Source organism: Stenotrophomonas sp. YAU14A_MKIMI4_1, from assembly GCF_003086855.1.
Classification (GTDB): domain Bacteria; phylum Pseudomonadota; class Gammaproteobacteria; order Xanthomonadales; family Xanthomonadaceae; genus Stenotrophomonas.
The window spans coordinates 2,150,619-2,205,131 of the sequence record NZ_CP025998.1 but is presented as its reverse complement, the minus strand read 5'-3'; the positions used below and the strand labels follow the sequence as shown (position 1 = coordinate 2,205,131).

General features: G+C 64.3%; 60 protein-coding genes and 1 pseudogene (2 of these 61 running past the window's edge). 33 read left to right on the top strand and 28 right to left on the bottom strand.

Going from position 1 to position 54,513, the window contains the following annotated elements; all coding sequences use genetic code 11:
* Nucleotides 1–215, bottom strand: partial view of a helix-turn-helix domain-containing protein gene (locus C1931_RS10155; protein WP_108756223.1) — the 5' portion only. The gene continues 196 nt to the left of window position 1, outside the view; 215 of the gene's 411 nt are visible here — the first part of the coding sequence; its start codon is at nt 213–215; its stop codon lies off the left edge, out of view.
* A 158-nt stretch (nt 216–373) separates the two neighbouring features.
* On the opposite strand from C1931_RS10155, the gene C1931_RS10150 reads away from it, so the two are divergent.
* Complete coding sequence (locus C1931_RS10150; RefSeq protein WP_234412900.1) at nt 374–925, top strand: cation transporter; 552 nt, start codon at nt 374–376, stop codon at nt 923–925.
* A gap of 58 nt (nt 926–983) precedes the next feature.
* Here the strand turns inward: C1931_RS10150 and C1931_RS10145 are convergent, their stop codons facing one another.
* A complete protein-coding gene (locus C1931_RS10145) occupies nt 984–1,484 on the bottom strand; it encodes a hypothetical protein (protein ID WP_108756221.1) in 501 nt (166 codons plus the stop codon).
* An 87-nt stretch (nt 1,485–1,571) separates the two neighbouring features.
* Nucleotides 1,572–3,302 carry a PAS domain-containing sensor histidine kinase gene (locus tag C1931_RS10140; protein ID WP_108756220.1) on the bottom strand — a complete coding sequence of 577 codons (1,731 nt, stop codon included), beginning with the start codon at nt 3,300–3,302 and terminating at the stop codon, nt 1,572–1,574.
* A 186-nt stretch (nt 3,303–3,488) separates the two neighbouring features.
* Here C1931_RS10140 and C1931_RS10135 point away from each other — a divergent pair, with 186 nt between their 5' ends.
* The 4 genes from C1931_RS10135 to C1931_RS10120 are packed head-to-tail and all read left to right on the top strand — an operon-like array spanning nt 3,489 to nt 6,437.
* The gene (locus tag C1931_RS10135; RefSeq protein WP_108756219.1) at nt 3,489–4,427 is read left to right on the top strand and encodes an acyl-CoA/acyl-ACP dehydrogenase; all 939 of its coding nucleotides are present in this window, start codon (nt 3,489–3,491) and stop codon (nt 4,425–4,427) included.
* Nucleotides 4,415–5,167, top strand: a complete 753-nt coding sequence (locus C1931_RS10130; protein WP_108756218.1) for a PIG-L family deacetylase — start codon at nt 4,415–4,417, stop codon at nt 5,165–5,167. Before C1931_RS10135 ends, C1931_RS10130 begins: the two co-directional genes overlap by 13 nt.
* Entirely contained in the window at nt 5,164–5,751 is a 588-nt protein-coding gene (locus tag C1931_RS10125; RefSeq protein ID WP_108753139.1) for an SAM-dependent methyltransferase, read from the top strand. The genes C1931_RS10130 and C1931_RS10125 overlap by 4 nt, the downstream gene beginning before the upstream one ends.
* Nucleotides 5,748–6,437 carry a glycosyltransferase family 2 protein gene (locus tag C1931_RS10120; protein ID WP_108756217.1) on the top strand — a complete coding sequence of 230 codons (690 nt, stop codon included), beginning with the start codon at nt 5,748–5,750 and terminating at the stop codon, nt 6,435–6,437. Before C1931_RS10125 ends, C1931_RS10120 begins: the two co-directional genes overlap by 4 nt.
* A gap of 13 nt (nt 6,438–6,450) precedes the next feature.
* Here C1931_RS10120 and C1931_RS10115 read toward each other — a convergent pair whose 3' ends face one another.
* The 4 genes from C1931_RS10115 to C1931_RS10100 all read right to left on the bottom strand — a co-directional run bounded on the left by C1931_RS10115 (nt 6,451) and on the right by C1931_RS10100 (nt 10,551).
* Complete coding sequence (locus C1931_RS10115) at nt 6,451–8,268, bottom strand: glycoside hydrolase family 15 protein (protein ID WP_108756216.1); 1,818 nt, start codon at nt 8,266–8,268, stop codon at nt 6,451–6,453.
* The gene (locus tag C1931_RS10110; RefSeq protein ID WP_343125752.1) at nt 8,265–9,203 is read right to left on the bottom strand and encodes an SDR family oxidoreductase; all 939 of its coding nucleotides are present in this window, start codon (nt 9,201–9,203) and stop codon (nt 8,265–8,267) included. Before C1931_RS10110 ends, C1931_RS10115 begins: the two co-directional genes overlap by 4 nt.
* Complete coding sequence (locus C1931_RS10105; protein WP_108756214.1) at nt 9,204–10,070, bottom strand: SDR family oxidoreductase; 867 nt, start codon at nt 10,068–10,070, stop codon at nt 9,204–9,206.
* A gap of 94 nt (nt 10,071–10,164) precedes the next feature.
* Nucleotides 10,165–10,551, bottom strand: coding sequence for a sensory rhodopsin transducer (locus tag C1931_RS10100; protein ID WP_108756213.1), 387 nt, complete (start codon nt 10,549–10,551; stop codon nt 10,165–10,167).
* Between the two features lie 182 nt (nt 10,552–10,733).
* On the opposite strand from C1931_RS10100, the gene cho reads away from it, so the two are divergent.
* The 5 genes and pseudogenes from cho (at nt 10,734) to C1931_RS10075 (ending at nt 14,106) form a co-directional block, all read left to right on the top strand.
* Nucleotides 10,734–11,591 (top strand): excinuclease Cho, encoded by an 858-nt coding sequence (gene cho, locus C1931_RS10095; RefSeq protein ID WP_108756212.1) that lies wholly within the window; start codon nt 10,734–10,736, stop codon nt 11,589–11,591.
* Between the two features lie 81 nt (nt 11,592–11,672).
* Complete coding sequence (locus C1931_RS10090) at nt 11,673–12,149, top strand: YetF domain-containing protein (protein WP_108757724.1); 477 nt, start codon at nt 11,673–11,675, stop codon at nt 12,147–12,149.
* Between the two features lie 166 nt (nt 12,150–12,315).
* A complete protein-coding gene (locus tag C1931_RS10085) occupies nt 12,316–13,479 on the top strand; it encodes a zinc-dependent alcohol dehydrogenase (protein WP_108756211.1) in 1,164 nt (387 codons plus the stop codon).
* Nucleotides 13,476–13,748 (top strand): annotated as a pseudogene (locus tag C1931_RS20500) (hypothetical protein); the annotation flags it as partial. The gene C1931_RS10085 and the pseudogene C1931_RS20500, both read left to right, overlap by 4 nt.
* Entirely contained in the window at nt 13,693–14,106 is a 414-nt protein-coding gene (locus C1931_RS10075; protein WP_108756209.1) for a BLUF domain-containing protein, read from the top strand. The pseudogene C1931_RS20500 and the gene C1931_RS10075, both read left to right, overlap by 56 nt.
* Before the next feature lie 19 nt (nt 14,107–14,125).
* Here the strand turns inward: C1931_RS10075 and C1931_RS10070 are convergent, their stop codons facing one another.
* The gene (locus C1931_RS10070; protein ID WP_108756208.1) at nt 14,126–14,311 is read right to left on the bottom strand and encodes a hypothetical protein; all 186 of its coding nucleotides are present in this window, start codon (nt 14,309–14,311) and stop codon (nt 14,126–14,128) included.
* A 19-nt stretch (nt 14,312–14,330) separates the two neighbouring features.
* Nucleotides 14,331–14,732, bottom strand: coding sequence for a response regulator (locus C1931_RS10065; protein WP_108757723.1), 402 nt, complete (start codon nt 14,730–14,732; stop codon nt 14,331–14,333).
* A 182-nt stretch (nt 14,733–14,914) separates the two neighbouring features.
* Between C1931_RS10065 and C1931_RS10060 the strand changes: the two genes are divergently transcribed.
* The 3 genes from C1931_RS10060 to C1931_RS10050 all read left to right on the top strand — a co-directional run bounded on the left by C1931_RS10060 (nt 14,915) and on the right by C1931_RS10050 (nt 16,567).
* Nucleotides 14,915–15,265 (top strand): hypothetical protein, encoded by a 351-nt coding sequence (locus C1931_RS10060; RefSeq protein ID WP_108756207.1) that lies wholly within the window; start codon nt 14,915–14,917, stop codon nt 15,263–15,265.
* 13 nt (nt 15,266–15,278) lie between these two features.
* Entirely contained in the window at nt 15,279–16,058 is a 780-nt protein-coding gene (locus C1931_RS10055; RefSeq protein ID WP_234412899.1) for a DUF72 domain-containing protein, read from the top strand.
* 86 nt (nt 16,059–16,144) lie between these two features.
* Nucleotides 16,145–16,567: a BLUF domain-containing protein gene (locus tag C1931_RS10050; RefSeq protein ID WP_108756206.1), complete on the top strand. Its 423-nt coding sequence runs from the start codon at nt 16,145–16,147 to the stop codon at nt 16,565–16,567.
* Nucleotides 16,568–16,578: 11 nt separating this feature from the next.
* Here C1931_RS10050 and C1931_RS10045 read toward each other — a convergent pair whose 3' ends face one another.
* From C1931_RS10045 to C1931_RS10030, 4 genes are all read right to left on the bottom strand, one after another.
* The gene (locus C1931_RS10045; protein WP_108756205.1) at nt 16,579–17,145 is read right to left on the bottom strand and encodes an isochorismatase family cysteine hydrolase; all 567 of its coding nucleotides are present in this window, start codon (nt 17,143–17,145) and stop codon (nt 16,579–16,581) included.
* Nucleotides 17,142–17,432 (bottom strand): hypothetical protein, encoded by a 291-nt coding sequence (locus C1931_RS10040; RefSeq protein WP_108756204.1) that lies wholly within the window; start codon nt 17,430–17,432, stop codon nt 17,142–17,144. Before C1931_RS10040 ends, C1931_RS10045 begins: the two co-directional genes overlap by 4 nt.
* Before the next feature lie 69 nt (nt 17,433–17,501).
* Entirely contained in the window at nt 17,502–17,999 is a 498-nt protein-coding gene (locus C1931_RS10035) for a DUF892 family protein (RefSeq protein WP_108756203.1), read from the bottom strand.
* A 175-nt stretch (nt 18,000–18,174) separates the two neighbouring features.
* Complete coding sequence (locus C1931_RS10030; RefSeq protein ID WP_108756202.1) at nt 18,175–19,074, bottom strand: LysR family transcriptional regulator; 900 nt, start codon at nt 19,072–19,074, stop codon at nt 18,175–18,177.
* 110 nt (nt 19,075–19,184) lie between these two features.
* Here C1931_RS10030 and C1931_RS10025 point away from each other — a divergent pair, with 110 nt between their 5' ends.
* The 6 genes from C1931_RS10025 to C1931_RS10000 all read left to right on the top strand — a co-directional run bounded on the left by C1931_RS10025 (nt 19,185) and on the right by C1931_RS10000 (nt 23,651).
* On the top strand, nt 19,185–20,243 hold the full coding sequence (locus C1931_RS10025) for an alpha/beta hydrolase (RefSeq protein ID WP_108756201.1): 1,059 nt from the start codon (nt 19,185–19,187) through the stop codon (nt 20,241–20,243).
* The gene (locus tag C1931_RS10020) at nt 20,240–21,451 is read left to right on the top strand and encodes an MFS transporter (RefSeq protein ID WP_108756200.1); all 1,212 of its coding nucleotides are present in this window, start codon (nt 20,240–20,242) and stop codon (nt 21,449–21,451) included. Before C1931_RS10025 ends, C1931_RS10020 begins: the two co-directional genes overlap by 4 nt.
* A 131-nt stretch (nt 21,452–21,582) precedes the next feature.
* Nucleotides 21,583–21,930, top strand: coding sequence for a cyclophilin-like fold protein (locus tag C1931_RS10015; RefSeq protein WP_199913918.1), 348 nt, complete (start codon nt 21,583–21,585; stop codon nt 21,928–21,930).
* A gap of 42 nt (nt 21,931–21,972) precedes the next feature.
* Nucleotides 21,973–22,413 (top strand): cupin domain-containing protein, encoded by a 441-nt coding sequence (locus C1931_RS10010; RefSeq protein WP_108756198.1) that lies wholly within the window; start codon nt 21,973–21,975, stop codon nt 22,411–22,413.
* A gap of 52 nt (nt 22,414–22,465) precedes the next feature.
* On the top strand, nt 22,466–22,906 hold the full coding sequence (locus tag C1931_RS10005) for a cupin domain-containing protein (protein WP_234412911.1): 441 nt from the start codon (nt 22,466–22,468) through the stop codon (nt 22,904–22,906).
* 97 nt (nt 22,907–23,003) lie between these two features.
* On the top strand, nt 23,004–23,651 hold the full coding sequence (locus C1931_RS10000; protein WP_108757721.1) for a carboxymuconolactone decarboxylase family protein: 648 nt from the start codon (nt 23,004–23,006) through the stop codon (nt 23,649–23,651).
* A gap of 25 nt (nt 23,652–23,676) precedes the next feature.
* On the opposite strand, the gene C1931_RS09995 is transcribed toward C1931_RS10000, so the two are convergent.
* The 3 genes from C1931_RS09995 to C1931_RS09985 all read right to left on the bottom strand — a co-directional run bounded on the left by C1931_RS09995 (nt 23,677) and on the right by C1931_RS09985 (nt 27,077).
* On the bottom strand, nt 23,677–24,678 hold the full coding sequence (locus tag C1931_RS09995) for an alpha/beta fold hydrolase (RefSeq protein WP_234412910.1): 1,002 nt from the start codon (nt 24,676–24,678) through the stop codon (nt 23,677–23,679).
* A 98-nt stretch (nt 24,679–24,776) separates the two neighbouring features.
* Entirely contained in the window at nt 24,777–25,601 is an 825-nt protein-coding gene (locus C1931_RS09990; RefSeq protein WP_108756195.1) for an AraC family transcriptional regulator, read from the bottom strand.
* Nucleotides 25,602–25,823: 222 nt separating this feature from the next.
* Nucleotides 25,824–27,077, bottom strand: a complete 1,254-nt coding sequence (locus C1931_RS09985) for a hypothetical protein (RefSeq protein WP_108756194.1) — start codon at nt 27,075–27,077, stop codon at nt 25,824–25,826.
* Nucleotides 27,078–27,842: 765 nt separating this feature from the next.
* Between C1931_RS09985 and C1931_RS09980 the strand changes: the two genes are divergently transcribed.
* Nucleotides 27,843–28,136 (top strand): hypothetical protein, encoded by a 294-nt coding sequence (locus tag C1931_RS09980; protein ID WP_108756193.1) that lies wholly within the window; start codon nt 27,843–27,845, stop codon nt 28,134–28,136.
* A 93-nt stretch (nt 28,137–28,229) separates the two neighbouring features.
* Here C1931_RS09980 and C1931_RS09975 read toward each other — a convergent pair whose 3' ends face one another.
* Both C1931_RS09975 and C1931_RS09970 read right to left on the bottom strand, forming a co-directional pair.
* Nucleotides 28,230–28,790 (bottom strand): fasciclin domain-containing protein, encoded by a 561-nt coding sequence (locus tag C1931_RS09975; RefSeq protein WP_108756192.1) that lies wholly within the window; start codon nt 28,788–28,790, stop codon nt 28,230–28,232.
* Between the two features lie 243 nt (nt 28,791–29,033).
* On the bottom strand, nt 29,034–29,699 hold the full coding sequence (locus tag C1931_RS09970) for a CerR family C-terminal domain-containing protein (protein ID WP_108756191.1): 666 nt from the start codon (nt 29,697–29,699) through the stop codon (nt 29,034–29,036).
* Nucleotides 29,700–29,825: 126 nt separating this feature from the next.
* Here C1931_RS09970 and C1931_RS09965 point away from each other — a divergent pair, with 126 nt between their 5' ends.
* The 7 genes from C1931_RS09965 to C1931_RS20280 all read left to right on the top strand — a co-directional run bounded on the left by C1931_RS09965 (nt 29,826) and on the right by C1931_RS20280 (nt 38,034).
* Nucleotides 29,826–30,824, top strand: coding sequence for an HlyD family efflux transporter periplasmic adaptor subunit (locus C1931_RS09965; RefSeq protein WP_108756190.1), 999 nt, complete (start codon nt 29,826–29,828; stop codon nt 30,822–30,824).
* Nucleotides 30,821–32,599, top strand: coding sequence for an ATP-binding cassette domain-containing protein (locus C1931_RS09960; protein WP_108756189.1), 1,779 nt, complete (start codon nt 30,821–30,823; stop codon nt 32,597–32,599). The genes C1931_RS09965 and C1931_RS09960 overlap by 4 nt, the downstream gene beginning before the upstream one ends.
* On the top strand, nt 32,596–33,738 hold the full coding sequence (locus C1931_RS09955; RefSeq protein ID WP_108756188.1) for an ABC transporter permease: 1,143 nt from the start codon (nt 32,596–32,598) through the stop codon (nt 33,736–33,738). Before C1931_RS09960 ends, C1931_RS09955 begins: the two co-directional genes overlap by 4 nt.
* Before the next feature lie 5 nt (nt 33,739–33,743).
* Nucleotides 33,744–34,859: an ABC transporter permease gene (locus C1931_RS09950; RefSeq protein WP_108756187.1), complete on the top strand. Its 1,116-nt coding sequence runs from the start codon at nt 33,744–33,746 to the stop codon at nt 34,857–34,859.
* A 12-nt stretch (nt 34,860–34,871) separates the two neighbouring features.
* On the top strand, nt 34,872–36,374 hold the full coding sequence (locus C1931_RS09945; RefSeq protein ID WP_108756186.1) for an efflux transporter outer membrane subunit: 1,503 nt from the start codon (nt 34,872–34,874) through the stop codon (nt 36,372–36,374).
* A gap of 136 nt (nt 36,375–36,510) precedes the next feature.
* Nucleotides 36,511–36,954 (top strand): hypothetical protein, encoded by a 444-nt coding sequence (locus C1931_RS09940; protein ID WP_159095469.1) that lies wholly within the window; start codon nt 36,511–36,513, stop codon nt 36,952–36,954.
* Nucleotides 36,955–37,743: 789 nt separating this feature from the next.
* Nucleotides 37,744–38,034 carry a hypothetical protein gene (locus C1931_RS20280; protein WP_159095468.1) on the top strand — a complete coding sequence of 97 codons (291 nt, stop codon included), beginning with the start codon at nt 37,744–37,746 and terminating at the stop codon, nt 38,032–38,034.
* Between the two features lie 165 nt (nt 38,035–38,199).
* Here the strand turns inward: C1931_RS20280 and C1931_RS09935 are convergent, their stop codons facing one another.
* Together C1931_RS09935 and C1931_RS09930 are read right to left on the bottom strand one after the other, a co-directional pair.
* Nucleotides 38,200–38,694: a hypothetical protein gene (locus tag C1931_RS09935; RefSeq protein ID WP_108756184.1), complete on the bottom strand. Its 495-nt coding sequence runs from the start codon at nt 38,692–38,694 to the stop codon at nt 38,200–38,202.
* A gap of 27 nt (nt 38,695–38,721) precedes the next feature.
* Entirely contained in the window at nt 38,722–39,087 is a 366-nt protein-coding gene (locus tag C1931_RS09930) for a hypothetical protein (RefSeq protein ID WP_108756183.1), read from the bottom strand.
* A 667-nt stretch (nt 39,088–39,754) separates the two neighbouring features.
* Between C1931_RS09930 and C1931_RS09925 the strand changes: the two genes are divergently transcribed.
* Nucleotides 39,755–40,672, top strand: a complete 918-nt coding sequence (locus C1931_RS09925; RefSeq protein WP_108756182.1) for a type II CAAX endopeptidase family protein — start codon at nt 39,755–39,757, stop codon at nt 40,670–40,672.
* Here the strand turns inward: C1931_RS09925 and C1931_RS09920 are convergent.
* The 3 genes from C1931_RS09920 to C1931_RS09910 all read right to left on the bottom strand — a co-directional run bounded on the left by C1931_RS09920 (nt 40,669) and on the right by C1931_RS09910 (nt 42,970).
* Entirely contained in the window at nt 40,669–41,424 is a 756-nt protein-coding gene (locus tag C1931_RS09920; protein ID WP_108756181.1) for a tetratricopeptide repeat protein, read from the bottom strand. The genes C1931_RS09925 and C1931_RS09920 overlap by 4 nt on opposite strands.
* Nucleotides 41,425–41,540: 116 nt before the next feature.
* Entirely contained in the window at nt 41,541–42,599 is a 1,059-nt protein-coding gene (arsB, locus tag C1931_RS09915) for an ACR3 family arsenite efflux transporter (RefSeq protein ID WP_108756180.1), read from the bottom strand.
* Between the two features lie 56 nt (nt 42,600–42,655).
* The gene (locus C1931_RS09910; RefSeq protein WP_108756179.1) at nt 42,656–42,970 is read right to left on the bottom strand and encodes a metalloregulator ArsR/SmtB family transcription factor; all 315 of its coding nucleotides are present in this window, start codon (nt 42,968–42,970) and stop codon (nt 42,656–42,658) included.
* 40 nt (nt 42,971–43,010) lie between these two features.
* On the opposite strand from C1931_RS09910, the gene arsH reads away from it, so the two are divergent.
* From arsH to C1931_RS09895, 3 genes are all read left to right on the top strand, one after another.
* Nucleotides 43,011–43,751 (top strand): arsenical resistance protein ArsH, encoded by a 741-nt coding sequence (gene arsH / locus C1931_RS09905; RefSeq protein WP_108756178.1) that lies wholly within the window; start codon nt 43,011–43,013, stop codon nt 43,749–43,751.
* Nucleotides 43,748–44,167 carry an arsenate reductase (glutaredoxin) gene (arsC, locus tag C1931_RS09900; protein ID WP_108756177.1) on the top strand — a complete coding sequence of 140 codons (420 nt, stop codon included), beginning with the start codon at nt 43,748–43,750 and terminating at the stop codon, nt 44,165–44,167. The genes arsH and arsC overlap by 4 nt, the downstream gene beginning before the upstream one ends.
* A 185-nt stretch (nt 44,168–44,352) precedes the next feature.
* Entirely contained in the window at nt 44,353–44,655 is a 303-nt protein-coding gene (locus C1931_RS09895) for a hypothetical protein (protein ID WP_159095467.1), read from the top strand.
* Between the two features lie 520 nt (nt 44,656–45,175).
* Here C1931_RS09895 and C1931_RS09890 read toward each other — a convergent pair.
* The 5 genes from C1931_RS09890 to C1931_RS09870 form a co-directional block, all read right to left on the bottom strand.
* Entirely contained in the window at nt 45,176–45,520 is a 345-nt protein-coding gene (locus C1931_RS09890) for a hypothetical protein (RefSeq protein WP_234412909.1), read from the bottom strand.
* 301 nt (nt 45,521–45,821) lie between these two features.
* Entirely contained in the window at nt 45,822–47,777 is a 1,956-nt protein-coding gene (locus C1931_RS09885) for a hypothetical protein (RefSeq protein ID WP_159095466.1), read from the bottom strand.
* A 116-nt stretch (nt 47,778–47,893) separates the two neighbouring features.
* On the bottom strand, nt 47,894–48,922 hold the full coding sequence (locus C1931_RS09880; protein ID WP_108756174.1) for a DUF4034 domain-containing protein: 1,029 nt from the start codon (nt 48,920–48,922) through the stop codon (nt 47,894–47,896).
* Between the two features lie 165 nt (nt 48,923–49,087).
* Entirely contained in the window at nt 49,088–49,363 is a 276-nt protein-coding gene (locus C1931_RS09875; protein ID WP_108756173.1) for a hypothetical protein, read from the bottom strand.
* Between the two features lie 362 nt (nt 49,364–49,725).
* A complete protein-coding gene (locus C1931_RS09870; RefSeq protein ID WP_108756172.1) occupies nt 49,726–52,719 on the bottom strand; it encodes a TonB-dependent receptor in 2,994 nt (997 codons plus the stop codon).
* Between the two features lie 389 nt (nt 52,720–53,108).
* On the opposite strand from C1931_RS09870, the gene C1931_RS09865 reads away from it, so the two are divergent.
* Both C1931_RS09865 and C1931_RS09860 read left to right on the top strand, forming a co-directional pair.
* Nucleotides 53,109–53,735, top strand: a complete 627-nt coding sequence (locus tag C1931_RS09865) for a response regulator transcription factor (protein ID WP_108756171.1) — start codon at nt 53,109–53,111, stop codon at nt 53,733–53,735.
* Nucleotides 53,732–54,513, top strand: the start of a protein-coding gene (locus C1931_RS09860; protein WP_234412898.1) for an ATP-binding protein. 1,558 nt of this gene lie beyond the right edge of the window; 782 of the gene's 2,340 nt are visible here — the first part of the coding sequence; it begins with the start codon at nt 53,732–53,734; its stop codon lies beyond the right edge, outside the window. The genes C1931_RS09865 and C1931_RS09860 overlap by 4 nt, the downstream gene beginning before the upstream one ends.

Below are 54,513 nucleotides of genomic sequence, written 5' to 3'. Positions count from 1 at the left end.
GCAATCAATTCGCGGATCTGTTCGATCGAAAAGCCCAGTTCACGGGCGCGACGCACGAACGAAAGACGTCTCTGGTCCTGGCTGCCGTAGTAGCGGTAGTTGCCCTCCGACCGCAGCGGCGGCTGCAGCAGGCCTATCTTTTCGTAATAGCGGATGGTCTCGGCCTTGGTGCCGGTCTGGCGGGCCAGCTGACCGATGGTGAGGTGGGTGGGCATGGGCTTGACCTTGTAGGGGCTACAGGGTTGATAACGACTGTCCCACCGCTTTTCAAGCCCGGCTTACCGGGCGGGAGACACCCATGGACCACTGCTGCGGCCACAAGCGCCAGGAACTGGAAGCCTTGGCCCTCCACAGTGCGCAGCGGCGCGTACTGGTGGCGGTACTGATCATCAACCTGGCGATGTTCTTCATCGAGTTCGGTGCAGGCATCGTGGCGCGTTCCAGCGCTCTGCAGGCCGATGCAGTGGACATGCTGGGCGATGCGATCGTGTACGGCCTGAGCTTGTGGGCGGTAAACCGAGGGGCGCGCTGGGAGGCCGGTGCGGCCCTCGCCAAGGGGCTGCTGATCCTGGCGTTCTTTGCTTTCATCGTGGTGGAGGTGGTCAACAAGCTGGTCCACGGCGTGCCGCCTTCCAGCGGCTTGATGCTGGGGTTCGGCGCCATTGCGTTGGTGGCCAATCTGCTGTGCCTGGCGCTGCTGTGGCGGTTCCGCGCGCTCAACATCAACATGAAAAGCACCTTCGAGTGCTCCCGCAATGATGTCGCCGCCAACATCGGGGTACTGGTGGCTGCCGGTGGCGTTGCACTGACCGGAAAGGGTTGGCCGGACATCGCAGCAGGCGCGGTGATCGCCCTGTTGTTCCTGAAATCTGCACTTGGCGTGATTGGCGAGGCATGGCCCGCGATACGTGCACCTTCAAAGTAGCCACCCGCCCCACCCGCAGAGTCGAGCTTGCTCGACTGAATGTCCCGCCAATCCCCAATCAACCGCTTGCCTTGCCAGGCGCCCCAAAGAACAAACGCGCACAAGCCAATCCCGCAACGCCGCCGCAGGCGGCGAACAATGCAGCATCGCTCAATCCGCGCGCACTGCCCGCAGCAAGTGACGGAATCGATGAAAGCAGCGCCCCCATCGCGCTGCTCAATACCAAGGCCCGCCAGCCCCACAGCCAGGGCTTCAAGGCACCCATCAAGGCGCCCGTCGCCATCGCAGGAATGGCACCCAATGGGTAGGCAAACAACAGCAGGAACAGCACGGCCAAGGGGTTAAGCACGGTGCCCGCTTTCAGTGAGACGGCGAGAAAGGCAGCCAGTGTGCCCACCAGCGGACCCAACGCCAAGAAAAGGGCCCCGCCCTTGAATAGATCTACGGCGCAGTCCCACGCGGAGATCCGGGCACTTCCGTCCACGCTCGCACTGGCCCAAATGCGGAACACCGCCGCAAGCACGGGAAAGATCAGGACTAGTACATAGCCTGTCGGCATCTGAAGAGTGGATCTGGGTAAGCCGGATCGGCGACCTTTTATACAGCCGTGCGCTTGCCGGCAGCAATGGTTCGCCGCGCTCGTGATTCAACCCACCGTGCGCCACACACGGTCGTCGCTTCCCAATTCCACCACCGCCTCTCCCGCACCCACAGGCGGTTTGATCGCCTCGGCCAGGCCACCCAAGGTATAAGGCTTGCGCAGCACGACGAAGCCATGGTCGGTCTCCCGCGCCAGCAGTTCGCTGTAGCCGCTGGTCAGGACCACATGCAGCCCAGGATAGGTGGCACGTACTGTCCTGGCCAGTTCCAGGCCCGTAATGCCCGGCATGACCACGTCCGAAAAGACCACGTCGTAGCGCGCATGATGCTGCTCCAGGTCGGCCAGGGCCTCTGCGCCGTTGCGCGCCAACTGCACGCCGCAGCCCAGTTCCCGCAGTGCCGAAACCGCGAATGCCGCAACATCCACGTTGTCTTCCACCACCAGCACGTTCAGGCCCTTCGCTTCCTGAAGCGCATGCAGGGACGAACCCTCTACTGAAACGGGCGCCTGGTCGGTCAGCGGCAGATACAACACGAACGTGCTGCCTTCGCCCACGGTGCTGGTGACATCCACCTCGCCTTCGGACTGCTTCACGAAGCCGAACACTTGGCTGAGTCCCAAGCCAGTGCCTTTACCCACACCCTTGGTGGTGAAGAACGGATCGAATACCTGGCTCAAGACCGACTCTTCGATGCCGCAGCCGTCGTCGCTCACCGAAACGGCCGCAAAGGCGCCCTTCAGTGGCGGCGCGAACCGTACCGAAGGCATGGTGTCGACCCGGCGTACGCAGATGCGCACCGTGCCGTTCTTTCCGATGGCATCGCGTGCGTTCACCGCCAGGTTGATCAGTGCCGTATCCAGCTGCGTCTTGTCCAGCAGCACGTGCAGCGGATCATCGGGCAGGTCCAGCTGCAATGCCACCCGGCTGCCGAGCAGGGTGCGGATGATGTCGGCCAGTCCTTCCACCCCCTTGCCCAGATCGAACACTTCCGGTGACAGCGTCTGCCTGCGCGAGAAAGACAGCAGGTGCGAGACCAGACTGGTCGCCCGGTCTGCTGCTGCGCCGATGGCTTCGATGTGCCGGCGCTGCTGCTCGTCGCGGGGTTCGCCATAGCGGAGCATGTCCACCGAGCCGGTGATGACCTGCAGAAGATTGTTGAAATCGTGCGCCACGCCGCCGGTCAGCTGGCCAATGGCTTCCAGCTTCTGCGATTGCCGCAGCTGCTCGCGTGCCCTCACCAGCTCAGCATGGGCCTGTCTTGCCTCTTCACTGATCGATTCGACCTGCCGCGAATGCTCGTTGCGCTCGGAAACGAACTCGGTCTGGTCGCTGACCACGCACAGGATGCCGCCTACGCTGCCATCGGCCACGCGGATGGGGGAATACGAGAAGGTCCAGAAGGTTTCGCGACGCGTGCCATCGCGGTCCATGAAAACGCGCAGGTTGCGGAAGCTGCGGTGGGTGCCGGCCATTGCATCGGCGATGGCCCCGCCCAACTCATCCCACACGTCGTGCCAGACGATTCTTACCGGCGTGGCCATTGCGCCGGCCAATTTGTTCCCCATCCAGGGCGAGAACGCGTCGTTGAAGTAGAACAGGTTGTCCGGGCCCCAGGAAATCCACAGCGGCTCGGGGCAATCCAGGATCATCGTCAGTACGGTGCGCAGCTCGTCCGGCGCCGCCTCTGCCAGCCCACCATGCGCCCAGTCGCTGTCCTGCAGCAGGCGATAAGCGAGGGAGTCGGGCGAAGACACGGGCAGTTCGCTGCGGGACATGTGAAGACCTGTTGAACTATTCCTCACAGCGTCAATCATGAATGGTACAGGCAGCGTGACGAGTCGTTGGGCGCAGGGCTTGTGATGATGCTGCCACCGCGCGTTCATGTGCCCGCTACATCCGCAAGACAGCAGTGTGACCTCGCGCGACTTACGTTGAAGGCCCGCCTCCCCAATTAACTGCGAATGCTCGCTACCGTGCTGCCGTCACCGCTTTCGAATCTGGCCCGGCAGCGACTGCTGCAGGTCAACGCGCTGCCATTGCCTGGCCAGGGGCGCACGCTGGAGCGCTGGCGTGGGCTCGCTGCCCTGGGGCATGAGGACCTGTGCCTGGCGAAGGTGCTTGAAGCCCATCATGACGCCGTGGCGATCCTGCACGAACTCGGCGCAGCGCCGTCGGACGACCAGTTGCTGGCGGTATGGGCCGCAGAGGGACCCGCCTGCACCCTGCGCGCCGATGCAAGCGGTCGACTTCGCGGCGACAAGCCGTGGTGTTCTGGCAGCGAGCTGGTGGATGCCGCGCTGGTAACCGTGCGCGACGAGACAGGGGTGCAGCTCTATCGGGTGGATGCATCGCAGTGGCATGCACTGGAGGGTGAGCCGTGGCCGGCCCCCGGCATGGCCGGCGTACCGTCCACTACGGTGCGTTTCGACGATGCCCAGGCCAAGGCAGTCGGCCCACTGAATGCCTATCTGGATCGTCCCGGGTTCTGGCATGGCGGCGCGGGCATTGCGGCCGTGTGGTTCGGCGCGGCCACCGCGCTTGCAGAGCGCATGCAACATGCCTGCAGCGAAGGCCTGCGCGCGCGTCTGCTGGGCAAGGCTGACCTCGCTCTGGCACCGGCCGCCGCGCTGCTGCGCGAGCTGGCCGCCGCGATCGACCTGGCCCCGCAGCTGACCCACCGCGTGCAGGTGGTGCGTGCGCGCAGCGTGGTGGAACGCGCGGCAACCCAGATCCTGGACCTTGCCGGCCGCGCATTGGGACCAGGGCCCATGTGCATGGAGGACGCGCACGCGCGCCGCTGGGCCGATCTGAGCGTATTCCTGCGGCAAAGCCACGCGGACAAGGATTGGGAATGGCTGGGACAGCAGTGCGCGGCTCAGGTGAAACCATGGGCGCTGTAGCCATCATCAACGGGCGCGGTTCCGAAGCGAGCGCATGGGACCGCTGTGACTGGCTGTGGCAGCAACCCGCAGCGACCGCGGCCGAGCTGTGTGCCGGGGCAGGGCGGATTGTAGTGGTTGCCCCGCATCCCGATGACGAGGTGTTGGCCTGCGGAGGCTTGATGTGCGCCGCCGCCCGCCTGGGCATACCGGTGCAGGTGGTGGCGGTGACCGACGGCGAGGCGTGCTACCCCGGTGAGCTCTGGTGGACGCCGCAGCGCCTGCGGCAGGCCCGACGCGAGGAGCTGCGCGATGCCTTGTCCGAGCTGTCCATTGCTGCAGAGTCCATCGTGCATCTGGGCATCGCCGATGGCGGCGTGACCGATCACGAAAGCGGTTTGGAAGACTGGCTGTGGCAGTGCCTGCGCGAAGACGATCTGCTGCTGGCGCCCTGGCGGTTCGATGGCCATCCCGACCACGAAGCTGCCGGACGCGCCGCGTGGCGGGCCGCGCGTGCCGCCGGTTGCCGCCTGCTTGAGTACCCCGTCTGGGGTTGGCACTGGCTGGATCCGGGCTGCGCGCACATGGCATGGGAGTCACCCCGCCTGCTCGACATTTCCCCGGTCGCCGCCCACAAGCGGCAGGCCATTACCCGTTTCCGTACACAGACCGGCGATGTGCCCCGGCTGCAAGCCGAGCCCATCCTGCCCGTGCACGTGCTCGACCGTTTCCATCGTACCCAGGAGGTTTATTTCGCATGAGTGCCCAGCCGTACTTCGACGAAGTGCATGCCATCGATGATCCCTTCGGCTACCGCAGCCGCTGGTACGAGGAGCGCAAGCGCGGCGTGCTGATGGCCAGCCTGACGCGCCGCAGCTTCCAGCGCGGCTGGGAACTGGGCTGTTCCAACGGGGTGCTTACCGAAGCATTGGCCGGCCGCTGCGAGCGCCTGCTGGCAACCGATATCAGCCCGCGGGCGACGTTCCAGGCGCGCCGCAGTCTGGCCCACCTGCCGCACGTGCAGGTGCATTGCGCGCAGCATCCGCAACAGTGGCCGGCCGGCCGCTTCGACCTGATCGTCTGCAGCGAAATGGGCTACTACCTGGGGCCGGACGCGCTGGTTGAGCTGCGCGACGGGGTACACGCTGCGTTGAAGGATGACGGACTGCTGGTGGCTTGCCACTGGCTGCCCTCCTTCAACGGCCGCGCCAGCCGCACCGCGCTCGTGCACGAGCGGCTGGGGCACGGGCTGCAGGAAGCTTTCTGCTACCGGGACAGCGATTTCGTGCTGCAGGGGTGGACCCGCGCGCCACTGTCGCTGGCCAGCGAAGAGGGCCTGAGATGATCGGCATACTGGTGCCCGCACACAACGAGGCGGGGTGCCTGGACGCGTGCCTGCGCTCGCTGTCCATTGCCGCCGCGCACCCGCGGCTGAGGGGAGAGCCAGTAAGGGTGACGGTGGCGCTGGATGCCTGCACGGATGCCAGCGCGGACATCTGCCGGCGCCATGGCGTCGGCATCGTGCCGGTAGAGGCCCGCTGCGTGGGTGCAGCGCGAGCGGCGGCGGCGGACGACTTGATCCGCATGGGCGCACGGTGGCTGGCCAGCACCGATGCAGACAGCCAGGTGCCAGCCGATTGGCTGGTGGCGCAGTGCGAAGCGGGCGCTGAGGTCTTCTGCGGCGTGGTGGATCTGGGCGATCTGGCGCCCCGGCAAGCCTGGCTTCGCAGCTGCTTCCAGCGCGGAGAGCGCTGGGGGCGCGGGCACGGCCGGGTACACGGCGCCAACATGGGCGTGTCGACACGTGCCTACCTGGCGGCCGGTGGTTTCGCGGCGCAGCGTTGTTCGGAAGACGTGGATCTGGTGAAACGACTGCAGGCAAGCGGCGCATCCATCTGCTGGGCCGGTGATCCGGTGGTGAGCACCAGTGCCCGCCTGGTCGGGCGCGCCAGCGGTGGATTTGCCGATCATCTGGCGGCCCTTGCAGCGCAGGACCATGGTGTACCGCCCCAGCTGGCCTTGGCCAGCTGAGGCGTGTAAGGGCTCATTCCCCATCCACCGCGAATGCCGCGTGCACCAGGGCCAGATGGCTCAGGCCCTGTGGGGTGTTTCCCAGCCCTTGCTCGGTAAAAGGGTCCCACATCTCGGGCATCAGGCCCACGTCGTTGCGAACCCGCTGCAGCAGGGAATGGAACAGCCGATGCGCTTCCTCCTGCTCGCCCAGCAGGCCATACGCCTCCACCATCCAGAACGCGCAGCTGATGAACGTGCCTTCGCACTGCTGCATGCCGCTGTAGCGCCACAGCAGATCGCCACTGGTATCACTCAGTTCACGGCGGATCGCTTCGCGGGTGGCGATGAACCGCTCGCGCCGTGCCTGTGCAAGACCGAATCGTGATGCCAGCATCAGGCTTGCATCAAGTCGGTCACTGCCGGTGTGCATCACATAGGTCTGCTTTTCTTCGTGCCAGCAGTGCGTGTCGATCCAGTCCAGGATGCGGTCGCGCTCGCGCTGCCATCGGGGCAGGCGGGCGCGGGTGATGTGACCCTGTTCAGCCAGTTCGCACGCACGGCGCAGGGCCATCCAGCATTCCACCTTCGACATGGTGTAATGCTGCAGGTCCTCCAGCTCCCAGAACCCGCAGTCCTTGCGCATCCAGCGGTCGGCGCATTCGTCGGCCAGCTCGAACAACAGCCGGGCAGTGGCCGGGTCCAGAATATGGCCGGCATCGATCATGCGGCTGGCCATTTCCATCACATCCCCGTAGACGCAGGTCTGCAATTGGTCGGTTGCAGTGTTGCCTACCCGCACCGGCTGGCTGCCGTGATAGCCGGGGATGTCGATGTAACGCTCCTGTTCAACCGTTTCGCCGCGCAAGGTGTAGCAGGGCCGCAGCGCCGGGCGGTGTCTGCCGATGGTGGTCATCAACCAACTGAAACCGGCCTTGGCGTCGGGCAGGGCGCCCACGCGCAGGAAGGCTTTGATGATGTAGGCGGCGTCGCGCACCCAGGCGTAGCGATAGTCCCAGTTCTTGTCACCGCCCAGGCGTTCCGGCAGCGAAGCGGTCACCGCAGCGGCAATGGCGCCGGTGGGTGAGAACCACAGGAACTTCAACGCCAGCGCCGAGCAGATCACTTCGCTGCGCTGGCGGCTGTCGCAGTGCAGATCCGCGACCCATTGCTGCCATTCGCGATCGGAGCGGTCAATGCGGGTGTCGATATCGTCCAACGGCGGAACGGGCAGCACCTCGTCCTGCGACGCCAGCAACGCGACAACGCCGCGGTAGCCCGCCGTCACCCGCACTTGCCCCTGCACGGCGCGGTCGTCACACCGCTCGATGTCGGTGTCTTCCGGGTAGCGCAGCATCGTCATCACCGGACCCACGTGATGCACGCAGCCATTGGGGGTATCGCTCATCCATGGCGTGCAGGTGCCGGCACGGGTGCCCGGCTGGTAGTGCAGGTCGAAGATCACCTCGCCCTCCAGCCCTTCCACCCGCCTGGCCAGCTCGGACCACGGCAAGCGCCCGGCCGGACCGCTGTTCAGCGATTCGGTAACGCGGACGAATCCGGTGCGAGTGCGGATCTCCGTTTCAAGTACGTTGCTGTCGGCCCGGTAGCGCCGGCGTACAGACACGATGCCCCGTGCCTGCAGGGCAAAGCGCCCGCCGGCTGCGGCGTCCAGCAGGCGATCGAACAGCGGCGGCGAATCCATGTTTGGCGCGCACCACCAGTCGATGCAGCCGTCAGGTGCAATCAGCGCCGTGGAGCGGCCATCGCCGATGGCCGCGTAGGCATGGATGGGGACATGCCCCTGCGTGTCACGTGCGGGGCTTACCCCGCTACCTGGCGCGGACCTCACGGCAGCAGCATGCCGCCGGTGGCACCAATCACCTCGCCGGTGATGTAGCTCGATTCCTGGGTGGCCAGGAGCACGTAGGCCGACGCCATCTCTACCGGTTGCCCAGCACGCTTCAGTGGTGTCTGCGCCCCAAACTCTGGAATGGCCTCTGGCGGCTGACCGCCCGCCGGCTGCAACGGGGTCCAGATCGGGCCCGGGGCTACGGCGTTCACCCGGATGCCGCGCTCGGCGACCTGCTGCGCCAACGATTTGGTGAAATTGACAATGGCCGCCTTGGTCGGCGCGTAGTCCAGCAGATTGGGCGAAGGCTGATAGGCCTGGATGGAGGCGGTGTTGATGATGGTCGCACCGGCGGGCAGGTGTGGCAGGGCCGCCTTGCATACCCAGAACAGCGCATGCACGTTGGTGCGGAACGTGGCCTCGAACTGCTCGGTGTCCAGGTCCTCGATCTTCTCTACGGCCAATTGCTTGCCGGCAATATTGGCCAGAACGTCCAGGCCGCCCAGCGCCTCCACGGCCTTGGCCACCAGATCGCGGCAGAACGCTTCGTCCTGCAGGTCGCCGGGCAGGGCAATGGCCTTGCGCCCTTCGGCCTCGATCAGCGCGACCACCTCGGCGGCGTCCGCCTCTTCCTCGGGCAGGTAGTTCAGCGCTACATCGGCACCCTCGCGGGCGAAGGCAATCGCCACGGCGCGACCGATGCCCGAGTCTGCGCCGGTCACCAGTGCCTTGCGGCCCTTCATACGGCCCAGGCCCACATAGCTCTTCTCACCATGGTCGGCCTGTGGGCTCAGTTCGTGCACGGTGCCGGGCGGTGTCTGTATCTGCGCCGGGTAGGTCGGCTGCGGGAACTGGGTGAGCGGGTTCTGCATGTCGTACTGGTTGCGAGTCATTGCGGCATTCCTTGGGGGAGGAAGAAGTGGGGTGTAGAACATTCAGAGCGTGACGGCGCCACCGGAAATGGTCAGCAGCGCGCCGGAGGTGTAACTGGCGCTGTCCGCGGCCAGCATCACGTAGGCCGATGCCAGTTCGGCCGGCTGGCCCGGTCGACCGAACGGCGTCTGGCTGCCAAACTGCTCGACCTCTTCGGCGGCCATGCCGGCAGGAATGAACGGCGTCCAGATCGGGCCTGGCAGCACCGCGTTTACCCGGATGCCTTTCTCTGCCAGCAGGCCGGCCAACCCGATGGTCAGATTCGCAACCGCGCCCTTGGTGGTGGAGTAGGGCAGGATGTTCGGCGTAGGCTTCTTGGAATTCACCGATGCGGTGTTGATGACGGCACCGCCGTCCTGCAGATGTGGCACGCACAGGCGGGTCAGGTTGAATACCGCGTGCACATTTGTATCGAAGGTCTTGCGCCAGTCGTCCAGGGTGATCTCATCGAACGACTCGTAGTAGCGCTGGTACGCGGCGTTGTTCACCAGGATGTCCAGACCGCCCAGCTCGTGCACCACGCGCCTCACCAGGTCTTCGGCCTGCGCTTCATCGCTGATGTCGCAGGGAATCAGTACCGACTTTTGGCCAGCTTCCTGTATCAGCTTGCCAATCGCCGCCGCATCGTCCTTCTCACTCTCCAGGAAGGCGATGGCCACATCAGCGCCTTCGCGGGCGTAGGCAATGGCCACGGCAGCGCCAATGCCGCTGTCGCCGCCGGTGATCAGCGCCTTCTTGCCTTCCAGCTGTCGATGGCCCTTGTAGCTCTGCTCGCCGTGGTCCGGGCGCGGGTCCATCTTGCTGGTCTTGCCGGGGAAAGGCTGCTGCTGTGCCTTGAACGGCGGCTTCGGATACTGGGGGGCAGCCATCGGACGACTCCTTCGGAAGGGGAATCGCTACTGTCTGCCTGAGTGGGTAAACGCAGTGGCCCGGTGGTGTCGCCGTGATGTGCACGGCGCGGCCCTACAGCGGGTAGGCAATGGTGGTCATGATGCTGTTCTCCGCCTGGCGCGAATCCAGGCGCGTGTGTTGCACCACCACCGGCACATCCGAATCGATCACACAGGAAAAACCCACGCCACGCGGGACAGGCGCCGGGTCCTGCAGATCGTTGAAGCGCTTGTGGCAGGTGCGCTGCGCCGGCACGGTGAAGAGATAGGGGCCCTGCGGCTCGCGGTCCTCGAAGTACAGCATCAGGCTGATCTGTGCATCGGTACTGCCGGTATTGAGGATGCAGCAGGTTTCGTGGCTCTGCAGTTCGGGTTCGGGGCCATTGCTCCAACCGGGGATATAGCCTTCGGCAATGGCCCATCGGGTACGGCCCAGCGCGGCGTTGTTGGCATCGGACATCTCGTGGCTCCTTCGATTGGGGCGCTACAGAGTGAGGGTGCCGGGCAGCGCACGCCGTGCAGACCGGGTGCGCGGCGCATCAACGTGAAGCATTCAGCGCGCTGTCTGACCCTGCATTGGCGCCGGTCTGGCCGGTGCCTATCATGGGTTGCTGCATTCATCGATTCCCGCTGCCGCCGTACATGCCCTCAAGCGCCCAGTCCGCGCGCCGTTCTGCCCGCGCCGCCGGCTATGTCTTTCCTGAGCACCTGCGCGAGCAGGCCCGTGCCCTCCCTGCCCAGCCAGGGGTGTACACATTCCACGGTCGCGAGGGTGGGTTGCCCCTGTATATCGGCAAGAGTGTGAACCTGCGCACTCGTGTGCTTGATCACCTGCGCACCGAGGAAGAAGCCGCGATGCTGCGGCAATCCGAACGCATCAGCCATCTGCCGATGGCCGGCGATCTGGGCGCACAGCTGCTGGAAGCCACGATGGTCAAGACCCATCGACCGCTCTATAACCGCCTGCTGCGGCGGGTACCGCGGCAATTCAGCCTGCGCCTTTATCGGGGTGAAGTGAGCGTGCTGCACTCGGGCGAAGTCGACCTGACATCGGCGCCGCTGCTGTACGGCGTCTACTCCAGTGAGCGTTCCGCCCGCGAAGCACTGCGACGCCTGGCTGACGACAACCGCCTGTGCTATTCGCTGTTGGGCCTGGAGCGCCTGGCGGCCGGGCGACCTTGCTTCCGGTCGATGCTGGGCCAGTGCCTTGGCGCATGCTCCGGGCGCGAGAGCCTGGCCGAGCACCAGCGCCGGCTGACCGAGGCACTGGCCCTGCTGGAAGTCGTGCAATGGCCGTACGCCGGCCCCGTCGCCATCGAGGAGCGCGGCCCGGACCTGCGCCAGTTCCATGTGGTTGATGGGTGGTTCTATCACGGCAGTACCAAGACCCTCGCTGCTGCCCGACGCCTGCGCCGCGGGCCCGCCCAGTTCGACCGCGACGCCTACCGCATTCTGCGCAAGGGCCTATGCGGCGGCCAGTGGGCCTTGCACCCGTTGTAGACACAGCTAAGGCAAGCAGGTCACAGGGCGTGGACGCTCGCTTGGGTATGCCTGCGTGCAGGACCATGCCAGGAGATGATCGTGACTGACCTGTTGGATCTGGGAATGCCCTGGTTCGAATTCGTGCTGCGCGCCAGCGCGGTCTACATCGTGGTGCTGCTGCTCACCCGGCTAAGTGGCAAGCGCTCCATCGGTCAGTCCGCGCCGTTCGACATGCTGGTGATCGTGCTGCTGGGCACCGCGGTGCAGAATTCGCTGATCGGCGAAGACACATCATTGCTCGGTGGGCTCATCCTGGCCGCGACACTGCTGGGGCTGAACTGGCTGGTGGGCTACGCCACGGCACGCAACCGTCGTCTGCACCGCTGGGTGGAAGGTGCGCCAGTAGTTCTGGTCCGCAACGGCAAGGTGTTCTGGGAACAGCTGCGCCGCTGCAATGTTTCACCGGAAGATCTGGATGTGGCCATGCGTAAGGCAGGTTGTGATGGACACCATGACATCTCCTTGGCCATGTTGGAGACGTCCGGCGAGATCAGCATCGATTCGCGCGAGCGCTGACAAGCAGAATCCAAGATTCTGAATCCGCAGCTATTGCCGCAGGCCGGCTGCCACCAAGTGTTAAGGCGCGCATGCAGCGCAATAGACGTCGCGCATACTGCAGGGTCACCAGCAGGGCGGCGTGAACGTGCGACGCTGCCAGACACCTACCGCGTGGAGATGGATCATGCAGGCATTGACCTATCACGGCCGCAAGGATGTTCGGGTGGAAACCGTGCCCGACCCGGTACTGGCGGCCGACGACGATCTGATCCTGCGTGTGACCGCCACGGCCATCTGCGGTTCCGATCTGCACCTGTACCGTGGAAAGATTCCTGACCTTCATACCGGCGACGTGCTGGGCCACGAATTCATGGGCGTGGTGGAGGAAGTGGGTCGTGGCGTGACCCAGGTACAGCCCGGCGATCGGGTGGTCATCCCCTTTGTGATTGCCTGCGGGGAGTGTTTCCATTGCCAGCTGGCCGAATATGCGGCCTGTGAAACGACCAACCCGGGCAAAGGCGCTGCGCTCAACGGCAAAGGCCTGATGCCGCCCGCCGCGCTGTTCGGTTACAGCCATCTGTACGGCGGGGTTGCTGGCGGGCAGGCCGAATATGTGCGCGTACCGAAGGCCAACGTGGGCCCGTTGCGCATTCCCGAAGGCGTGGCCGATGAGCAGGTACTGTTCCTGTCCGACATCCTGCCTACCGGCTACCAGGCGGCGTTGAACGCTGGGATCAAGCCCGGCTCGACCGTGGCCATCTTCGGCGCCGGCCCGGTGGGCCTGATGAGCGCGGCCTGTTGTCGGTTGCTCGGCGCCGAAACGATTTTCATGGTCGATCATCTGCCTTATCGACTCGACTTCGCCCAGCGCACGTACGGCGTCACGCCCATCAATTTCAGCGAAGTGGATGATCCGGCGGACTACATCGTCAGCCAGACCAGCGGGCGGGGCGTGGATGCCTGTATCGAAGCGGTCGGCTTCGAGGCTGAAGGCAGCGCCCTGGAAAGTGCGCTAACCGCGGTAAAGCTGGAAGGCAGTAGCGGCGTGGCGATCCGCCAGTGCATTGCCGCAGCGCGACGCGGGGGCGTTGTCAGCATTCCCGGCGTGTATGCCGGTTTCATCCATGGTCTTCTGCTGGGCGACGCATTCGACAAAGGCCTGACCTTCAAGATGGGGCAGACCCACGTGCAGGGGCTGATGCCCGAGCTGCTGACGGCCATTCTGGAAGGGAAGCTGGACCCCGGGGAAATCATCTCGCACCGCATGACACTGGCCGAAGCCGCCCAGGGCTATGCGATGTTCGACGCCAAGGACGATTATTGCCGGAAGATCGTGCTGACCCCATGAGCGACGGGAAAGGCACGAAGGCACCAGTGGAGACGCCGGACGGGCGGTACATTGTGGTGCGCGGCCGTCTATGGCGCGCCAGTAACCCCCACTTGCCCGAAGCCGCGCGTGCGCAGTGGGTGGCGCGGCTGATGAGCGGTCGACGAGCGGTACAAGCGGCCATGCGCGCAGGTGACCGGGAGGCGTTGCAGGCCGCGCGCCGAGCTGTGGACGATGCCAAGCGTGGGCTGGGTGAGCGGGGCCCGGTATGGTGGACAGACGGGGGAAAAGGACTATGATGACCTCACTCGTGCCGCTGCCCGCTTCAACCTGGAAGCAGGCGTGACTGGCGTCCTGCTATATGACGGCTCCCGTTTCCTGCAGTACATCGAAGGGCCGGACGACAGCATCAATGTGGTCTACGATCGCATTTTTTCAGCCTGCAGCCATCATGAGCTGGTGGAGCTGGGCAGGGCCCGGATTTCCGCCCGGTTCTTCCCGTACTGGTCCATGCGCTGGCTTCCTGCCCAGCCTACCGATATCCGCATCGTCTCCACAGGCGATTGGTCTGGTCTGAACCGCAGCGGCGGCGTCCATCGCCTGAGTCTCCTGGTATCACAGCACCTGGCCTCGCCACCGGCGGCATGATGCTGCAGGCCTGCAGCTCTCACCCGCGCTTGTTGCCGGTGGGATCTGCTGGCGGGCGCTCGTAATCCTCCGGGTGAGCGGTCTCTTCCTGTTCGGGCATGTCCTTTTCTTTTTTCCAGCTGCGGTCGGTACGCACCTTGTCCGGCGTATGGGCCTTGTCCTCATCGCTGGCATCGCCGGTGGGGTTGAAAGGCAACTTGCTCATGGTCTTCTCCCGAAAATGATCATCCGTTGGGTTGGGTTCCCAGCCGACCCTTCTGGATCGTGGCATTCACCGCTTCCTGCAACTGGGGAATATGGAACGGCTTGGCTACAAAGCGCGCCCGCTGGTGGCGGGCCGGCACTACCTGCTCGTACACCGCGGAAGCAAACAAATACGGCACGCCCAGGTCAGCCAGCCGATCGGCCACCGGGAACACTACGCCGTCGCGCAACTCGATATCGAGGATGGCGGCGTCGAATCGTCCGTCCTTCAGAAGGCTTATGGCTTCAAACACACTGTAGGCGTGGGTGACTTCGTTGCCTTGGTCGACCAGTGCCTGCTCGACCAGTTCTGCCAGGTCGAATTCATCTTCCACCAACAGCAGGTTGCATCCACTGTTCGTACCGCGTTCCAGGTCTTGCATGTGGGTCACGTACTCGCGTTCTGCGTTGACCCCACTGTGTACTTCAAACCATCAAAATGATGACGTTTCGCCGTGTGCGGGGTGCGAAGAGCGCGCGTGCACTTCGCCAATGCGCTGCATTGACGCGTCGTTTGCGCGGGCCGTGGATACTTCCGCCGTCGCCATTGCGGGAGACAGGACCCATGAATCAACGGGAAAGCGCCAACCAGCCCAAGGTGCTCCGGCTGGAAACCATGCCGCTGGACTGCGGCGAACGGGTCGTCGTGGTGGAACTGGACTGCGCGCCGGGCAAGGCCTGGGCGAAAGCGCTGAAGCGGGTGTTGGCGTCGACCGATGGCCTGGAGTCGGTACGCCCGCGCTGCGATGGCCGGTTCGTCTACATCATCGGGGTCGACCCAATGCTGCGCGGGTATGCACATCGCATCCACCACGCCTTGGCTGTGACCAGTGAGCGAAGCCCGGCAGCGGAGACGTCCTGCGCATCGGCCCCCACGCCGTCCTCTTCGGCCACATGGTCTGCGGTCAGCCCTTGACCCGGGCGGCAGCATGAGCGAGGGCGAGATGGCGGACGCGGCGGGCACCATGCGCGTCGGGTGTGCCGGTTGGTCGTTTCCATCTGCGCACGCGGCTGAGTTTGGACCGGGCGACAGCGCTCTCCAGCGCTATTCCACCCGGTTCTCAATGGTGGAAGTGAACTCATCCTTCTATCGGCAACACAAGCCAGAGACCTATGTGCGCTGGGCGCTGAGCGTGCCGGCCGACTTCCGTTTCTGCGTAAAGATACCCCGCGCCATCAGCCACGAGCATGCGTTGGATGCCACAACCCCCTTACTGGATGCATTTCTGTACGGCGCTGAACGTCTGGGCGAGCGGCTTGGGGTGCTGCTGCTGCAGCTTCCGCCCAGCACGGCCTACGACGGGCGCGTGGCGTCGGCGTTCTTCCGCGCCCTGCGCCGTCGCAGTAACGCTGCCATCGCGTGCGAACCTCGCCACGCAAGCTGGTTTACTGCCCAGGCCGATGCAATGCTGGCCGAGCAGGGTGTTGCCCGCGTGGCCGCCGACCCGGCGCGGTACCCGCTCGCTGGCGAGCACGGCGGCGCACGAGACTGGAGCTACTGGCGCTGGCATGGCCGCCCGCGCATGTACTACAGCGCCTATGAAGAGGCAGATCTGAAGACCCTGGCATGCCGCTGCTGGGAATCGGCGATGGCCGGGCCGGCGTGGGTCATCCTGGACAACACCGCCCATGGCCATGCGGTCGGCAACGCGCTGCGACTGCAGGCGCTTCTGCAGCACACGGACCGGGCAAACCGGTGTCCAGATTGAATTCACAACACAGTGGCGGGTCGAAGACTGCGCGTTGACGTGCGATCCGTACATTTCTCCCTCAAACTAAATCCACTTCACGCACCATGGTAAACCGCGCTATCGCCTATGCCAGCGAGGCACTGCCGGACCTCGATCCTGACCGCCTGACCCACCTGATGGAAGACGCAGCCCGATTCAACCGCGACGCGGGTATCACCGGCGTGCTGCTGTTCGACGGGCAGCGCTTCCTGCAGTACATCGAGGGCCCGGAAGACGCCCTGAAAATCGCCTACGGCCGAATACTGGCGTCCAGCAGCCACCGCGAAATCATCGAGCTGGCACGCGGCCCCGTGGGCAGGCGCATGTTCCCCTACTGGTCGATGCGATTGCTGCCCACGGGCGACCGCGAACTGAGCCAGGCCGCCCATGCCGACTGGCGCGGCTTCGTGAAGCGGGCAGGGCGCGAGGGAAGCCCATGGGCGGCCATGGACTATCTGGCCGCCGTGGCCGAGCCGCACCTGGCCTGATCACTGGGGCGCTATTCGCCTTCGGTGTCGTCCAGCAGCGCGATCACCTCCCGGTTGTCCAATACCTTTGCCGCATCCGAGCGCTGCAGCAGCTGCAGCGCAGGTTGCCGCCGGTCGGGCAGGGCGGCCGTGGCCTCCCACGCAATGACGGTTTCGTACTCGCGGGAATTGGCATCCAACGCTGTGGCGAGCACGCAGGAATCCAGCGCCATTCCGGCGAGTACCACGCGGCGAACCTGGAGCTTGGCCAGCAACACCGGCAGCGGTGTTGCCAGGAACGCAGAATGCTTGGGCTTCAGAATGAAGTAATGGGACGGCTCCGGGGAAAGGGTCGAGGCAATCTGCGCGGCCGCGCCGCCTTGCTTGCGGCAGGCCGCGACAAGGCCGGGAAAATCACGCTTCCAATCACCGAAATTATCGTTCGCATGGATCACTGGCAGGCCGCGCTGGTCAAACGCAGTGCGCAGGGAAGACGCCTTCCCGGCGGCCTGCACGGCCAGCGGCGCCATCTGCCGCCCTTGCGGGAAGTCGAACAGGCTGAACAGATCGATGATGATCAGCGCGCTGCGTGAGCTCATGGCGCCACCTCATTGCGGGGTAGGTTTCCACGTCGTTGCCGCCGGCGCCACGCCATGACCTGGCCAACAAGCGCCGTGATCAACAGCAGCGCGTTGGTTACCACGAAAACGGTAGCGCCCAGCAGGGCACTGTAAATCGTGAAGAGCATCGAAGCGGTAATCTGGCCGAGGAACAGCCACTTCGAGACCGTTTCCGGGTGGGGTGATTGCCACTGCTTCACCATCTGTCGGATCAGCGTAGCCATCAGCACCGCGGTCGCCGCCCAGCCCAGTACATCCGGATGCATGCAGATCTCCCTGGGGCGTAAGTCAGGCGCCGCCTTCAGCGGCGGCGCCGTGGAACGGAGGTACCGTGCTCAGGCCGCCTGCGCCGCTTTGGCGTTGCCGCCACCTTTGGCGAGCAGGGTCAGCTTTTCGTCGGTGGCCTTTTCCTCTTCCAGCGTTTCCAGCAGCAGCGGCAGGGCCTGCTTGTATCCCAGCTGCTTGGCCAAGGCCGCGATCGTGCCGTAGGAAGCAATTTCGTAATGCTCGACCTTCTGCGCGCCACCAATCAGTGCAGCATCCCGCACCGGCCCCTTGTCGATGGCATCGATCAACTCCTTGCCTTCTTCCACCAGACCTTCCATGGCCGCGCACTTGATGCGCTTCAGGCGGATACCCAGCACGTCCACCACCTGATCGATGCGCTCGATCTGGCCTTGGGTTTCCTCCAGATGCGTTTCGAAGGCCGCGGCCAGGTCGGGGTTCTCGGCCGCACGCGCCAAGCGAGGCAGTGCCTTGGTCAGCTGCTTCTCGGCGCTGTAGATATCAGAGAGTTCGTGGATGAACAGGTCTTCTGCGGTCTTGATCGCCATGGGGACGCTCCAGTGTTGAAGGGAGTGCCCAGCCTAGAAGGGCGGCAGACAAACCGGTTCAAAGACAAGGTGAAGGCCCCATTCCGGCCACGCCGCTTCGTCATCGCATGGCGTTAGCAACTACAACGGATCGTCTCACCCCGGCTCCGGGTGCGACCGCGCCTGAAGATCTGTCCTATCCATACTGATCCTGCCTCAGCCACGCCACCAGCGCCGCAAACGCAGGCGAGGGCTGCCGACGGTTAGGGTAGTAGAGGTGGTAACCGGGGAAAGGAACGCACCACTTGTCCAGCACCGCCACCAGCCTTCCCTGCGCGATGTGCTCGGCCACCATCGGCTCTGGCGCGTACGCCAAGCCCAGCCCGTCCAGTGCGGCATTGATGACGTGGATCATGCTGTTGAAGACCAGGGGTCCGTCGCCGCGCACGGTGAACTCCTTGCCTTTCTCCTCGAACTCCCAGGCATAGATGGCACCGTTGGGTCGGTGCCGGATGTGCACACAGCGGTGCCGGGTGATGTCGGCAGGCTTGCGCGGCTTGGGATGCTTGCTGAAGTAGTCGGGTGACCCGACCACCACCAGGCGCCAATCCGGCCCGACCCTGACCGCGATCATGTCCTTGCTCAGTGCCTCACCCAGCCGGATGCCGGCATCGAAGCGCTGCTCCACCACATTGGTGAAGCCGTAATCGACGTAGAACTCCAGCGTGATGTCCGGGTACTCGGCAAGGAACCCGGCAAGCCGCGGTCGGATGACGGTCTCCATGGAATCATCCGTACAGGAGATCCGCAGCGTTCCGGCCGGGCGATCGCGCAGATCGGCCAAGGCTTCCACGCTTGCACCGATGGCCTCGAAGTGCGGCGCAATGGAGCGCATCAGGCGCTCGCCGGCTTCGGTGGGGGACACGTTTCGCGTGGTCCGCGCCAGCAAGCGGATGCCCAGGCGCTCTTCCAGCAGCCGCATGGAATGGCTCAGCGCCGAGGGCGTGACCCCAAGGCGAACGGCCGCCTTGGTGAAGCTCTGCTCCTGCGCCACCACCAGGAACGCCTGCAGATCGTTGGTCTTCACGGTGCTCATGGGCCAATTGTGAGCTCACCTCAGCAATGCATCAACTTTCAGCCGGCTTATCGGCGTACCGGGTGCGGCCTATCGTGGCGACCTGAGATCCCGACCGAGGCCACACGCCCATGAAACGCACCACGCTGCTGCTGGCGCTGCTCGCCAGCCTCTCCCTTCCGGCTTCGGCCATGGCCGCTGATGCACCGACGGCCTCCCGTCCGCAGGGGGCCGACAACTTTTACCGCAGCCCCACGGTCAGGGGGGAGCGGGTCACCTTCCAGAACCAATACCAGATGGAAGTGGTGGGAACGCTCTACCGGCCGCAGGGCCTGCCGGAAGGCAGCCGCGCCCCCGCCGTGGTGGTGGGCCACCCGATGGGCGCGGTGAAAGAACAGAGCTCGCAGCTCTACGCGCAGAAGCTGGCCGAGCAGGGCTTCGTGACGCTGGCAATCGATCTTTCCTTCTGGGGCGAAAGTGCCGGCACGCCGCGGCACCTGGTGGCACCGGAAATCTACTCGGACGACATCAGTGCGGCCGTGGACTTCCTGAGCACACAGGCCTTCGTGGACCCGGATCGGATCGGCGGGTTGGGTATCTGCGGCAGCGGCAGTTTCGTGATCAGTGCCGCCAAGATCGACCCGCGCATCAAGGCCATTGCCACGGTCAGCATGTACGACATGGGGGCCGCCGCACGGCAGGGGCTGAACAACGGGCAATCGCTGGAACAGCGCAAGGCAGTCATCCAGTCCGCAACCGACCAGCGCCTGGTTGAATTCAAGGGCGGGGCCGCAGTGTACGTGCCTGGCACAGTGAACAAACTCGATGCAGACACGCCTGCCATCCAGCGCGAGTTCTTCGACTTCTACCGCACCCCGCGCGGCGCCTACACGCCCAAGGGCGACACGGCAGAGCTAACCACCCAGCCGCTTTTCAGCAGCTTGGTCAAGTTCATGAACTTCTATCCGTTCAACGATATCGAGACCATCTCGCCCCGGCCGATGCTGTTCATCTCGGGCGACACCGCGCATTCCCGTGAATTCAGCGAGGATGCGTACCGCAAGGCTGGTCAGCCGAAGGAGCTGTACTGGGTGAAGGGGGCCGGTCATGTGGACCTGTACGACCGGACGAACCTGATTCCCTTCGAGAAACTGACGACGTTCTTCCAGCGTGGTCTTGCCGCGCAATGAGCCAGGCCGACAGCACGGCCGGTCGCGCCCACTGGGGCGGGGTCTTCGCGATGACGCTGTGTGTCTTCGCGTTGATCGCCTCTGAATTCATGCCGGTGAGCCTGCTTACCCCGTTGGCGGCAGACCTGGGCGTCAGCGAGGGCCTTGCCGGTTACGGGATTGCCATCTCGGGCGCGTTTGCGGTGCTCACCAGCCTGTCGATTTCGCGGTTGGCGGTCACCATCAACCGGCGAACGCTGCTGCTGTTCCTCACCGCATTGATGGCGGTGTCGGGCGTGGTGGTGGCGTTGGCCCCGAACTATCCGGTCTACATGGCCGGCCGTGCGCTGATTGGCGTGGTGATCGGCGGTTTCTGGTCCTTGTCTGCCGCAACGGCCATGCGCTTGGTGCCCGCGGCAAAGGTTCCGCGCGCTCTGGCGATGTTCAACAGTGGCAATGCGCTTGCAACCGTGGTTGCGGCGCCATTGGGCAGTTACCTGGGCAGTGTGATCGGGTGGCGCGGTGCATTCCTGTGCCTGGTGCCGGTCGCTGCGGTGGCCTTTGCGTGGCAATGGGTAGGCCTGCCATCCATGGCCGCAGAACGGCGGCGCGCACAAAGCGGGGTGTTTGCACTGCTGCGCAGGCGCGTGGTGGCCCTGGGCATGATGGCCTGCGGTGCCTTTTTCATGGGGCAGTTTGCCTTGTTTACCTACGTGCGGCCCTTCCTGGAACGCGTGACACATGCAGCAGACAGCGCTGTTCCGCTGGTGCTCTTGGCGATCGGTGCAAGTGGATTGCTCGGCACGTTTGCCATTGGAGCATTCATCAAGCGAGGTCTGTACCGCACGCTGGTGAGCATTCCGGCCGTGATGGCGCTGATTGCGTTGGCGTTGGTTCTGCTGGGGCCCCGGCTATGGCCGACGGCTGCACTGCTCTCGGCATGGGGGCTGCTGGCCACGGCCGCGCCGGTGGGCTGGTGGAGCTGGCTGGCCCGCACCTTCACCGACAACGCGGAGGCCGGCGGCGGCCTGATGGTCGCGGTCGTGCAGTGTTCCATCGCGCTGGGTGCCACCCTGGGTGGATTGCTGTTCGATGGCTTCGGCTTTGCCAGCACGTTCGTGGCCAGTGCCGGTTTGTTGTTGTTTGCCGCGCTGTTGGCCTATGTCACCGCCTGCAGTGCCTCATCCACGGCCGAACCGGCTGTCGCCATGGAGGCGCAGGGCTCATGAGGCGATTCATATGGACTACGGCGAAGCTGCTTTGCCTCCTGCCTATATTGGGATCGGTCGCGGCATGCGCTGCCGAGCCGAGTAATCACGCCACCGCCAGGGAAGTTGGGTCCAACCCGGAGTCTCGCTCAATGAAAATCAGAATCATGATCAGCGATCAGGTGCTCACCGCCACCCTGGAAGACAGCATCCCCGCACGCGAGTTCATCGCCCAGCTACCGCTGACGCTGCAGCTTGAGGACTACGCGGCGACCGAAAGGATTGCACAGCTTCCGCGCCGTCTCAGCGTGACCGGCGAGCCGGAGGGCATCACGCCAATGGCAGGCGATATCGCCTTCTACGCGCCATGGGGAAACCTGGCGATCTTTCACAAGCCCTTCGGCTACTCGAAGGGTCTTATACGGCTGGGCCGCATTGAAGGGGGGTTGCAGGCCCTTCGAGCGGCGGGGCCCGTCACGGCCCACATTGAGGCTTTCTAGCAGTTGGCTGCACCCCGAATCCACCACAACGAGGTGAAACCCATGGACATCAAGCGCGCCGGTACCCAAGCATCTGTCAAAGGCCCAGCGGACTGGTTCACCGGCACCGTCCGCATCGACCCACTCAATGCCGCCCCTGCGCCGTCGCGGGTCTCCTGCGCCGCCGTTACTTTCGAGCCGGGCGCGCGCACTGCATGGCACACCCACCCGCTGGGCCAGACCCTTATCGTCACGGCCGGTTTCGGATGGACACAGTGCGAAGACGGGCCCATCGTCGAAATCCGTGCCGGTGATGTGATCTGGTGCCCGCCGGGCCACAAGCACTGGCACGGTGCATCACCGACGACCGCGATGACGCACATCGCGGTGCAGGAGGCGTTGGATGGCAAGAACGTTGACTGGCTGGAGCACGTGACCGACGCACAGTACCTGGCCGGCCCGCCTGCTGGCGAAGCAGCGGCTCACAGCGCAGCAGGGGGCTGAGATGCGGGCGCGACCCTTGCTTCAGAACACTCTGGCCCTCTCGCTATGGGCCTTGCTCGGCCTTCCATACGCGGCCGGAGCCGCAGCGCCCGAACAGCAGATCACGGCCGCCGGGGATCAACCTTCCACGCAGGGCCCGTCGGAGTACTTCACCGGCAACGTTCGCATCGACCCGGTCTGGCCTGCCGACGCCGGCATCACCGCCTCGGGCGGGCTGGTGACGTTCGAGCCGGGTGCACGTTCGGCGTGGCACACCCATCCCGCCGGCCAGCGCCTGCTTATCACCTCGGGCGTTGGGCGCGTGCAGGAGTGGGGTAAGCCCGTCCAGATCGTTCGGCCCGGTGATGTGGTGTGGTGCCCGCCAGGGGTGAAGCACTGGCATGGCGCTGCCCCCGGTACCGCCATGACCCACCTTGCGGTAACCGGCGTGCGCGATGGCCAGAACGTAACCTGGATGGAGAAGGTGACCGATGCCCAATACGAAGCCAATTGACCGCACATCGCGGGTCCGCCATCTCGCCACTCTGCTGGGGGCGGCGATGCTTGCTGCCGCCCACGGCCAGATGGCGTTCGCACACGAAGGAGCAGCCATGAACAGCAACGCGAACCCCGCTTCCACAACCGAACTGGACGCGCGCCAGCAAGCCATCATTCCGATCGGCGCCTTTGCGGCGGCGGGCAACATCGATGGCCTTCGGCAGGCGTTGAACCAGGGCCTGGACGCCGGCCTCAGCGTGGCTGAAACGCGCGAGATCCTGCTGCAGGTCTACGCGTATGCCGGGTTTCCGCGCAGCTTGAACGCGTTGGGCGAGCTGATGAAGGTGGCCGATGCCCGCAAGCAGCAGGGTATCCAGGATGACCCCGGCCGCGAGCCGCGCAAGCCCATTCCCACGGGCGACGCCTTGCTCGCTGCAGGCACGGCAAACCAGACCACGTTGGCCGGTGGACCGGTCTCGGGGCCGCTGTTCGACTTTGCGCCGCAGGCAAATCAGTACCTGCGTACCCACCTGTTCGGCGACATCTTCGAGCGTGACAATCTGGACTGGCAGAGCCGCGAGTTGGCTACCGTCAGCATGCTCGCTGCCATGTCCGGGGTGGAACCCCAGTTGAAGTCCCACATTGGCATCAGCTTGAACACGGGCCTGCGGCGTGAGCAGCTGTCCAGGCTGGCCGACGTCCTCGAAGCCTGCGTCAGCCGGGAAGCGGCCGAACGTGTTCGCGCCGCCGCCAACCCGTAGCGTCGAGCTTGCTCGACTGCACGACCTACCGAAGCGCAGCCTCAAACAGCCCCCGAGCCTGTCGAATCACCGCCTGATGCGTTTCCACCTTGTCGGCCTTCACCTCGCACAACGTTCCTACGACCTTACGCCCCAGCTCCGTGCACTCCGCCAGGAAGTCGTAGTGCCCCACCAAGGGCAACACCTCAACTCGCGCGTCGCCATTCGCCTCGGCAATCATCGTGCTGTTGGTAGCCGCAGAGGCAATCGCATCAGCCTCACCCACCACCACCGATATCGGCGCCTGCAGCCTCCCAAGCTCGCCCGGCTCGAACGCCTGCACGATCGCCGGCGCCATCAGAAACACCGCGCGAACGCTTGGAATAGCCCGATCCTCTGCAGACTTGCCCACCCACGGCGCCAGTTCCGGCGTAGCGGCCGCCGCCATCCGCCGCTCAAAGGTCAATTCTGGGTTCTCCGCTTGCGGCAGGCAGACCCCATCCTTCGGCGATGCCTTGCAGAACGCGGCCAGCCTGGACATGTCTGGCCGTGCGCCGGCCGCCACCAGCGCGGTGAACCCGCCGGCCGAATAGCCCACCAGCCCCAGCCGGCCTGCATCCAGATGCGGCGCCAGTTCGGGGTCGGCCTGCACCGCCGCCCACGCCGCGGCAAGGTCATCGGCCCGGTTCCACATCAGGATGCTGCCGGCCTCGGTCATGGCGTCCACGCCGTTGTTGCCGGGGTGGTCAACCGCAACCACCACGTAGCCCGAGCGTGCCAAGGCCGTGCCGAACCAGCCCATCATGCGGGCACTGCCGCCATTGCCGTGCGACAGCAGCAGCACCGGCCAGCGGCCCGGCGCAGCGGGGGCAGCAACCGCAGAAGCGCCTGCCACGAACAGGGGCTCACCCGGCGGCCCGATGGCCAGCGGCTGCTCTTCCACAGCGGGTTGCGCCGGATACCACACCGTATACCGCACGGCGTCGCTGTGCCCGGCATCGCGCACCGTGGCGCTGGGGGTGTGCGCCACGCCATGGGTTTCGCCCACCGCGGGTGAGGGCGTCGCCGCCCAGGCCAGCGGGGCGAACAGGCAGGACAGCAGGAGGCAGGCGTAGGGCAGGGCTCGCACGGAAGAAGCTCCTTGGTTCATGTCGGATCGAACAGCGGCAGCCAGATTTCCACGCCGCCGTTGCCGGTACGGTCGTCGAAGCGGGCGTCGTAGCGTTCGAAATCAGGGGCGTCGGCCAAGCTCAGGCCGGAGCGGGGAAGGTAGTCGTTCAACAGCCAGTACCAGGTGGAGCGGATGGTCGAGATGTGGCCCGCATGCCACGCCACCAGGTAGTCCCGGCCCGGAATGGAAACGGCCTGCCATGGCGAAGGCACCGCGGCGGTCGCGCCGATCTCCATGCCGGCGATGTAATCGAAGGCACCCTCGCCATCACGGTTGCAGCAGACCCCGAAGGCGATGTCCTTGCCCAGTTCGCGGGTCAGCGCCAACTGCTGCCATTGCGAGGGAATGGACGCCACAGTCGCGGCGGTATGGCGGGCGCAGATGCCGGCCACCCGCAACGGGCCCTGCCGGCGGCGTACCGGCTCCGCCGCACAGGGCAGGGGTGGGGCGTCGAGCTTGAGGGCATCCACCAGCGCCAGGCCGTGCAGACCCTTGCGGCGGACCTGTTCCGGCGGCAGCTTGAACTGTTCGGTGAAGGCGTGGGTAAAGGCCGCATGCGAGGCATAGCCAGCGGCCAGGGCGACATCCAGAATGGGCGCATCGTCCGCAGCCAGGGTGCGCGCCGCTTCGGTCAGTCGGCGCGCGCGCAGGTAGCGCGCCATCGACGTGCCGGTGCTGACCTGGAACAGTCGAGACAGGTGGAACGGCGAGAGGTCGACCGCCTCGGCGATCTGGGCCAGCGAGGGGTTCTCGGCAAAGTGGCTTTCGATGTACCACAAGGCCTTGCGTGCCGCTCCCATGGTGCCTGTTCCGTGTCGGTGACTGGGTGGAAGCCTAGCGCAGGGCGGGGCAGGGCGTTTGCGGAATCTTGCTGTGGTTGCGGATGCTCACGCCAACCGCTTGCTCATGAATACCCGCTCGTGCCCCGAATGCCACGTTCGCGCAACAGTAGAGTCGAGCTTGCTCGACTGAACCCCCGATAGCCTGTCATCTGGCCTGCTCAAGCGGCCACACCCGCATAGCTAGTTTGGCTGGAATCCCCAAGCTCTTACTCGACTGAAGGGCATGCCAGTCAGGGTAATGCACTCGCCGGGCAGCGGCGTTGCAGAGTGTGAAGATTTGACTACCCCATAACCAATGTTGCCGGAGAACATTGCAGCCCCACTGTCACCGCCCCCGCAGGCAAGCTCGCTGCCTTCCACCTTGAACCAGACCTCGTCGCAAGGAAGGGATTCGGTCGGGCCACAGATATTGCCGGGTGTATGCGTGACCGATGTAACCAGGCCGCAACTGTATCCACTGCGCGCACCACGGAAGCAGATTGTCCCGCGGACCGCCGGGGCATCGTAGACGGCCCTGATGAAGCGAGTAGATACTGTTGAAGATGCGTAGGCCTCAAGAAGCGGAGTGTGCGGGGAAGGCACTTGATGCCACTGAACATCGGCCTGCGCATCGTTCTTCTGCTCCTTGAATACTAGAGGGAAGGTCACGAGGGTGCCGTCCTCCCTGCTTCCGTAGTTCCCGTAGATCAGATCGTCCGGACAGTGCCCCGCCGTTATGATTCCCTTGGCGCCAGTACTTGTCTGCTTCACCGTGAAGCCAGTGGTGCAGTAGGAGTTGTTGGCTTGTAACACAGCTCCGCCGATCGCATATATCGCGTTCGTTTCTGGAACCTCGAGGGTTTTGAAGCGAAGCTTCACTCCAAAGGCACGCTGGAGCTTTAACAGAATTCCCTGATACTTTTGCGCATCCTCCGCACCCCCGCGAATGCGAACGTCAGCGGCGTTGTCGCCAGCATAGCCGGTCAGCCCGATGAAGCCCGGGATGGATTTCTGTGCCTGCAGTCGAATGCCCTTCAATTGCTTGGAGAATTCCTCTTCGGTGAAGGCATGTCCGGTGGAGAATTCTACGCGCGCACTACCTGCGCTGGTCGCCCATTGCCGCTGCGGCACTGGGCTGCTTCCTTTCAGCTTTACCGATACATGGAAGTCTGGCGATTGCTCAATGCTGATCTCCGTCAAACGCCCAGCGAACTCTCGCCGGATATCCTGGATTTCAGGCGCCACCGCGACCTCGATCTGAATTCTCCTGATTGCTTCGTCAACGGACAGAGATTCGACGCTGGAGAGCAAAGAGGCCACCGCAACCGCAGTCTCCTCGTCGAGATCTTTCATCCGGTCGACTTCATGCGCTGCTTGCTGAGCGATTGATGTGCTGGGCACTCCGCCCGCGACAATGAGCCCGAGCATTCCCATGCAGATGGCACTTCCCCTCATCTGACTTCCTCCAATGAAGACTGTGTATCGATGTGGAATGAGTTCTTGACGGCGAACGATGAACTCATCGCACGCGGCACCAGTACACCGGTTATCGATGCGTGGCAAGACCGGAAGGGCAAACTCAACGCACGCACGCAATGGTTCTGACATCATCGCATCCGCCCCGCCACTGAAGAGTCCTTGAGTTGCGACGGATTCCAGGCTTATCCGCGGGCGGGAATCGGGGCAGCGAGACGACGAGACACAAGCGTCGCAGCAACGCCGGATACGACACGGATCTCGTCCACATCTCCAGGCGTCAACACCCCATCACCAGAACCGATCCCGCTCCACCAAGGCCTACAACAGCGAACGTACGGCGCCGTACCAATCAATCAGCCGGCCACCAGATGGCAACGCACACCGCTTATCCTGCGGCGCCGGAGACCCAGCACGCCACCCAGCAGGACGCCTTGCGCCTCGCGCGCCACCATTCTCAGCTCGAATGCCTTCCTGGCCAGGCATAACGTCTCCTTGGGCGTACACGCCTGCTGGCACGTTGCCGGTACAGGGGGGATATGCCTACCTGGTCGTCTGTTTTGTGTCGGTGACTGGGTTTGAGCGAGCGCTGGTAGGGGAGGGCGCTTGCAGAATCTTGCTGTGGGTGCGGGATCTGCCCCAACGGCGCTTTGTCACCGGTCCACACGCGGCACGCATGCAGAGTCAACACGCAGTCCACATTGCCTTCCATAAGGTACTTCGGACCTCCGAAAGTGCCGCCTGATGAATCTACAGGCTCTGGCCCAAGCCCAGTACCGCATGCCTCCGGACAGCTGCCGGTTCGAGCTTCTCGCTGTGGACACGCTTCAGGATCCGGCCAGTAGACGCCTGGTGAACCTGTACTCGCTGGTGGCGCGCTGTTTGTCCGGTGAGACGGTATTCAAGGCCGAAGAAGACCGGGGGTTGCTCAGCCATGCCACGGTGAGTGTGGTGCGTTGCCCAACCGGCTGTGGTCAACAAGCGTTCAAACCTGCGCTGCTGCGTGCATGGTCATCTCCGGCTTCCGACGCTGCGTGAGCGCCTCCTTGGCGCACCCAAATCCGCACAGCGGCCTTGGAAGGTGCGCGCGCAGGCGCGGCAGGGGGCTGTCCCGCCGCGCCGCGCAAAGGGTTACTTAGGCATCAGCACGGTATCCACCACGTGCACCACGCCGTTGGACTGCTTTACGTCTGCCGTAGTTACCGATGCCTTGCCGCCCTTGGCGTCGAGAACCCACACCTTGCCGTCCTGCAGCTTCACGGTCAGCGGCTCACCCTGCACCGTCTTCAGCGTGCTGCTGCCACCATTGCCGCGCGCGGCCGCGGTCAGCTGCGCGGCCGTATAGGTGCCCGATACCACGTGATAGGTCAGCACCTTGGTCAGCTTGGCCTTGTTTTCCGGCTTCAGCAGCGTATCGACCGTTCCGGCAGGAAGCTTTTCAAACGCCTGGTTGGTGGGCGCGAATACGGTGAACGGCCCCTTGCCGCTGAGGGTTTCCACCAGGCCGGCGGCCTTTACCGCAGCTACCAGCGTGCTGAGGTCCTTGGCGGTGGACGCGTTTTCCACGATCGTCTTGTTCGCATACATCGGCACGCCGCCCACCATCGGGTTATCGGCGGCAAACGCAGTGGGTACCGCACAGGCAACTGCAATGCCGGCGGCAATGGCAAGACGCTGAATCTGGGTACGCATGTGTGTGTCCTCGCTTGCAGAGGCCATCAGGCCCCTGGATGGGTGCAGGCAATCCTGCGGATCACGCTCCAGTGCAAGCAGCTCTGGCGCGTTGTCCACATACCTACGTGCCAGCAGCCGAGGTTGGATGCGCCCAATATCAGAGATCTTCTGAATGGTTCAACCACATTGGGATGGTGTGACGAATGAGCGCCAGCCACTCCACGTAGAGTCGAGCTTGCTCGACTGTCGTACGCAGCACCGCTATCGAATCCCGGTCTGCTCTGCATACTCTCGGGAGATCACGTCCAGTCCCCCAATAGCAAACTGGTAGAGATGCTCTGCCGTCGCGTCAGGCGACATCTTGAAGACCTCCTGCAGCGGCCCCGGGAAACTGCGCCCACCCACCACGAGCATCAGGCAGGGCGCGATCACGCTCAGCAGGCATCGGGTCAGTGCGGGGTCTTCGACCGGGATCCGGGTAATCTCGGCAAGCATCTGCTTCAGCAGCGCCATCTTCGGCATGGCCTCGTCCTGGAAAAGCACCTGCAGGTGTGATGTCGGCGCAAGCAGTTCCCGGGCCAGCACGCGCAGCTGCCACGCCTGGGGTTCCTGCATGGCGCGCGCCACCAGCTGTTCGATCAGTACACGCAGTTTCGAAGCTGACGGCAGGTCACTGCCAACCAGCTGCTGCAAAGCAGACCTGTCCAACAGCTGGGCATGACACTCGGCCAGCACCGCCTGGTACAGGCCGCTGCGGTTGCCGAAGTGGTAATTGATGGATGCCAGATCCACCTCGGCCTGGGCGGCGATCGCCTTGCTGGAGGTTTCGGCATAGCCGGTGACGGCAAACAGCTCACCTGCGGCCACAAGTATCCGGGCCCGGGTGGCCTCGCCATCCGAACGAAGTCCGCGTGCAGGCTTTTTCATTCCTCGGCTATCCACAGCATCAGGTACGGCTTGCATTTTCGCTCAGACTAAAATTAAATTCAATTTAGCGTTGCACTGGCGTAGCTCCTGATCCTGTCTCCATTCCAACTTTGTGGATCCCCTGACATGAAGAAGCCCCTCATCGGCCTTGGTCTGCTCATCGTGCTGGCGCTCGGCACGTGGGCATGGATCCACCACCGCGACACGAAGGGGGACGGGGCGCTGGTGCTGTACGGCAACGTGGACATCCGCCAGGTCTCACTGGCCTTTGATGGCAGCGGTCGCGTGGCCGAAGTGAAGGTCGACGAAGGCGACGCGGTGAAGGCCGAGCAACTTCTGGCCACGCTCGACACACAGACGCTGGCGCTGCAGGCCGAACAGGCGCAGGCACAGATCGCCGTGCAGCAACAGAACCTGCTGCGCCTGAAGAACGGCACGCGCCCAGAAGAACGGGCGCAGGCACGCAGCAGCGTCACGGCTGCGCAGGCCGAAGCGGCACGCGCGCAGAAGGATCTGGCCCGCCTGCAGGGCATCGCCGCCACTACGGATAATCGTGGCGTCAGCGCGCAGGAACTGGACCGCGCACGCGCCGCCGTACAGGTGGCCAACGCGCAGGCGGCCCAGCAGCAGGACGCCCTGCGCCTGAGCGAAATCGGCCCCCGTCGCGAAGACATCGCCGCCGCCGAAGCACAGGTCAAAGCCTCGCAGGCGCAGCTGGCCCTGCTCCAGCACCAGGTTGCGCAAGGCCAGCTGCTCGCGCCCTCTGACGCCGTGGTGCGCTCGCGCCTGCTGGAGCCGGGTGACATGGCGACCCCGCAGAAGCCGGTATTCGCGCTGGCGATCACCCGCCCGAAGTGGGTGCGCGTGTATGTAAGCGAACCGGACCTGGGCAAGGTCAAGCCCGGCCAGTCCGCGCGCGTCGCCACGGACAGCGCACCCCGCACGGCCATCACCGGCAAGGTCGGCTACATCTCCGCCGTGGCCGAGTTCACGCCCAAATCGGTACAGACCGAGGAGCTGCGCACCAGCCTGGTCTATGAGGTGCGGGTGATCGTGGAAGACAAGGACAACGCACTGCGACTGGGCCAGCCGGCCACCGTCACGCTGGGTGGCGACGTGCAATGAAGCCGGCCGAGCCCGATGGCGCAAGCGTCATCGCCGGCCACCTGCGCAAGACGTTCGAGGCGCCGGCCGGTGGGCCGCTGCACGCGGTCGATGGCGTGTCGCTGCAGGTGCGCCGCGGCCAACTGACCGCACTGGTCGGCCCCGACGGTGCCGGCAAGACCACGCTGCTGCGCATGATGGCCGGCCTGCTGAAACCCGATGCCGGCACGCTGCAGGTGCTCGGCATCGATGTGGCGCGGGACCCGCAGGCGGTGCAGGACCGCATCAGCTACATGCCACAGCGGTTCGGCCTGTATGAAGACCTGAGCGTGCAGGAAAACCTGGACCTCTACGCCGATCTGCACGGTGTGCCGCAGCAACAGCGCCGCGAGCGCTTCGCCCGGCTGCTGGAGATGACCGACCTGGCGCGCTTCACCGACCGCCCCGCTGGAAAGCTCTCCGGCGGCATGAAGCAGAAGCTCGGCCTGGCCTGCACGCTGGTGCGCTCGCCCGACCTTCTGCTGCTGGACGAACCCAGTGTCGGCGTCGATCCGCTGTCCAGGCGCGAACTGTGGAAGATCGTGCAGCAGCTGGTCGACGATGAGCAGCTCAGCGTGATCGTCAGTACCGCCTACATGGACGAAGCCGAGCGCTGCGCGCAGGTGTTCGTGATGAACCAGGGCAAGGTGTTGGCCGACGGTACGCCGCAGGCCTTGTCCGCACGCGCACACGGGTTGACCTTCGTCGTGCCACCACCGGCGCAGACCCCGGCGCGCGACCTGCAGGCGCGGTTGATCGATGCGCAGGCGCTGATCGTCGACGCCGTACCCAGTGGCGGCGCAGTACGCTTCATCCGCCAACCCGATGCGGAAGAGGGCAGGGTGGCCGCGTTGCTGGATGGCGCGACCGCGCAACCCCGCCGCGAAGAGCTGGAAGACGCCTTCATGATGCTGCTGCGCCAGCACCAGGGCGACGAGCAAGCGGGCGCACCGGCGGACGCGGCGCCGCACGAAGCGAGTGCCGATGCACCTGGCGATGACGGCAAGCCGGTGATCGTGGTGCGCGACCTGGTGCGCCGCTTCGGCGATTTCACCGCGGTGGCCAGCACCACCTTCGAGGTCGCCCGCGGTGAGATCTTCGGTCTGCTTGGCCCCAATGGCGCTGGCAAGACCACCACGTTCCGCATGCTGTGTGGGCTGCTGCCGGCCACCAGCGGCCATCTGGAGGTGGCCGGCCTGAACCTGCGCAATGCCCGCGCCAAGGCACGTGCGCGCATCGGCTATGTGTCACAGAAGTTCGCGCTGTACGGCAACCTGAGCGTGCGGGAAAACCTGGAGTTCTTTGCCGGCGCCTACGGCTTGCGTGGCAATGCCCGGGACGCGCGGGTGAACGCGATCATCGCTCAGTTCGCACTGGAACCGAAGGCGCTCAGTGGCCAGCTGCCCGGCGGCTACAAGCAACGCCTGGCCATGGCCGCCAGCCTGCTGCACCAGCCCGACATCCTGTTCCTGGACGAGCCGACCAGCGGCATCGACCCGCTGGCGCGCCGCGCCTTCTGGCGCACGATCACCGCACTGGCGCAGGCCGGCACGACCATCATCATCACCACCCATTTCATGGAAGAGGCCGAATACTGCGACCGCATCGCGATCCAGGATGCCGGCAGGATGCTGGCGCTGGGCACGCCCAAGCAGGTGCGCGAGCAGGCGGGCGAGGCCGGTGGTGACATGAACAGCGCTTTCATCGCCATCGTCGAACAGGGCCGCGCCAAGGCGGCCGAAGGAGTGGCTGCATGAGTACGCAGGACACCCAGGGTGGATTCCGGCGCCGCTTCGGCGCGCTGCTGCGCAAGGAGGTGCGGCAGATGCTGCGTGACAGGAGCAACCTTGCGGTCGGCCTGCTGCTGCCGGTCGCGCTGATCCTGCTGTTCGGCTACGGCCTGTCGTTCGATGTGAAGAATGCCCCGGTTGCGGTGGTGCTGCAGGACCGCTCGCCCACGGCGCGTGCACTGGTCGATGGCCTGCAGGGGTCGCCCTATATCGCACCGGTCTTGGCCGCCGACATGGCCGAGGCCGAACGCCTGATGATGGCCGGCAAGGTCGATGGCATCGTGCGCGTGCCAATCGACTTCTCGCGCCGCTTCAGCGCCGGTGACGGCCGCATCCAGTTGCTGCTCAACGGCGTGGATACCAGCTCGGCGCAGACAATCGAAGGCTATGTAAACGGCGCGATAGGTCACTGGGCGCAGCAGCAGGCCGATCGCGCTGGCGGCAAGGCCAGCGGCGTGGGCACGGTCGAGATCGTGCAGCGGATGTGGTTCAACGAGGCCGGCGAAAGCCGCTGGTTTCTGATCCCCGGCCTGATCGTGCTGGTGCTGACCCTCATCGGCGGCTTCCTGACCTCGCTGTTGATCGCGCGCGAATGGGAGCGCGGCACATTGGAGTCGCTGTTCGTCACCCCGGTGCGGCCGATGGAGATCGTGCTGTCGAAGATCGCGCCGTACCTGGTCATCGGGGTCATCGACCTGGTCATGTGCCTGCTGGCGGCACATTTCCTGTTCCATGTGCCCATGCGCGGCTCGTTGGTCATCATCATCATTGCCGGCCTGCTGTACCTGATGGTGTCGCTGCTGCTGGGCCTGTGGATTTCCGGCGTGACCCGCAACCAGTTCCAGGCCAGCCAAGTAGCGCTGCTGGCCAGCTTCATGCCGGCGATGATGCTCTCTGGTTTCGTGTTCGACCTGCGCAACGTGCCCGTGGTGATCCAGGTCATCAGCCAGTTGCTGCCGGCCACGCACTTCATGGCGCTCATCAAGACCCTGTTCATGGCCGGCAATCACTGGCCGACCATCTTCCTCAACTGCGGCATCCTGGCGCTGTATGCGCTGGTCTTGATGCTGGCCACGCGGCACACGCTGCGCAAGATCCTCAGGTGACCGCGATGCATGCCCTGTTCGCCAGCCTCGCCCAGATCGCCGCGCTTATCCGCAAGGAAATCCTTGCACTGGTGAAGGATCCGGCCAGTCGTGCCACGCTGTTTGCGCCGGCGCTGATGCAGGCGCTGCTGTTCGGCTATGGCGCCACCTACGATTTGACCAACGTACCTTACGCGGTGCTCGACCACAGCCAGGGCCAGGCCTCGACCGAGCTGCTGGCAAGGCTGGACGGCACCGGCGTGTTCCACCGCGCCGCCACCCTGACCAGCACCTCGCAGATCGCGCAGATGATCGATGGCAATGATGCGCTGATGGTGCTGAGCATTCCCGCCGATTTCCAGCAGCGCCTGAATGCCGGCCAGAGCGCGCCGCTGCAGGTGATCCTGGACGGGCGGAATTCCTCCACCGCCGGTTCGGCATCGGCCTACGTCGGTTCCATCGTAGCCAGCTACAACGCATCGCTGGGCGGCGGACCGGCCGGCGTAATGATCGAGCGCCGCGCTTGGTTCAACCCCAACCTGGAATCGCGCTGGAACATGATGCCGGCGCTTATCGGCGCACTGAGCATGCTGCAGACGCTGCTGATCGCCGCCCTGTCGGTAGCCCGCGAGCGGGAGCAGGGCACGTTCGACCAGTTGCTGGTCACGCCGCTGACACCCTTCCAGATCCTGGTCGGCAAGGCGGTGCCTGCCATCCTGGTCGGCCTGCTGCAATCCACGTTGATCTTCCTGGTCATCCGGTTCTGGTTCCAGATTCCCATGAACGGATCGGTGTGGCTGCTGTACGTGGGCCTGGTCACCTTCAACATCGCCACGGTTGGCGTTGGCCTGTCCGTGTCTGCGGTATCGCTGAGCATGCAGCAGGCGATGCTCTACACCTTCCTGCTCATCATGCCGCTGATGCTGCTCTCTGGCCTGTTGACCCCGGTGAAGAACATGCCCGAGGTCCTGCAGGTCGCCACCTACGTCAATCCGCTGCGCTTCGGCATGAGCATCGTGCGTCGGGTCTACCTGGAAGGCGCCGGCTTCCTGGATATCTGGCGCGATTTCATTCCCCTGCTGGTGATGGGCGCCATGTCGCTGCCACTGGCGGCGTGGCTGTTCCGCAATCGTCTTTCCTGATCGAGGTTGGTCATGCACGCCCCACGTCGCTCCCTTCGCCCCGTCCGCACCCTGCTTTCCGCAGTGCTTGCCGTATCGCTCGCCGGCTGCGCCGTGGGCCCGGACTTCGTCAAGCCCACGCCCGCCGCGCCGGACGATTGGACGAGCTGGCGTAGCGGTGACGCCTCGCTGCAGTTTCCGGCTGACGCCAGCCAGGCATTTCCCGCCAACTGGTGGCAGGCCTTCACCGACGCGACGCTGAACGCCCTGCAGCAGCGCGCCCTTCGCAGCAGCCCCGACCTGCGCACGGCCGCATTGCGCTTCGCCCAGGCGCGGACGCAGCGCAACACCGTGGCCGCGCAACGCGGGCCGGACGTCAGCGCCAGCGGAAGCGCGACCCGCCAGCGGCAGAGCGAGCACGGCGCCGGCACCCGCATGATCGGCATCCTCGGCGCTGATCCCAGCCTCACTGAGCTGCTGGCCGAGCCGTTCACGCTGTACCAGGCCGGTTTCGATGCCTCGTGGGAACTGGATCTGTGGGGGCGTGTACGGCGCTCGGTGGAAGCGGCCGATGCCGATGTGGGGCAGCAGGCAGCATTGCTCGAGCTGGCGCGCCTGAGCCTGGCCAGCGATCTGGCACGCACTTACATTGAACTCCGCACCACGCAACGCCAGGTCCGCCTGATGCGCGAGGATATCGCCGCACTGCAGGACCGCGCCGCGCTGCTGCAGGCGCGCGTCGAAGGCGGGGTGCTGGACCATACCGACCTGCAACGGCAACGCGCCGAGTTGGCGGCGTTGAGCGCGCAGCTGCCACCGCTGTTGGCGCAGGAAGCGGCCAGCGCCAACCAGATTGCCCTGCTGATGGGTGAGCGCCCCGGCGCACTGCAGGCCGAACTTGCGCCGCGCGATACTGACTCCGCCGTGGCGCTGCCTGACCTTGCGTTGGGGCTACCCTCGGAAGTGGCGCAGCGCCGGCCCGACATCCGCGCCGCCGAAGCCCGACTGCGCAGCGCCACCGCCAGCATCGGCATCGCCAAGGCCGACCTTTACCCCAGCATCCGCTTGGGCGCGAAGTTTGGCTACGAGTCCTATCTGAGCGGTGAATTCTCCGACTGGGGCAGCCGTGCCTGGTCCATCGGCCCCAGCCTCAACCTTCCGATCTTCGACCACGGCCGGCGCAAGGCCACCGTGCAGCTGCGCGAACTGCAGCAGCAGGGGGCCGCCATCAACTACCAGCAGGCCGTGCTGAGGGCCTGGCAGGAAATCGACGATGCGCTGTCCAGCTACGGTGCCGAGCAGCGGCAGGCGCGGGAACTGCAGACCCGCAGCGATGCCGCGGCTGATGCCTACCGGCTGGCCAAGGCGCGCTACGACGGCGGCATCACCGATTTCACAGTTGTCCTGGACGCGCAGCGCAGCTACCTGCAGACGCGCCGCGATCTGACCGCCAGCCAAGGCCGCTTGGGCACCCGGTACGTCGCCATAAACAAAGCGATCGGCAACGCCCCCGTAGCGTCGAGCTTGCTCGACTGAATCCGTCAGCCCCCATCACCAGACCCGATCCTGCTCTCCGCCATATCTCACCTGACAACGCTGCTGGCGAACCCGCTCACGGAACGCTTATACGGCATACTTTCATTGGCAACCACTGGTAGTGGGGGAAAGCTCCTTGAGCAACCGAAGCACTGCAATCGTTGGATTTCTTGCCAACCTGGCGCCCCTTTATTGGGGCGAACGCCATGGTGATTTCTGGTGCGCACGCAGCCTGCACGATGGCACGCTCATCTTGCCATTCAGCGCGGATGAGGATGCGGAAGACGAGGGTTGGGTTCGTGCCTTGTGGCAGGGTGATCCAAGTCGACAGACAGAGATTCTGGGGGCAAGCATCACTACGCTTGCATTGGAGCGCTACGTGCGACTGCATGGCGCGGGCGCTGACGAGGAGAGCATTGCGGCTGAACTGTACTTCATGGCCGAGCACTTCACTTACAAGACGGGCTGCCATGCCTACCTCCCGCAGCTGCGGGTGCCTGCTCACCCTGCGATTCGTGCGGCGAGGCGCATGGGCGAGGGTGTACTGGTCAGCCTCTTGAGCAAGGTGGCGGGCGTGTGATCCGATGGCACCACGCTTCTTTCCAGGCACGCTCCAAAAGAGCGCATAGGGCGCGAAATGTCCAGTCAAGTAAGGGATAGAGTTGTTTCAGCATTGATCTGCTTCGCTCTATCTGCATTCGTGAATTTTGCGGGGTGGATATGGATATCCGCGTTCATGAAGATAGCGGCGATGCGTATTCCATACGTGTTACTTCTCTCCGTGTTTCTTTCGGTCGCATTCCATGTACTCTCTCGACGCGAAAGTATGCGTGGCATGTCGCGCAGCTTGGTGGCGGGTGGGATTGCTGGGCTCGCATTCGGCACTGTGGCGGTCACGCTTTCCAATCTGGCAGTTGATGACGGGCACCGCTTGCTTCTGCAGAGCTTCCAGAGGTTCGGAGCAACGGCATTGGTTGCGGACCTTTGGCCTTCGGTATTGCTTGGAAGTTGGGTTGTGGGAGCAATCGCATTCTGTGGTGCATCAGGCTACTTGAGGCGAACACTTCTTTTGCGAGAGGTGCCGCGCAGAGACTGATCGTCGAACCGTAGAGTCGAGCTTGCTCGACTGCCCTCAGCAGCACCCCGTCAGCAGAACGGGTCACGTTCAACCGGCGCCCGCACCACCGAACGCAGGGCACGCTACCAGTCCATCAGCAGGCCGCCAGATGGCAACGCACACCGCTCATCCATCGGAACCGCGGGGCCGGCCCTCCACCATGACCAGGCCCGCCCATTGGGCTGGCGTTCCGTGCAGAATTCAGATCAGAGGCCGCAAGATGATCAACGAGACTGGGGATAGGTGAACTCAATGAGAACCGTGTTGCGGCACTCGTCTTTCAACTGCCTACTTGTTTCCGCTGTTTGTCTGGCGGGATGTGGCACTAGCTCCACGCTGTCAGAGGTCGAAGCCAGGCATATTGCTGACAAGAACGTTGAAGAATGCTTTGGGCGCAGCGGTGTGGTGGATCCAGAAACTGCATTTACTGGACGCGGGCAGTTCAAGCAAGGTTGGATGTTTGAATACAAATTTGATGGTGAATTGTGCGCCATCCTGGTCGGATATGACGGCGGCGTGGAGCTGAGCGCAACGAAGGAGTGATCTCAAGGTCACAGCGTCAACGCGAACATTGGCGCCGTAACGAGGGCATTGCTTCGACGACTTGAGCTACTGCACGATCAGGCAGAGATTTGATAGATCGGCGAACGTCACGCTCTTCAGGTTGGGTAGAGTCGAGCTTGCTCGACTGCCCTCCGCAGCAATCCATCACCAGAATCGATCCCGCACAGCCGAACGCAAGGCGCCGTACCAGTCAATCAACCGGCCACCAGATGGCGCCGAACACCGCTCATCCTTCGGCACCGGGGGCCCAGCCCGCCACCACGGCCGGGCCCGCCCATCGGGAATGCTGACACCCTCAATCTGGTTGAGCGCCAGCAAATGCTGAAGATCCAGATACAGCGCCTCAGATTCCGGCGCACGCTGTAGAGCGTCTGCCGGCAGACGCAGCGCGACCGTCGGTTTTGTGCGCTCCACCCTCAGCACGGGAAAGCCTTTGCAGCGCACCTGGAAAGAGGGCGCAACGGCATCCGCTGGGTAGATCGTGAAGCCCGTTGCTCGGCGCGTGGAAACAAATTCGTGCGCACTGCCATAGAGCTTCTCGAACTCTGCGAATCCAACCTTCGGATATACCCACTTCTCTTCGGCTGCGCTCTGCGGCCATGGCAGGCAGGCAATAGCGGCCAGCGCGCCGAGAACCATCAGGCTAGACGCCAGGAATGACCGCACTCACGACCCCGCGCCGAGCGGCCGCACGCGTTCCTGGATGAAGACGTTGAGCGCGAGGCAGGCCATCGCCAGGCCCTCCATAACGCGATCGCCCACGTCCTGGTCGGGGTCTCCGTTCTGGCGGGCGCGCTCGGCGGCCAGCAGCAACTCCTGCACCACGCGCTGGCCGGCCAGGGCGCAGTCGGCATCGGCCAGTGCTATCTGGCGACTGCGCAGCGGGTGGCGTTCGGGCCAAGGTTGGCCATCGGCGGCCGCACCGGCGCCGATGCTGCGCAGCAACTGGGTGAGGGTGTTGGGGTCTGGCGCGGGATCGGCTGCCGGCGGCTCCTGGATGGAGTGCGGGGCAGGGGAGTAGGGTGCGGTCATGGCGGGCTCCTTGCGTGCAGGCAGAAGCCGCCACCGATAAAGGTGGCGGACGATGCGTGGCTCGAAATCCGGTTTATGCTGGGACCGGTGGGCACGAAGCCCCCACGCACCGCCCGCCATAGTCGGCAGACGGATTGCCAGCCGACACCACGCGCTGGTGGTGCCGACTGGCAAGCGTAAACATCAGCATAAAACCGGGATTTCGAGCCCCGACCACCGGTGTTTGGTGGCCCGGCAAGGAATACGCCGGGTTGCGCTCAATGCCAAGGCAGTAGGGGCGAAGCCGTCACTGCTTTCAACATTTTCAGAATCGTTGCAAATTGCGAGTCGTGGCAGATGCCTTGGCACACAAGGCTTCCGACGGCATTGGCGGCTCAGGCGAACGCATTGTCGCGAACCGACTTCAGCCACCGAGGGCAGGGCAAATGCGACATGCCAACGTCATCTGCCGGCGGCCGTTAGCGGCCGTTAGTGGCCTTTAATCGCCATTTTGGTGCGCTCAAGCCGCGCGGCATTGTGGCTGCGCGCGTGGCGCGACCAATCAGTGCCATCCCGTCGGCGATCCAGGCCATTCATCGGAGGCATCTGTGGCTTGGTCGCAAACGGGTTGCCACGCCTCTGCGCGGGTGGCAACTTCCAGCGGCGATCACGTCGATCTGGAGCCCGCATGACCCCCGTTGCCCTGTATTCGCCGGAACCGGCCCGCGGCTGGTTGCCCTGGGCCTGGCTGGCGCCGATCCTTATGATCTTGTTCAACGCGGTACCGGTGCTCGCGCTGGACGGGTGGATGCAGTCGCAGCATTGGTCGACGCCGGGCGGCGATCCGATCGGACTTGCTGGCGTGCATGCGCTGCTGTGGATTGGCTTCGCGCCGACGCTGGTGGCCGTGCTCGCCTGGGTGCGCTTCGTCGAAGGGCGCTCGCTGGCGAGTATCGGGCTGACCGGTCCGGCGCCGCTGAAAACCTTCCTGCGCGGACTGGCCGTTGGATTCGGCACGATCGCGCTGGTCGTAGTTGCGATCTGGATGGCGGGCGGCATGCAGGCGGCAGGCGTGGGGCTGGCCTGGCGATCGCCCATCAGTCTGCTGCACATCGGTCTGCTGCTACTGAGTTTCATGTTCCAGGCGAGCGTGGAGGAGATTATCTTCCGCGGCTGGATGCTGTCGGCGGTGGCGCGCAAGACCAATGTCGCGGTGGCAGTGCTGCTGGTGTCGCTCGTTTTCTGCTTCCTGCATTTCAGTCCGCACCAGCCGCTCCGGGTCACGCTTGGCATGTTCTTGTTCTCGCTGTTCGCCTGCGCCTGGGCGCTGCGGACCGGCAATATCTGGGGCGTGATGGGCTGGCACGCGGGGTGGAACTGGTTGCTCGCGACGGGCTTCGAACTGCCCGTCACCGGCATCGATGCGCACCTGCCGGCGCTGTTGGTGGCGCTGCGCCCGCAAGGCCTCGACGCCCTGACCGGTGGCGCGGAAGGCCCGGAAGGAAGTTACCTGTGCAGCGTGTTCTTCGTCGCCGCGATCGCGTGGATGCAGTGGCGAAAGACGCGCGGAGCTCAGAGCCTCTCGCCGACGGGCCACAGCCGCTAGCGGCCCTTCATCGCCACCTTGGTCCGCTCAAGCCACGCGGCATTGTGGCTGCGCGCGTGGCGCGACCAATGCTTGGCATCGTCCAGGATGCTGTCGAACAAGCTGCGGGCCTGATCCCGATCGGCCGGCTGCGGCTGTGCCATCAGCCATTCGGCGTACAGGCAACGTGCGGCCGCATCGTTACCGCAGTCCACCGCGCGCTCGAACGCGGCGCGCGCGTCGTGCGACTGGGCTTCGGCCAGTGCCTGCGCATAGAGCAGGGTCTGTTCCGGCTTGCGACGTGTATCCGGGTGGCGGGCGAACAGACCGTCCAGCGTCTCGACCGCCAGCGCGGCGTGGCCGGAATCCAGGCGAGCGCGGGCCAGGCCGGTCAGGATGTAAGGATCGTCGCCCAGTGGTGAGCTGGCGGCGTGTTCCAGCAAGTCTCGGGCTTCCTCGGCCTGGCCGGCATCGAGCAGCGTCATGCCTAGGCGAACCCGGTTCTGCACGGTGGGCGTGCGCGCCAGCTCGGCCCGCGCGTTGCGCAGATCCTGGCCGGGGTTCACCAGTTGCTTGGCGGAGCGGATGGCCTGCCGGGCGCCGCGCGAATGGCGGGCTTCCGGAAAGTAAATCGCCAGGAAGTAGACGACGCTGCCGAGCAGCGGGAACGAGAAGAGCAGGAGCAGCCAGTAGAGGCTCTGGCCTGAGCGGATGGCGTGGACCGCGAAGAAGATGGCGGCCAGTACGTGGAGTCCGATTCCGATATAGGGCATGTGGGTGCCTGGTCCTTGGGAGGGCTGGCACTATAGTGGGAGTGGGGTGGGGCGCCAATGGGGTGCTGGTCGAGCGTGATGCGTCACGTTAATAGGGCCGATTCCCATCGCATGACTCAGTGGCTTTGTGCGTCGGAAGGAAAATAGCGCCTGCCCAGCCGTAGGGCGACATGCACCAACAGGATCAGTACCGGCACTTCCACCAGGGGGCCGATAACCGCGGCGAAGGCGACCGGCGAGGCCAGGCCAAACGCGGCGATGGCAACGGCAATGGCCAGCTCGAAGTTGTTGCCTGCCGCAGTGAAGGCGATTGCGGTCGTGCGCGGGTAGTCCTTGGCAATGATCCTGCCCATGAAGAAGCTCAGCACGAACTGGATCATGAAATAGAGCGTGAGCGGGATCGCGATGCGCACTGCATCCATCGGGATGCGCAGCACGTCGCCGCCCTTCAGGCTGAACATGGCAACGATCGTGAACAACAGCGCCGCCAGCGTGATGGGACTGATCGCCGGCAGGAACGTCTCTTCATACCATCGCACGCCCTTGCGCGCCTTGAGCCAGCGTCGGGTAACGAACCCCGCCAGGAAAGGGATGCCCAGATAGATCAGCACGGCCTCGGCAATGGTCCAGAAACTGACGTCGATCACGCTGCCCTGCAGCCCGAACACCGGCGGCAGCCACGACAGGAAGAACCACGCATACACACTGAACAGCGCGATCTGGAAGATCGAATTGAATGCCACCAGGCCCGCCACATACTGCCCATCGCCGCGGGCGAGCTGGTTCCAGACCAACACCATGGCAATGCAGCGTGCCAGCCCAATCAGAATCAGGCCGGTCATGTATTCGGGGTAGTCGCGCAGGAACAGCACCGCCAGGCCGAACATCAGGAACGGGCCGATGATCCAGTTCTGCACCAGCGACAGCATAAGTACACGCTTGTCGGCGAACACCTTGGGCAGCTCTTCGTACTTCACCTTGGCCAGCGGCGGATACATCATCAGGATCAGGCCAATGGCAATCGGGATGTTCGTCGAACCAATCGACAGGCTGTGAAGCGCACTGGGCACGCCTTCGAACATCGCGCCCACGCCGACGCCCAAGGCCATGGCCAGAAAAATCCAGAGCGTAAGGTGCCGGTCCAGGAAGGACAGGCGGGGCGTATCAGTCGTCATGGCAGGTCTCGCAGGGAGCGGTTGGTCGATCTGTGCGATCTCGAAGGGGCGAGACGTCAGCAACCCGCAGGGCGGTCGCAGGCCTGATCGCCAGCGCAGCAGTTTTCGGTCAGGTAGGCCACCAGCGCGCTCATTGCCTGGAACTCGGCCCGGTAGCAGATGGTGCGACCGCGCTGCTCGGCGGTGACCAGGCCTGCGGCCAGCAGCTCCTTCAGATGGAAGGAGAGGGTGGCGCCGGGAAGGGAAAGCGACTGTGCGATGTCACCGGCCAGCTTGCCGCCACTTCCGGCCTGGACCAGGAGGCGAAAGATGGAAAGGCGGGTGGTGTGGCCCAGGGCCGCCAAGGCATGGGTTGCAGTCTTATGTTCCATGTTTCTAGAATAGTCGAATCGAATCGGCAGGACAACTTCCATGCAGCAGCTTCCCAACGTCGTCCCCGGCGCATTGAACCCTCCAGCTGCCGAAAGGCTGAGCGAGCCGAACGCCTCGCCACACCGGCCCCGCATCCTGATCCTGTACGGCTCCCTGCGCCCGCAGTCCTTCAGCCGCAAGCTGGCGCTGGAGGCGCAGCGGTTGTTGGAGCACTTGGGTGCAGAGACCCGGCTGTTCGATCCGCACGACCTGCCGATGCTCGACTCGGTGCCCGCCTCGCACCCCAAGGTGCAGGAGCTGCGCCAGGCCTCGCTGTGGTCCGAAGGGCACGTCTGGGTCAGCCCGGAACGCCACGGCACCCTGACGGCCGTGTTCAAGAACCAGATCGACTGGCTGCCGCTGGAGGAGGGGAGCGTACGCCCGACGCAAGGTCGCACGCTGGCCGTGATGCAGGTTTGCGGAGGCTCCCAGTCCTTCAACGTGGTCAACGCGCTACGGGTTCTTGGCCGCTGGATGCGGATGGTCACGATTCCGAATCAGTCTTCGGTGGCCAAGGCCTGGCAGGAGTTCGATGATGAGGGGCGCATGCAACCGTCGGCCTACTACGATCGCGTAGTGGATGTGATGGAAGAACTGGTCAAGTTCACCCTCCTGGTGCGTGGCCGCAGTGACTACCTGGTTGACCGCTACAGCGAGCGGAAGGGCGCAGTCGAAGCGGCCGCACTGACCGCCGCCGCCGGAGTCGTCGAGACCGCAGTGGATGAAAAGGAGAGCGCATGAAGGCTGTCATCTACCACAACCCCAATTGCGGCACCTCGCGAAACACCTTGGCGCTGATCCGTCACGCCGGCATTGAGCCTGAAGTAATCGAGTATCTGGCCAACCCGCCCAGCCGAGCGCAGCTGCTCGCGCTGATTGCCGCGGCCGGATTGGATGTTCGCGGCGCGATTCGCCAGAAGGGCACGCCGTATCTGGAACTGGGGTTGGACGATCCCGCGTTGAGCGAGAGCGCACTACTGGATGCCATGCTGGCCAATCCTGTTCTCATCAATCGGCCCTTCGTGCAGACGGACATGGGCACGCGCCTGTGCCGACCGTCCGAGGTGGTTCTGGACATCCTGCCAGCGGTGCGGGAGCCGTTTGCCAAGGAAGATGGCGAAGTGGTGATTGATCGGGGTGGCAGGCGCCTTCGTTGAACGGCTAAATTGCCACGGGATAGCAACCTCTGGAAGGAAGCGTGCTGGGTTGTTGGCCGGACGCGGCCACCCTAAGATCGAGCTGTATCAAGAAAAGGCCTCACCATGCGGTGCTTTGTGGATAGGTCGCATGCCCGGATCTACGAGTCCGTCTACCAGGTAGTTAGACCGCTAAGGATTGCTGAGTGAACTCTTTGGTCTTTGCTTTTCAGACTGAATTTTTCGTGGCAGCGCTATGTGCAGCTGTAATTTTTTACATGCAGGTTCGTGGCTATCGCAAGCACAGGAAGCAGTTCTTCATTACTTTGGCTGCCTCAACTGTATTTGCGGTAGCCGCCACTCTTATGAGAGCGCTCCCATACCTTCTTCGGATGCCTGAAAGCCAATCGGTCAAGCTGTACTGGCTGTCTGTCCCGCTCGCTATTCTTGCCTCTGCACTTGCCACATGGGGCAGCGTCCAGTTCTTTCAGGCATTCGATGATAAATAGCTCGCAGGCATCGCGGTCTAACAGATTGTTCGAACCGACGCCGCTTCGCAGCCCGGCCGCCAGATAGCGGCGCACACCGCTCATCCTTGGGCACCGCGGGCCCGGCCCGCCACCACGGTCGGGCCCGCCGATCGGGAATGCCGGCACCCTCAATCTGATTGAGCGCCAGCAACTGCTGCAGATCCACATACAGCGCCTCAGATTCCGGCGCACGCTGTAGAGCGTCTGCCGGCAGACGCAGCGCGACCGTCGGTTTTGTGCGCTCGACCCTCAGCACGGGAAAGCCTTTGCAGCGCACCTGGAAAGAGGGCGCAACGGCATCCGCTGGGTAGATCGTGAAGCCCGTTGCTCGGCGCGTGGAAACAAATTCGTGCGCACTGCCATGGAGCTTCTCGAACCCCGCGAATCCCCTCTTCGGATATGCCCACTTCTCTTCGGCGTCGCTCTGCGGCCATGGCAGGCAGGCAAGCGCGGCCAGTGCACTGATGACCATCAGGCCAGACGCCAGGAGCGACCTCACTCACGAGCCCGCGCCGAGCGGCCGCAAGCGTTCCTGGATGAAGACGTTGAGCGCGAGGCAGGCCATGGCCAGGCCTTCCATAACAGGGTCGCCCACATCCTGGTCGGGGTCTCCGTTCTGGCGGGCGCGTTCGGCGGCCAGCAGCAGTTCCTGCACCACGCGCTGGCCAGCCAGGGCGCAATCGGCATCAGCCAGTGCAATCTGTCGGATGCGTAGCGGGTGGCGTTCGGGCCAGGGTTGCCCATCTGCGGCGGCACCGGCGCCGATACTGCGCAGCAGGTGGGTAAGCGTGTTGGAGTCTGGCGCGGGGTCGGCTGCCGGCGGTTCCTCGATGGAACGGGGCAGGGGAGTAGGGTGCGGTCATGGCAGGCTCCTTGCGTGCAGGCAGAAGCCGCCACCGATAAAGGTGGCGGACGATGCGTGGCTCGAAAATCCGGTGTGCAACTAAGCCCGGGCGGGCACGAAGCCCCCACGCACCGCCCGCCATAGCCGGCAGACGGATTCCCTGCCGACACCTCTTTGGCGGCGGTACCGGCTGGCAAGCGCAAACAACGTCGTGTTCCCGGGATTTTCGAGACCCCGACCACCCATTTTCGGTGGCCCGGCGCAGGCTAATGCACGGCCTCTAGCGCGCGGCGCCATCGATTCAACTGCTTACGGCCCCCGGCCCAAGTCTCATTCGCTTTTTCAGCCATAGCCAAGTCGCGCTGCGGCAACATTCCAACATGGATTGAATGCTACGACGGCGCGGGACGGCCGCAGCAACTTGATCTGACTGAGGGACGTTACAACGCGGATCCGTGAAGACAATTCGCCCTTTCAGTACGCCCGGAAGCCGCTGGAACTTGCTTTCGTGCAGCTCCTCCTCATAGCCTCTGGCGCGCGCCTCCTCCAATTCCTTCAGGTTGACGTCAACGATCAACACCGCCTCACAGTTCTTACCCGCTTCAGACAGCACCTGCCGCGCACCCGTGCCGCGAATGGGGCCGAATACGCCGCTGCCGCCATACTTGGCGACATTGCTCATCACGATGTATTGGTAAAAGCGGTTTGCGTCGGCGATGCATGACGAACGATAGAGATCTGCGAAGGGGTTGTGGGCTACGACCACCACCATGTCCAGCGGACTCTCTCGTCCTTCGAGGTTCAGCCGGGCCAGCAGATCAAGGTGGCTGTAGTCGTAGCAGATAAGCACACCAATGGCTCGTCCCTGCGGGTCCACGAACCTCAAGAGCCGATCGCCGCGTTTCATCTGCATACGCCCGCCGTCCCGTTCGGAGCATTGACCGTCGTACTGGGAACGGGTGACCTTCCGGTACAAGATTGGGCTCGAGCCAGGCCGCAAGATGGCGCACTCGTTTGCGTTCTCGGCCGGGTAGTCGACTCCCGCCACCACCATCGCCCCGGTGCGGTCACTGAATGCCTGCAGTAACGGCAAGAATGCCCGCGGCACAAACACTTCTGGGAGGGCCAGCAGGTCCAACTTTCCCGGGCGTTCGCTCTTCAGGCTGCACTGGAACTCGACATGCTGGAGCCAGCTTGAAAGCTTCTGCATGAACACTCCAACACCGGTTGCGTTGGTCAATCGGTAGCCTGAAGTTGTGTAGGCGTCCAAGCTCATGCTCTCTAACTGCGCCACCGCTACACGCATTGAATCGGGCAGCGTCTTCGTCTCCTCGTCGCAGCAATGAACAACGACGGGCGCACCGGGGCGAGCATCGAAGGTCGAAAGGAAGTGCTGCGATGGAACCATCGCTTCAAGATCGTACGGCAGTTGTCCGGATTTGATTCCGTCAAACCCCTTCGTCTCGAAGTCTTTACGCAGTTTGCGCAGCACACCGATGTTCAGCATCATCTCGGTCGTGAATTCGCCTGGCCCTCGCGTGCCAAACAACTGTCCCGACGCGCTGAACTGCGCGTTCTTCTGAGTGCCAAGCCGCCGGTAAGGCGCGAACACTGCGGAGCCTCCCAGCTCGGCAGTATTCACGACGATCACGTAGCAGTACAGCCGATGCACATCGGAGCGCGCGTACTCCCAGTAGAGCCTAGTCGCCGCGTTGTGCGACACCACTACGAGCACCTCGATCTGCTCGACCATCAGCGCCGTCATGAGCTCTACGTGAGTGTATTCATGGCAGTTAAGCACGGCCCAGCGCACGGGCTGTTTCTTGCTTGACGAATTCCCGGCGTAGACGTGCAGCACCTGCCCAGTGGTCAACTTCGCAACCTGATCCTCGGACGACAGAGAGAGCTTCTCCTGGTGAATGAGGTTACGACCCATGGAGACATAGGTGATGCTCTTCTTCTCACAGTGCCAGGTACCAGACAGGGCGACTACGGCGCGCCCACTTTCAGCATCGGACAGTTGGAAGCTCGATCTATCAATGCCCCGGCAGTACGACATAACCGTCAGCCCATAATGCAAAGCAGGCACAGCAGAATCCAAAACGCAATCGGACGATTCGCATCGTGGAGTATCTGGTAAAGCAATCTGATTTCGAACGTCCACCCCAGCGGCCATCTGCACCAGGCGCAACGGAAGCATCCCTTCAGCATTGGCAAAAAGATCAGAGTCATGCCGCTGGATCTCAACTTGTTTCATTGTCACTCTCCATTTACTCCACATCTTGCGCCCAGCGGGTCATTTCTGCGGTCGATGGGGTGGTTTTTTCCGATCCGCACGGCAAACACGCCCGATCCATCCAGGTGTACCGGCACTCAAGAGTCCTCACGCGACCATCGCCGGCACTGCTCGTACACATCCCCATCCCACCAGGCATGAAATTCCATAGGCCGCGTAATGCGGTCCATCAGGGCACGCGTCTTGGCCTTGTCGCCGGCTTGGCAGGCGAAATAGGCGAAGTTCTGCAGGTTCCAGTCAGACGGATACCGGGCCAGCACATCGTCAATTCCCTGGCTCATCAACGGCCAGTCCACCTGTTTCTCAGCGAACGGGCTGCTGTAATAGCTGCCCGCGGTGGACCAGTAGATGCGCGCATAGAGGGCAGGGCGGTCGCGTTCCGGAACCGTCTCGAGCGCGCGCCGCGCCATCGATTCCACGGCATAGGGGGTGCCGCCCCATTTGGGCGAGAAGTACTGTGCCGCCACGAAGGGAATCGACATGTTGCCAGGGTGCTTGGCCATGCCTTCATCCACCAGCGCCATCAGGTCGGTCGCTTCCCAGTTCAGCCGCACGGCAGCGGACGATGCCAGTTCGTACCAGTGTGCGTCGCTCGCGCACTGTTTCTTGTGCTCGGCCAGATACTTGCTGGCCGCTTCTGTGTAGGCATGGAAGTTGGCGGAATCCTGCGCGCTGATCGAGTTGGAATAGCCATAGCCGCGGTACGCCATGCCGCGCCCGAGCATTGTGGCAGCCATGGCCAGGTGGGACGTTGCAGAACGCGGGTATTTCTTCACCCAGCGCATGATCCGGTCGTGCATCGGGTCATCCTGACCCAGCGGAATCCGGTCGGCCTCGTACAGCGCCGACAGCGCCTCATAGAAATGGGTCAACTTGAGCGTGCCGCTGGTGGTGGTTTCATCGGTACGGCGGTACTTGTTGGCCAAGGCTTCCAGACCCGCGAAATCCTCTTTGCCCAGCAAGGCCTCAACCTGCCGTTGGATGCCGTTGCGTTCGGCGTACTCGGGGGAGTCTATGGATGGCCCGGCCTGTACGGTGCCGACGGCGCAAGGCAGCGTAACCAGTGCGATGGAGAGGCAGAGCATCAGTGATGCGGGTGAGCGCATGGCGACAGTCCTGGTCTAAGGGCCGCTTTCAGTCCTGGGTGGCGGCTGGAACCCGAGGCGAGTCTAGCTGGAATTCGGGAGGTCTAGCGGCTGGTCAGAAGCCACATGGCATTGCGCATAATGTATATTATGTTACTCAAAGAAGTGACCAAGCCGCCCTCAGCCCTACAGCCGCTCAATCCGCTCCACATAGATCACATCCTCCGAACAGCCAAACCCCTCAATCTTCCGATCCTTGATCTCCCACCAGATCACTTCGTCCATCCGTGGCCGGAACTGCATGGATCCCGCAATCACCACGCGCTTCCCGAACCAGCGCATGCTGTCCTTCAACACGTGCTTGGGAAGTGCCAGATCAAAGCATCTGCCGTCATCTACGCGGATCTCACCAAGGCCGTGACCGCCTGGGTAAACCTCCAGCGTGCCGGTCACCTCGATCATGGCGTCAGCCACAGACGGTTCGGATTGGGGTTCTGCAGCTGAAACGGATCCTACGGCCCACGCTGTGGTGACCAGGCCCAGGGCCGCGGCCAGGCTGCAGAGCAATCGATTCGAAGGTGGCACGGACCAGCGCCTGGGCTGCACATGGCAGGACCAGACTCTACGCCGGCATCACTGCGCTTGGAACTGGAATGGGGTCAGAGCCTTTCGGTCTGCGAAAGGATCCGACCCTGGACGTCCTCGCGTCGGCCATGGTCAAGCTGCGCCAGGCACTGAAATGGGGTCAGAGCCTTTCGCGTTGCGAAAGGATCCGACCCCATGGCGGGCAAGGGCTCCCTCCCCGGCCCGCCCTGCCCCCTTGGTCAGTAGTCGTAGCTCACGCTGACCCGCAGCGATCGCGGCGCCTGTCGTACCGTCGCCGCGCCATACAGCGGGTCCGGCTGTCCGGGGTCCAGCTCCGAATAGGGCGATTTCCACAGCGCGGTCTGGCTGTTGAACACGTTGAAAACGTCCAGATTGAAGCCCAGCCGGCCATCTGCAGCCGCAGGACGATAGGAAACGCCCAGATCCAGCTGCTTCAGCCACGGCAGGCGGCCCTGGCTGCCGGGAGGCGCCGGCTGGCCGTTGTAGAAGTGGTAGGCAATGCCGTAGCCGGACGGATCTTCGAAGTTCGGCCCGTAGGACCCCAGTGCACTGAACGGCGTGCCGGAAAGCGCCTTGATGTTGGCCGACACCAGCCACTCCGGCGTGATCTGGTAGTAGCCGTGCAGCTTGATCTGGTGGGTGTGGTCGTTGCTCTGCGGGCCGTTGGTGTGCTCCATCAATTGCGCGTAATCCCACGCCTGGGTGGTGGACACCGCGGTCTGGCCGATGCCGGACAGCAACTGGCCTTCGGTGGTGCCGTAGCTGCGCGACCAGGTGTAATCGGCACGGGCGTACCAGCGGCCATCAAACGGGTGCTCCAGCGACAGGTTCACCGCGTAGTAGTTGCGCTTGAAGCGCGGGAAGCCCATTTCCGCGTTGCTCAGCGGCACGGATACGTAATTTCCGCTGGTATCAACCAGGTTGAAGGTGTTCGCCCGGCCCGGATTGATCAGCCAGCAACTTACCGGGTTGCTGTCCTTGGTCACGTTGTAGCCCAGGCTGCTGGCCTTGCCCAGCACGGCGTCGATATCGCAGTAATCATCCACGCCGCTGCGCAGCACGCGGTACGTGGCCTTGGCGCCGTACACCCAGTTCTGGCCCAGTGCCTTGCTGAAGCCCAGGATGAACTCGTCCTGGTAGGACGGCTCGATGCCCGAGGTGGCCACCGTCTTTGCATCCGGCAGCAGACCGTAGTTGTTGTTGGACGACACCGCGCCAGAGAACGCGGTCAGATCGGTCGGGTAGCCGTTGCTGTCGATGCCGCCGTACGTGTAGTAGGTGGACGTTGCCAGGGTGGCGCCGGCGGCATTGAAGGCCGGGTTCAGTGGCAGCGCCAGGTAGTAGCGGCCCACGTTGCCGAACACCTTGAAGCGCCCGTCCCCGCCCACGTCCCAGCTGAAGCCCAGGCGCGGCGCCCACTGCCCACTGGCCTGCTTGATATACGCGTCGCCATCACGGTTGAAGTTGGTGAACTGGTCCAGGCGCAGGCCCAGGTTCAACAGCAGGCGATCGGTCACCTGCCAGTTGTCTTCGATGTACTGCGCCCGCTGCGAGGCGCGCACCGAGGCCAGTGCGCTGTAGATGTACTGGCGCACGTAGTAGCCGTCTTCACCATTGCGGATACCACCGGTGGCCGGCACGCCCAGGCCCGTGTTGATCGGCACGTTCGGGTTGGACTGGCCGTAGATCCAGTAGTAGCCATCGGCCGATGCCACCGAGCCACGATTCAGTGCACGCGCATTCTGGTTGTCGATGCCGACGGTGATGCTGTGGTTGCCCCACACGTAGTTCGCATCCAGCCGCAGGTTGTTAGTGCGGTTGCCACGGTCCGGGTTCACCAGCAACGAGGTGGTCTGTGCATTGGTGATGGGCGTGCCACCGGTAATGGCCGGGTTCTGCAGTGATGCGCTGTTGATGTAGGTCAGGCTGCCGTCGTAGGCGGGATTGCCGATGTAGTCATCGGTGTTCATTTCACCGTACTGCGCGCTTACCGTCAGGCGGTCGGTCAGATAGCCGGTGTACTTGGCCGTCCACAGGTCGCCACCGGTCTTGGTGGTATCTTCCTTGCCGCGCTGTTCGCCCCTGCTCAGCGCGTCGTAGTCGTAGGCGAAGATGTCGCCGCGGAACACGTTGCGGCTGGACGCGCCGGTCAGTTCCAGCAGGTGGTTGTCGGTGATGTTCCAGTCCAGCTTGGCGTACCAGCGCGGCCGGCTGTATTCGTACTTCGAATAGGAATTGGTAGCCTCGACGTTCTTCACGTCGGTGCCCTCGCGGCGTTCCAGTTCGTAGGAACCGAAGAAGAACAGCCGGTCTTCGATCAGCGGGCCGCCGGCATAGACGCTCTGCGTGGTCACCCACTCGCGGTCCTTGCTCTCGGGCGCGTACAGCGCGCCGTCGCCCGGGTAGCGCACATCGTCCTTGTTCGATCGCGCCGAGGCCGGCTCCCACGTCACCTGGCCGCCGAAGTGCCAATCATTGGTGCCGCGCTTGCCAACGGCGTTGATCACGCCGCCGTCGGAGCGGCCGTACTTGGCGCTGTAGCCGCCGGTGTAGATTTCCTGCTGGTCGATGCTGCCGTACGGCAGCGTCAAGCCGCCCAGGCCACGCAAGGGATCGGTCGAGTTGAAGCCGTTGATGTAGTACGCGTTTTCTGCGGCCGACGAGCCGCCGAAGCTCACCAGCTGTGCGCCGGTCGGGCCGACATAGCTGCCGTTGCCGCTGTTGCCGATCACCCCTGGCGCCAGCTGGGCGATAGCCTCGGCCGAGCGCCCCAGCGGCAGCCGCTGCAGCTGCTCGGCGGTGATGACGGTGCGCGAATCCACGCTGCTGACATCGATCGCCGCGGCGGCACGATCCGCGCTGACCTGCACACCATCCAGCCGGGTAATGCCGGCAAAGGACACTTCCGTGCTGGCACCCACGGTCAACGCCACATTCTGGCGGGATTCCAGCACCTTGCCCTCGGCATCGCGCGCTTCCACCGAATAGCGGCCCAGTGGCAGCTGGCTGACAGTGAAGCGCCCGCGTGCATCGACCGCCACCTCGCGGCTGAGGCCGGTGTCACTGCGGACGAAGATGCGCTGCGTGGAAGGCGGCGCCTGGCCGGCGATGGCACCGGTGGTGGACTGCGCATGCAGCGCGGGAGACGCGGTGGCAAGCGCCACCGCCAACGCCAGCAGACGCGGGCGCAGTGAAGAACGAGCTGTCGTCATCGTGTTTCGGTACGGGTAGTGGGGGAAGCGCTGCCCACGCGCCGCAACCGACGCGCCAGACATTGCACATTCATTAACCCCGCTCGCGCCCCAATGCAGAAATGCCCAGTGGTTATCTGCTATTGGCCGATGGCGATAGGCAGGTCTCTGCCCTACCCTCGCATGCGCCCGCTCGCTCCGCCGTGACGCGTCACGATAATGTGCCGGGCGCGCGGCACCTTCATGGCCGAAACCCCAACGCAACGCATACGCCTCCGCAGCGCTTGGGTTAAAAGCGACGCGCTGCAACAAATAGGAATAATCGTAAAATTCGAACGAATTCGAGGCTGGCGTGACGTGCAGCGCCAGAATGGGCGCCACGCCCCAGCGGCGCCGATCACCTCCCGCGCATGAACGGATTCCCTGCACCGCGCCGCCTGCGTCTGGCACTACTGGACGACCACGATGTGGTCCGTCGCGGCACCGCACTCCACCTGGGGGCAGACTTCCGCTTCCAGATCGTGGCCAGCCACTCCGCCAGCGCGTGTTTTGCACAGACGCTGCAGCAGGAGCGGGTCGACGTGGGCATCATCGACCTCAGCCTGGCGCCCGGCGATCTGAGCGGTACGGCGCTGGTGGAACACCTGCGCGAGCACGCCCCACGCACCCCGTTGCTCGCGTTTGCCGGGCAGGCCTCTGCCGCGGCGATCAGCCACCTGCTGGCGGCCGGCATCAATGGCTATGTCGGCAAATCCGAGCCGCTAAGCGAACTGGCCGACGCCGTGGTGCGCGTCTCGCAGGGGCTGTATCGCATTCCCGCCGCGTGTCGGCGGTTGCCGGGCCAGGATGAGTTGAGTCGCAACGAACGCGAAGTGATGCGCCTGCTGCTGGCGGGCTACACCGTTTCGCAGATCGCGCAGCACCGGCACCGCAGCGTCAAGACCATCAGCACCCAGAAAGTCGCGGCGCTGCGCAAGCTGGGGCTGCGCAACGACGCGGAAATCTTTGCCATGCGCCGCGAACTGGAGGCCTTATGAGCTGCACGCCCACCCCTTGGCGCAACGTGGCAATGGTGGCCGCACTGACCCTGCTGCCCTGCGCCTCCGCCGGCGATACGAATCTGTGGCAATGGGGCGATGGTCGCCAGGTGCGCGTGGCCACCTACCCGACCCTGCGCCCCTTCCCTGACGCCCCGGGCAGTCGCCCAGTGCTGCCGACCATCGCCCACGGCTATGCCGAGCTGGTGGAGCGCCACTCCGGGCTGACCTTCGTCGATACGCCCTATGACAGCCTGCGCGAGGCCCTGCTGGCCCTGTGCAGCCGCGAGGCCGACCTGATCCTGGTGCAGGGCAGCGCGCTCGATCACGCCACCTCCTGCGCATTGCAGACCGGTCGGCGCAGCTTCCCCGGCGCAACGACGGCGCTGGCCGGGCGCAACGGAACGCGCCTGCCGCGCGATGCCGATGGGCTGGATGCGGTGGTGCTGGCCGCCGTGCAGGGTGGCGCCTACCCCGGCTGGCTGGCACAGCACGCCGGTGATGTCCGGGTGCTGCCGGTAACGAATGTCTACGCCGCACTGGCCGCGGTGGAGGCCGGTGCGGCTGACGCGGCCATCGGCATGGAAGCCTCGCTGCGCCCGATCCTGCGGCGGCATTTCAGCGAGGGCCTGAAACTGCAGCCGATCCGCTCGGGATTTCCGCAACAGCTGCACCTGCTGGCCCACGCTGACCAGCGGGCGCTGCTGGATCGGGTCGAACAAGGCCTGGACAGGATCAGCCTGGAAGAACACGCCGCGCTGGGCCATCGCTGGGCGGT

Coding starts and splice junctions, on each gene's coding strand:
- C1931_RS10145 (WP_108756221.1), bottom strand. CDS start 1,484: ATGCCGACAGGCTATGTACTAGTCCTGATCTTTCCCGTGCTTGCGGCG.
- C1931_RS10140 (WP_108756220.1), bottom strand. CDS start 3,302: ATGTCCCGCAGCGAACTGCCCGTGTCTTCGCCCGACTCCCTCGCTTAT.
- C1931_RS10135 (WP_108756219.1), top strand. CDS start 3,489: ATGCTCGCTACCGTGCTGCCGTCACCGCTTTCGAATCTGGCCCGGCAG.
- C1931_RS10130 (WP_108756218.1), top strand. CDS start 4,415: ATGGGCGCTGTAGCCATCATCAACGGGCGCGGTTCCGAAGCGAGCGCA.
- C1931_RS10125 (WP_108753139.1), top strand. CDS start 5,164: ATGAGTGCCCAGCCGTACTTCGACGAAGTGCATGCCATCGATGATCCC.
- C1931_RS10120 (WP_108756217.1), top strand. CDS start 5,748: ATGATCGGCATACTGGTGCCCGCACACAACGAGGCGGGGTGCCTGGAC.
- C1931_RS10110 (WP_343125752.1), bottom strand. CDS start 9,203: ATGTTCTACACCCCACTTCTTCCTCCCCCAAGGAATGCCGCAATGACT.
- C1931_RS10105 (WP_108756214.1), bottom strand. CDS start 10,070: ATGGCTGCCCCCCAGTATCCGAAGCCGCCGTTCAAGGCACAGCAGCAG.
- C1931_RS10100 (WP_108756213.1), bottom strand. CDS start 10,551: ATGTCCGATGCCAACAACGCCGCGCTGGGCCGTACCCGATGGGCCATT.
- cho (WP_108756212.1), top strand. CDS start 10,734: ATGCCCTCAAGCGCCCAGTCCGCGCGCCGTTCTGCCCGCGCCGCCGGC.
- C1931_RS10085 (WP_108756211.1), top strand. CDS start 12,316: ATGCAGGCATTGACCTATCACGGCCGCAAGGATGTTCGGGTGGAAACC.
- C1931_RS10075 (WP_108756209.1), top strand. CDS start 13,693: ATGCCAAGCGTGGGCTGGGTGAGCGGGGCCCGGTATGGTGGACAGACG.
- C1931_RS10070 (WP_108756208.1), bottom strand. CDS start 14,311: ATGAGCAAGTTGCCTTTCAACCCCACCGGCGATGCCAGCGATGAGGAC.
- C1931_RS10065 (WP_108757723.1), bottom strand. CDS start 14,732: ATGCAAGACCTGGAACGCGGTACGAACAGTGGATGCAACCTGCTGTTG.
- C1931_RS10060 (WP_108756207.1), top strand. CDS start 14,915: ATGAATCAACGGGAAAGCGCCAACCAGCCCAAGGTGCTCCGGCTGGAA.
- C1931_RS10055 (WP_234412899.1), top strand. CDS start 15,279: ATGAGCGAGGGCGAGATGGCGGACGCGGCGGGCACCATGCGCGTCGGG.
- C1931_RS10050 (WP_108756206.1), top strand. CDS start 16,145: ATGGTAAACCGCGCTATCGCCTATGCCAGCGAGGCACTGCCGGACCTC.
- C1931_RS10045 (WP_108756205.1), bottom strand. CDS start 17,145: ATGAGCTCACGCAGCGCGCTGATCATCATCGATCTGTTCAGCCTGTTC.
- C1931_RS10040 (WP_108756204.1), bottom strand. CDS start 17,432: ATGCATCCGGATGTACTGGGCTGGGCGGCGACCGCGGTGCTGATGGCT.
- C1931_RS10035 (WP_108756203.1), bottom strand. CDS start 17,999: ATGGCGATCAAGACCGCAGAAGACCTGTTCATCCACGAACTCTCTGAT.
- C1931_RS10030 (WP_108756202.1), bottom strand. CDS start 19,074: ATGAGCACCGTGAAGACCAACGATCTGCAGGCGTTCCTGGTGGTGGCG.
- C1931_RS10025 (WP_108756201.1), top strand. CDS start 19,185: ATGAAACGCACCACGCTGCTGCTGGCGCTGCTCGCCAGCCTCTCCCTT.
- C1931_RS10020 (WP_108756200.1), top strand. CDS start 20,240: ATGAGCCAGGCCGACAGCACGGCCGGTCGCGCCCACTGGGGCGGGGTC.
- C1931_RS10015 (WP_199913918.1), top strand. CDS start 21,583: ATGAAAATCAGAATCATGATCAGCGATCAGGTGCTCACCGCCACCCTG.
- C1931_RS10010 (WP_108756198.1), top strand. CDS start 21,973: ATGGACATCAAGCGCGCCGGTACCCAAGCATCTGTCAAAGGCCCAGCG.
- C1931_RS10000 (WP_108757721.1), top strand. CDS start 23,004: ATGAACAGCAACGCGAACCCCGCTTCCACAACCGAACTGGACGCGCGC.
- C1931_RS09990 (WP_108756195.1), bottom strand. CDS start 25,601: ATGGGAGCGGCACGCAAGGCCTTGTGGTACATCGAAAGCCACTTTGCC.
- C1931_RS09985 (WP_108756194.1), bottom strand. CDS start 27,077: ATGAGGGGAAGTGCCATCTGCATGGGAATGCTCGGGCTCATTGTCGCG.
- C1931_RS09980 (WP_108756193.1), top strand. CDS start 27,843: ATGAATCTACAGGCTCTGGCCCAAGCCCAGTACCGCATGCCTCCGGAC.
- C1931_RS09975 (WP_108756192.1), bottom strand. CDS start 28,790: ATGCGTACCCAGATTCAGCGTCTTGCCATTGCCGCCGGCATTGCAGTT.
- C1931_RS09970 (WP_108756191.1), bottom strand. CDS start 29,699: ATGAAAAAGCCTGCACGCGGACTTCGTTCGGATGGCGAGGCCACCCGG.
- C1931_RS09965 (WP_108756190.1), top strand. CDS start 29,826: ATGAAGAAGCCCCTCATCGGCCTTGGTCTGCTCATCGTGCTGGCGCTC.
- C1931_RS09960 (WP_108756189.1), top strand. CDS start 30,821: ATGAAGCCGGCCGAGCCCGATGGCGCAAGCGTCATCGCCGGCCACCTG.
- C1931_RS09955 (WP_108756188.1), top strand. CDS start 32,596: ATGAGTACGCAGGACACCCAGGGTGGATTCCGGCGCCGCTTCGGCGCG.
- C1931_RS09950 (WP_108756187.1), top strand. CDS start 33,744: ATGCATGCCCTGTTCGCCAGCCTCGCCCAGATCGCCGCGCTTATCCGC.
- C1931_RS09945 (WP_108756186.1), top strand. CDS start 34,872: ATGCACGCCCCACGTCGCTCCCTTCGCCCCGTCCGCACCCTGCTTTCC.
- C1931_RS20280 (WP_159095468.1), top strand. CDS start 37,744: ATGAGAACCGTGTTGCGGCACTCGTCTTTCAACTGCCTACTTGTTTCC.
- C1931_RS09935 (WP_108756184.1), bottom strand. CDS start 38,694: ATGGTTCTCGGCGCGCTGGCCGCTATTGCCTGCCTGCCATGGCCGCAG.
- C1931_RS09930 (WP_108756183.1), bottom strand. CDS start 39,087: ATGACCGCACCCTACTCCCCTGCCCCGCACTCCATCCAGGAGCCGCCG.
- C1931_RS09925 (WP_108756182.1), top strand. CDS start 39,755: ATGACCCCCGTTGCCCTGTATTCGCCGGAACCGGCCCGCGGCTGGTTG.
- C1931_RS09920 (WP_108756181.1), bottom strand. CDS start 41,424: ATGCCCTATATCGGAATCGGACTCCACGTACTGGCCGCCATCTTCTTC.
- arsB (WP_108756180.1), bottom strand. CDS start 42,599: ATGACGACTGATACGCCCCGCCTGTCCTTCCTGGACCGGCACCTTACG.
- C1931_RS09910 (WP_108756179.1), bottom strand. CDS start 42,970: ATGGAACATAAGACTGCAACCCATGCCTTGGCGGCCCTGGGCCACACC.
- arsH (WP_108756178.1), top strand. CDS start 43,011: ATGCAGCAGCTTCCCAACGTCGTCCCCGGCGCATTGAACCCTCCAGCT.
- arsC (WP_108756177.1), top strand. CDS start 43,748: ATGAAGGCTGTCATCTACCACAACCCCAATTGCGGCACCTCGCGAAAC.
- C1931_RS09885 (WP_159095466.1), bottom strand. CDS start 47,777: ATGAAACAAGTTGAGATCCAGCGGCATGACTCTGATCTTTTTGCCAAT.
- C1931_RS09880 (WP_108756174.1), bottom strand. CDS start 48,922: ATGCGCTCACCCGCATCACTGATGCTCTGCCTCTCCATCGCACTGGTT.
- C1931_RS09875 (WP_108756173.1), bottom strand. CDS start 49,363: ATGATCGAGGTGACCGGCACGCTGGAGGTTTACCCAGGCGGTCACGGC.
- C1931_RS09870 (WP_108756172.1), bottom strand. CDS start 52,719: ATGACGACAGCTCGTTCTTCACTGCGCCCGCGTCTGCTGGCGTTGGCG.
- C1931_RS09865 (WP_108756171.1), top strand. CDS start 53,109: ATGAACGGATTCCCTGCACCGCGCCGCCTGCGTCTGGCACTACTGGAC.